Raw genomic sequence first — 55,166 nt, forward strand, 5'->3', positions numbered from 1 at the left:
CATCACCGATGAGGTGGCGGACCGGGCCCTGGATATGCTGAACGTGGACGCCCATGGTTTCGATGCCCAGGACCGGCGCCTGCTGCTGGCCGTGATCGACAAGTTCGACGGGGGGCCCGTGGGCGTGGACAGCCTGGCGGCCGCCATCGGCGAGGAGCGGGGCACCATCGAGGATGTCCTGGAACCCTACCTGATCCAGCAGGGCTTCCTCATGCGCACCCCCCGGGGCCGCATGGCCACCAGCCGCACCTACCGTCACTTCGGCCTGCGGGTGCCCGATGCCCTGGCGGAACGGGCGGCCCGTCCGGGGGATCTGTTCGACCCCCCCGAACCGTCCCCCCAGGATTGAAATCCATTGCCTGAACTGCAACCGATTCCCGTGACCCGATCCCCTGATTCCGGCACCATCCCCAGCCCATTCCAGTGGCCCGTGCGCATCTACTGGGAGGACACCGACGCGGGCGGCGTGGTGTTCTATGCCAACTACCTCAAATACATGGAACGCGCCCGTACCGAGTGGCTGCGCACCCTGGGCTACGAGCAGCAGCGCCTGCGGGACGAGGAGGGCATCCTCTTCGTCGTGCGCCGCGTGGAGGTGGACTACCTGCGTCCCGCCGTGCTGGATGACCGGGTGCTGGTGAGCGCCCAACTGGTGGAGATGAAACGGGCCAGCCTGGTGATCCGCCACGCCCTGCAGCGGGAGACCCCGGAGGGGGAAGGGGAACTGCTGTGCCGCGGCGTGGTCAGGATTGCCTGTCTGGATGCGCGGCGTCTTGCCCCCCGCGCCATCCCCAAGGCGCTGGCCCGGGCCATGAACAGCGGAGAATGAACGAAGTGAGTGTGGATCTGTCCCTCTATCGTCTCGTCCTGGACGCCAGCTGGCTGGTGCAGGCGGTCATGCTGCTGCTGCTGCTGGCCTCGGTCTTCTCCTGGATGATCATCCTCATCAAGGCCCGGGTGCTGGCGGAGGCGCGGCGGGCGGCGGAGGCCTTCGAGGACCGGTTCTGGTCCGGGGTGGAACTCAGCCATCTCTACGACACCCTGCGCCGCCGCGAGGATGTGAGCGGTCTGGAGCACGTCTTCACTATGGGGTTCAAGGCCTTTTTGCAGCACCGCCGTCAGGCCCGGGATCCGGCGGACCGCACCCAGGTGACGGGGGGGGCCGAGCGGGCCATGCGCGTGGCCATCGCCCGGGAAGGGGAGCGGCTGGAGGGCTATCTGCCGGTGCTGGCCACCATCGCCTCCACCAGCCCCTATGTCGGCCTTTTTGGTACCGTTTGGGGCATCATGAACGCCTTCATGGGCCTCTCCGGGGAGCGGCAGGCCACCCTGGCCATGGTGGCCCCGGGGATCGCCGAGGCCTTGATCGCCACCGCCCTGGGGCTGTTCGCCGCCATCCCCGCGGTGATCGCCTACAACGCCTTCTCGGCCCGGGTGGACCGGCTCCTGGGGCGGTATGACAACTTCGCCGATGAACTCTCCGGCCTGCTGCAGCGGCAACCCGTGCCCCGGGAACGGGAGGCGGCGGACTGATGCCCGCCCAGGCCCCGAGACGGCGCCGGCCCAAGCGGCGCGGCATGTCCGAGATCAACGTCGTGCCCTTCATCGACGTGATGCTGGTGCTGCTCATCATCTTCATGGTTACCGCCCCGTTGCTGCACCAGGGGGTGGAGGTGGATCTGCCCCGGGCCCAGGCCCAGCCCCTGGACGAGGCCCTGCAGGCGGAGGAGCCCATCGTGGTGACGGTGTCCCGGGACGGCGCCGTGACCCTCAACCAGGGGCCGGCGGCGGATACCCCGCTACCCCCCGGGGCGCTGCAGGAAGCGGTGCAGGCCCTCCTCGCCGGGGATCCCGAAACGCCAGTCTTCGTGCGCGGGGACCGCTTCGTGCGCTACGGCGAGGTGGTGGACGCCATGGTCACCCTGCAGGCCGCCGGTGCCCCCCGGGTGGGGCTGATCACCGATCCGCCGGACGAGGCGGAGGGCAGCGGGTGAGCCCATGCCGGGACTGATCGCCCGCCACGGGGGGGTGTTTGTCGCCGTGCTCGCGGGACATCTGCTCCTGCTGCTGGCCCTGGGCCTGCGCCTGGATTGGGTCCCCCCGGCGCCGGAACCGGGGCCTTCGCCGCAGGTGGAGGTGATCGAGGCCATGGCCGTCTCGGGAGAGGCCTTTGACCGGGCCCGCCAGGCCCGGCTGGAAGCGGAACGCCAGCGCCGGGAGGAGGCGGAGCGCCAGCGCCAGGCGGAGCTGGAGCGCCAGCGCCGGGAGGAGGCGGAACGCCAACGCCAGGCGGAGCTGGAACGTAAGCGCCAGGAGGAGGCGGAGCGCCAGCGCCAGGCGGAGCTGGAGCGCCAGCGCCGGGAGGAGGCGGAACGCCAACGCCAGGCGGAGCTGGAGCGCCAGCGCCGGGAGGAGGCGGAGCGCCAGCGCCAGGCGGAGCTGGAACGTAAGCGCCAGGAGGAGGCGGAGCGCCAGCGTCAGGCGGAGCTGGAGCGCCAGCGCCGAGAGGAGGCGGAGCGCCAACGCCAGGCGGAGCGCCAACGCCAGGCGGAGCTGGAACGCCAGCGCCAGCTGGAGGCGGAGCGCCGCCGGGAGTTGCAGGAAGAGGAACAGCGGCGCAGGGAACAGGCCCGCCTGCAGGATGAATATATTGCCCGGATCCGCTATGCCGTGGAGCGCCACTGGCGCCTGCCCACGGGGGAACAAGCCGGCCAGAGTGCCAAGGTGTTGGTGCGCCAGACCCCCGGCGGCTTCATCCGCGAGGTGCGGGTGGAGCAGTGCAACGGCACGCCCGTGTTCTGCGATTCCGTGGAACGGGCCGTGCGTCTGGCCGAGCCACTGCCCGAGCCGCCGGATCCGGACCTGTTCCAGCGGGAGATCCGCTTCATATTCGACCCGTCCTGATACGCGTCGGGGCCAGACCGAAACCGAGCCCGGGATGCGGGAGCGACCCATGATGGCAAGACGAATCCTACTGATCCTGATCCTGCTGTGGCTGCCCGGCATCGTCCAGGCGGCCCTGGAGATCCGCGTCACCCAGGGGGTGGAAGGGGCCACCCCGGTGGCCGTGGTGCCCTTTGCCTGGTCCGGTGAGGCAAAGCCGCCGCAGGACCTGGCGGCCATCGTCGCCGCCGATCTGGGGCGCAGCGGCCGCTTTGCCCCCGTGGCCCGTGAGGACCTCCCCGCCCGTCCCCATGCCCTGGATCAGGTGGAGATGGAGCGCTGGCGGGGCGGTGTCAGTGACTACCTGGTGGTGGGCCGGCTGGACCGCCTGGAGGACGGCCGTTTCCGCGTACGCTTCCAGCTCATCGACGCGGTCTCCGGGCGGGAGATGGAGGGTTACCGCCTCACGGTGCCGGTGGAACGTCTGCGCCGCGCCGCCCACCGCATCAGCGACATCGTTTACGAACGCCTTACCGGCGAGCGGGGGGCCTTCGACACCCGGGTGGCCTATGTGCGCGTCATCCGGGACGGGGAGGACACCCGCTACGCCCTGCAGGTGGCCGATGCCGACGGTCACAATCCCCGTACCGTGTTCCGTTCCCGGCGGCCCATCCTGTCCCCGTCCTGGGCCCCGGATGGCCAGCGTCTGGCCTATGTCTCCTTCGAGAACCGCCGCTCCGAGGTCTACATCCAGGACCTGTCCAGCGGCGAGCGCACCCTCCTGGCGTCCTATGCGGGCATCAACGGGGCCCCGGCCTGGTCTCCGGACGGGCAGCGGCTGGCCCTGACCCTGTCCCGGGAAGGGGACCCGGATATCCATGTCTACGACCTGCGGGATGGTTCCCTGCGCCGGGTCACCCGGGACCGGGCCATCGACACCGAGCCCCAATGGATGCCCGACGGCCGTTCCCTGGTGTTTACCTCCGACCGCGCCGGCCAGCCACAACTCTATCGGGTGGATCTGCGCGGGGGGCGGCCGCAGCGCCTCAGCTTCCAGGGGCGCTACAATGGCGATGCCGCCGTCGCACCGGATGGGGACCGTATCGCCATGGTGCACGGCGAAGACGGGGGCTTTCGCATCGCCCTGCTGGACCTGCGCGGGGGTAGTTTGCGGCCCCTCACCGATGGCCCCATGGACGAATCCCCCAGTTTCGCGCCCAACGGCAGCATGCTCATCTATGCCACCGCCCAGGATGGCCGGGGCGTGCTGGCGGCGGTGAGCGCCGATGGCCGGGTGCACCAGCGCCTGGTGGTGCAGGAGGGCGAGGTGCGCGAGCCGGCCTGGTCGCCGTTTCTGGACTGAACCGTCATTTTGAGCGTCGAATCTTCCCAACCCAGCCATTCCGAGGACATCATCCATGCCCGTCTCAAACACCGGCCCCACGGCCTTCAAGATCCTGATTTCCTTCCTGCTGGCGACGACTTTGGCGGCCTGCGCCACGGTGGACCGAAGCCCCGGGGAAGGCGGTGACCGCACCCCCGCGGACGGCTCCGGGGGCGGAGCGGGCGATGCCCGCGGTGCCGGGGATGCCGGGGTGGAGGTCCGCGGCCTGGGGGACGGGGAGGGGATCGCCTTGGATCCCCTGGAGGATCCCGACAGCCCCCTCTCCCAGCGGGTGATCCACTTCGGCTTTGATGAGGCCTCCGTGCCGGCCCAATACCTGGGTCTCATCGCCGCCCACGGCGACTATCTGGCGCGCAATCCCGAACAGACGGTGCGCCTGGAGGGCCACACCGACGAGCGGGGTACCCGGGAGTACAACCTGGCCCTGGGGGAGCGCCGTGCCCGGGCAGTGCAGCGCATGCTGGAGCTGCAGGGGGCCTCCGCGGACCAGATCCAGGTGGTGAGTTATGGCGAGGAGATGCCCGTGGATCCGGCCAGCAACGAGGCGGCCTGGAAACAGAACCGGCGCGTGGAGATCGTCTATGAGGGGGATCAGGGATGATGCGCCGTCCCCAACGGTTGCGCCCCTTCTTGCTGTTGCCTTTGGTGTCGGCCCTATCGGTCCTGCCGGCCCAGGCCCAACAATCTGCTGAGGGCGCCGGGACACTGGAGGACCGGGTGGGCCGGCTGGAGCGCATCCTGGAGAATGCCGACCTCATGGAGCTGTTCAACCGCCTGCAGGCCCTGGAGGCCCAGGTGCGGGAGCTGCGGGGAGAGAACGAGGCCCTGCGCCATGAACTGGAGCGGCTGGGGACGCGGCAGCGGGATCTGTACCTGGACGTGGACAGCCGCCTGCAGGCTCTGGAACAGGCCGGGGACGGCGATACCCCCCCGGCGCAGGGGGATGGGCAGGATGAGGCCGCCTATCAGGAGGCCTTCGACCGGCTGCGGGCGGGGGAGTACCGCAAGGCCATCGCGGCCTTCTCCGCCTTCCTCGAGACTCATCCCGACAGCCCCCTGGCGGCCAATGCCCAGTATTGGCTGGGGGAGGGGTATTATGTGACCGGGGACTTCGAGCGCGCCCTGGAGGCCTTTGCGGCGGTACCCGAGACCTACCCGCAGAGCAACAAGGTGCCGGATGCCCGCCTCAAGCAGGGATACAGCCTCTACGAACTGGAACGCTGGTCGGCGGCGCGGGAGGTGCTGGAGGCGGTGCGCGAGGACTACCCGGACACCACCGTGGCGCGGCTGGCAGAGCAGCGCCTGCAGATGCTCGGCGAGCGGGGTGAGTGAGATCACCCGGGCCGGGGGGGCCGTGCCTCCATCCCCCGCCCGCGGGTCCGGCCTGCGGGTGACGGAGATCTTCACCTCCCTGCAGGGGGAGGCACGGGAGATGGGCCGGCCCACGGTCTTTGTCCGCCTCACCGGCTGTCCGCTGCGCTGCAGCTACTGCGACACCGCCCATGCCTTCTCCGGGGGGGCGGTCCGGTCCCTGGAGGCGGTGTTGGCGCAGGTGGCCGCGGCGGGGGTGGGGCCGGTGTGCGTCACCGGCGGCGAGCCCCTGGCCCAGCCCGCCTGCCTGCCCCTGCTGTCCGCCCTGTGCGACGCCGGCCACGAGGTCTCCCTGGAGACCGGGGGTGCCCTGGATGTCTCCGGCGTGGACCCCCGGGTGGTGAAGGTGCTGGATCTCAAGACCCCGGGTTCCGGCGAGTCGCACCGCAATCTCTGGTCCAACCTGGAGCACCTGGGCCCCCGGGATCAGGTGAAGTTCGTCCTTATGGACCGGGCCGATTACGATTGGGCCCGGGGGGTGATGGGGCGCTACGCACTGCCCGAGCGGGTGGAGGTGCTCCTGTCCCCCGTGGCGGGCCGCCTCTCTCCGGTGCAACTGGCGGACTGGATCCTGGCGGACCGTCTGCCGGTGCGCTTCCAGTTGCAGTTGCACAAACTGCTCTGGGGGGATGCGCCGGGGCGGTGATGCGCCCCCAGGGCCCCACTCCCGTGTCCATCCTGCCCGTACGATCCTGAAGGTGATTCCCATGAAGCAAGCCGTCGTCCTCCTCTCCGGGGGCATGGATTCCGCCACCGTCCTGGCCCTGGCCCGGGCCGAGGGATTCGCATGCCATTGCCTGAGCTTTCGCTACGGCCAGCGCCACCAGGCCGAGCTGCAGGCCGCCGCCGACCTGGCCCGGGCCCTGGGGGCGGTGGATCACCGTGTGGTGGACCTGAACCTGGCCCTGTTCGGCGGTTCGGCCCTCACCGATGAGGCCATCCAGGTGCCCGAGACCCCGGGGCAGGGCATCCCGGTGACCTACGTCCCCGCCCGCAACACGGTGTTCCTTTCCATCGCCCTGGCCTGGGCGGAGGTGCTCCAGGCCCGGGACCTGTTCATCGGCGTCAACGCCGTGGACTACTCCGGTTATCCCGACTGCCGTCCCGCCTTCATCGAGGCCTTCGAGACCATGGCCAACCTGGCCACCAAGGCCGGGGTGGAGGGGGATCGTTTCCATATCCGCACCCCGCTGATGCAACTGTCCAAGGCGGAGATCATCCGCCGGGGCACGGCGGCGGGGGTGGACTTCGCCCGTACGGTGTCCTGCTACCAGGCCGATGATCAGGGCCGCGCCTGCGGGGTGTGTGACGCCTGCCGCCTGCGGGCCCGGGGCTTTGCCGAGGCGGGTCTGCCCGATCCCACCCGCTACCGCTGAGGGGCGCTAGCCGGGGATGGACAAAACCCCTTGATCCGGGTATCGAAAAGACTGAATAGGGGCGCCCCGGGCCCTGGGGCAGAATGGGGCACGAGGCATCAGGCATCCACCGGCGCGCCCGTGCGCCGCAACACCTGAAGGAGGGGCGATGACCTTCGAGAGCTTCGGCACGGCCGCGGCCGCCATGCTGGCCGGCGTCTTCTTCCTGGCCTTCATCCTGGGGGCGGTGGTCCAAAAGACCCAGTTCTGCACCATGGGGGCCGTATCCGACTGGGTGAACATGGGGGATCTGGGTCGCATGCGCGCCTGGCTCCTGGCCATCGCCGTGGCCATGCTGGGGGTGGCGCTCCTGGAACCCCTGGGCCTGATCCAGGCCGACGGCGCCTTCCCGCCCTACCGGGCCCCCAGCCTTGCCTGGGTGGAGCACGTACTGGGGGGCTTTCTCTTTGGCATCGGCATGACCCTGGCCAGCGGCTGCGGCAACAAGACCCTGGTGCGCATCGGTGGGGGCAACCTCAAATCCCTGGTGGTGCTGCTGGTCATCGCGGTGGTGGCCTACTTCATGATCAACCCCTTCCCCGGCACCGCCCATACCCTCTATTCCCTGTTCTTCCATCCCTGGACCTCCCCCCTGGCCATCGACCTGGGCCGTTCCCAGGACCTGGGCTCCCTGCTGGCCGGGAGCGAATACGGCCCCTGGGCCCGTACCGCCATCGGCCTCCTGCTGGGGGTGGGGCTGTTGGTATGGCTGCTGCGCCACCGCGAGTTTCGTCGCAACCGGGACCACGTCCTGGGCGGCCTGGTGGTGGGTCTGGCGGTGGTGGGGGCCTGGGCGGTCACCAGTGTCGTCACCATCGACGATGGCTTCGGCAGCCAGGTACCTCCTGCGGCCTACGTGCAGGACTGGGCCTTCCTGGCAGACGGCCCCGAGGGGCGTCCCGCCGAGGCGGCCCCCTGGTCGCCGCAGTCCTTCACCTTCATCAACCCCATGTCCCAGTCCCTGCGCTATGCGGCCAGCGGCTTTGATACGGCGGTGCTCTACGTGGGGGTGATGGCCCTGGCGGGGGTGATCCTGGGGGCCTTGTTCTGGGCCCTGGTCACCCGGGGATTCCGTCTGGAATGGTTCGCCTCGGGGCGCGACTTCGCACACCACCTGCTGGGTGCCGTGCTCATGGCCGTGGGGGGCGTGCTGGGCATGGGCTGCACCATCGGCCAGGGGGTGACCGGCATCTCGACCCTGGCCCTGGGCGGATTCTTCACCTTCGCCAGCATCGTCTTCGGGGCCGCCCTGACCATGAAGATCCAGTACTACCGCATGCTCCACGAGGACGAGGCCAGCTTCCCCAAGGCCCTGGTGACCGCCCTGGTGGACATGCGCCTGCTGCCCCGCCGCCTGCGCAGGCTGGAGGCCCTTTAGGCCCTGCCCGGGCGGGGGGTTGGTTCACCCCCGCCCGGGGCGATTCGATGGGGAAGAAGGGCCGATGGCCAACCAGCGCTGGGACTCTGCCGGCGAAAAGATCGGGGTTGTTCAGGTCCCGGCATACCACAAGCCCCACGGGGCGGGGACGGCAGGTCCTGACCGGAGCCGCTTGGGAGCCCCAGCGGAGCCACGGGGATGAAAAAGTAGATGAACCAGGGGAGAGGGGGCGGATAACCGCCTGATTGAATTGGTGGGTCGTGTAGGATTCGAACCTACGACCAATGGATTAAAAGTCCACTGCTCTACCAGCTGAGCTAACGACCCACGGGGCGATGGGGTAGGGGATACCCCACGAAAGGGAATGCATGATACACGAACCGCCTCGGAATGCAACCTGTCCTGTATGCTGCGCGCCTGCCCGCAGGGATGCGTAAAGGTACACCTTTGTCTCCCCGATCGTTCGTCGAGGAAGTCGGATTCAAGTGGCGGTACAGGGTAAGTCCGATGGATTCGGTTACGCGTTCGTCCGCAGGGGTAGAGAAGAACAAAGCATTGTCAGGACGAGAGCACTCTCCAGTGCCACCTGGAAACGTCGCAAAACCAGCCAGTAGGTTAGGAATTAACGTATGGCCCGCACACCCCCGCGACGCCCGATACCGGCCGCCACCCGGAACAGGTCCGGTATGTTCAGACGGCCATCGGCTGTCCGGCTCATCACCCCAATCTCAATGGCTGCCTCGATCAACGCATCCTCTTCACAGCGCCCCGCCGTGGGCGTCTCCAGGGCATGGGGAGGGAGATAGGGGCTGGGGCCGTCCTCATCCTCTTGGCCATCGCCAGCCCTCTCCCGGATGGCCTCCAGCACATGCGCCTCACGCCAGCGGGCATAGAACTCCTCCGCCGAGGCCGGGACCGTCATCCCCTTCAGTGGCGCCAGGATCTGCCGCACCCACGGATAATCCTCCCGCAATTCGGCCAGTCGGATACTGGAGGCCTCCTGCACTCCCTGCTTGATGCCCTCGAAATGGAGCAGAACCCCCTCCCCAGGATATCGCCGTTCCGTGATCGTTTGCGCCTTCTTCAGGGCCACGAGAAAACTGCGCGGGCTGATCTGCCCCTTGGCGTCCGCCAGGTGGGTGGGCAACCAGGTGTGCGTCTTTCCCCGGCGCCGGTTGCGCCCCATGAAAGGGCTGGCGATAGCATTGAGTGCCGCCGCCTGGGCGGTATCGCGAGTGCGCAGCGCCTCCGGAACCACATAAACCACCGTACCGTCGATCTCGACCGGCTCGAACGATTCCCCTTGCGAGGCAGCCACCCAATCCCGGAAGGCCGCACCGGCGTCGGGATCATTCCCCAATTGATGCCACAACAAGGCGTAGAGATCGGCCCGACGCCATTTTAGGTCCACCGCGCCATGGGTAAGCTTGGAGGAATCGGGAAATGCCCAGATCCCCTCGTCTTCCCACATGTCAGGCCGGATGAAGAACTTGGTGCGAATGGCGCGGTACTGACGAAGATCCAGCCCGACCCGCAACAGCCCCCGCAGCAGGATCCGGATCCTTCGCCAATCTTCCCCTATACGTTCCAGAGCATCGAATACCACAACGTGGCGTTCCCCCCGGGCGCGCAGCTGATCATCCAAACTGGCGAACAACCGCTCCTCCATCTCCGGATCTTCGGCCAAACGCTGCACCCGCCCATCCCAGCTCGCCACATCCCGAAACGGCGAATCCTCCGATGCGGCCATAAGCTGATGCAGGATCACGGTCCGCCAGATGTCCTCGGCCCTGAATCCGTTATCCAGCAACCGGCCCAGTACCCGGCGGGAGGGGTGGTTGCGGTTATCCACACCGGAGGAAAACCCCCAGCCCACTTGTACCTTGTCCAGCCGGAGGCGCTTCAATTGCCGGCCGATGACCATGCGCGTGGTCTCGCCATTGAGGGCCGCGCTCCAGAAACTCTTGCCGGTGCCACGGTCCCCCACCACCACCGCCGTATCGGGATTGAGGGCGCTCTCATGGCCCGGCACCACATACATCTCCGAGGGTTCCGGTGGCTGGATTCCGTGGCCCATCTCCTCCGGGATGGCCTGGAACGCGCACTGCAGGTCCTCCACCGGCACATGGGGTTGGCTCATCGGTTGGCATCCTCCTGCAGGCTTAAAACGGCTTCCAGACCCTGGAAGAACTCGCCAAAGGCCTCGCGGATCGCATGCTCACCCACCTCGGCCAACTGTTCCATCGGGTTGAACGCCTCAAAATGGTCACTGCGTAGTATCGCCAGCGGCCAGTGCGGTCCTTCCGGATCCTGCTCATCAAATGTGAACGCCCATTCTTCCTTCCCTGGCGGCGTTGCCGGAGACAGTTCATCTTCTTCCGCGCTCTCCGAGATTGGTGGCAGTTCATCGTAGAGGGTGTCCACCCACACACCATACGCGTTGGAGGCAAAGCGACGTTTATCCGCTTCCCGCATCCCCGAGCGAGCCTGCACCATGTGGAAACGCTGTCGCCAGTCGCCCCCCCCCCACGGCCCCTCATGGACAGAGGCAAGCCGGGACAGATGACCGAACAGATACCGATACCCTTCCCACGTCGCGGGCACATCCACGGCAAAGAAGAAGACCTCGGCCTGCAGGTGCAACAGGGTGGCCGCCACCGTCTCGTGCAATCCGGCACGACTGTCGATCAACACTACTTCGGGCCGTACCTGCGCCTCCAGCTCAGCAATCATCCGCCGAAGACGTGCCGCAAACCCATTGCCATCCTCTCCTTCCAGATAGGCCCGCGCCAGCTTTGCCAGGACGTTATCCGGATGATCCATGGTGCGGCGACCCACAGCCGGTGCCACCCAAAGGCCCGGGCTCTCCGCCAGCGGGCTCTCGGCCACCATCTCCCGCATCAGGTCAGGGCCGGCATTACCCACCAGATCCTCGACCAGCCAGTCGAGCACCCCGTAATCCGGGCGCGAGTCCACCGGCAACATATGCGCCCCCAGGCCCGGCGCCTCCAGGTCCAGATCCACCAGCAGCACCGTGCGTCCCTGACGCACCAGCTCTCGCCCCCAGAGCATCATGGCGGTGGACCGCCCGACACCGCCCTTCAGGCTGTGAAACACCAATCGCGGGCAATGGGCCTCTCGCTCCGATTCGGGCTGGTGGACCCAGTCCTGCCCCATGGCGCGCCGTTCCACCACCTGCACACCCGTATCCTCAACCCAGTACATCAGGCTTGGTTCCCAGAACAGGGCTTCACCGGCCAGGGTATCTGAACATCGCCCCACCCCGCTGTCCTCTCCCGGGCTATAGGGTCCCAAAGTCTCCCGCAGGCGCTGGCGCACGGCCACCAGGGCCTCGTCAGACCAGTCATCCGGCACCACGAGATACAACCGGCCGTGCATATCCCGCACCACACGCATGCGGGAGAAATCCGCCTCCGGGCACACCTCGAGGACCGAGGCCACCATCCGCGGGATGCACCCATCAAAGGTCACCCGCTGCCTCTCTTGCATGCTCATACTCCCAACTGCGCCGCTGCACAGGTGCGGCGCGCATGTTCACGATGCCTTGCCACCAACTCGCTGTTGAATTGGCAGTCCGACCAATATCGATTTCTGATCTGCCATCCGTGCATATAATCGCTGGTGTTCAGTAATTGATAGAGCCCGCCCCGAGCACGCCCGCTCACCCACTTCTTCGCATCACCCACCAACTCCGGCAGATGCTTGTATGGCAGTTTACGCTCCCCGCCTGGGATGTTGGTCATCGCATGCTTCAACGCACACTCCGCCGCCAGCCCGAAGGCGTGGCTGGCACCGCCGTACCGATTTGCGCGCCACAGGTATTCCCCATCCTGCAACCAGCGCACCGCTGCTTGCCGATAATCCTCCATGTTCGTCTCCGCCGCATATGAATCCAGGGTCGGTGTGCATCAAGTGGTGGGCATGCTTGCCCCATGGTGCCCGGTCGCCATGCCTTCACCAAAGCCTTTCGATGGGTTCAACGCTCGTGGAGCGGGCAAAATCTGTTCAATGGCACCCTCCGGCAGCCGTGCGGCTAGGGTAACATGCCTATTCCAGGCAACAGCTGAATGGCATGGCCATTGGAGGCTGGATCGCGCAAAACCAGCATCTCAATGACGACAGACCGCACCGACGCCGTCTGCAAATACGGTCTCATCGATCACAAGTAAGCGATCATGTAGAGATGGAGCGTCATGCCCTTCCAGCATGGTCACTCGGGGGGCACCTTGGGTTCTCCGATGGAGCTCTTCCCCTGCGCCCGCCGCCGATGGCCCCCTTGGGGTTTACAAATAGGGCGCCAGCATGCCGTGGATATCCACCCGGGCCTGCAGCTTGCGGCAGAGCATGAAGGTGCCCATGAACTTGCGGTGCAGGAAGAGGGTGGCCGGTTCGGGCATGTTGTTGAAGCGCTGGTCCAGGAACAGCTCCCGGCCCCGGTGGAAGACCCGTTCGAACAGGTCCGACTGGCCGAAGTCGTAGGGGCCGGGGGTGCGCACCGGTTCCCCGGAGAGATGCAGCAGGTCCAGCATCTCCCTCACCTCCACCGTGGGGGAGGTCTCGGTGAGATAGCCCAGGTCGATGCAGGCCCGGTGCATGGCCTCCCGGTCCCCGTCGCGGGTGGCCCGGGCCAGGCGGCGGTAGGTCTCCACCCAGTGCGCGTGGATGGCATGGGCGGCGCCATAGTCCAGCAGGGCGATGCGTCGGGTGTCGGCGTCGTAGAGGTAGTTGCTGAAATTGGGGTCGGTCTGCACCAGGCCGAAGTCGAACAACTCGCGGAAGGTGAGCCGGGCCAGCAGTCCGGCCACCCGGTCCCGGTCCGCCTGACTGTGCCGGGTCTCCACCACCCGGTCCACCGGCTCGCCCGTGAGGAAGTCCATGGCCAGGATCTGCGGCGTGCACAGGTCCCGGTGCGGCCGGGGCACGATCAGGTCCGGGTCCTCCCCGAGGCGGTCGGCGTAGGTCTCCATGGCGTCGGCCTCGGCGGCGTAGTCCGTCTCCCGGTGCAGCTGGCGGCGGGCCTCCTCGAACAGGGGGGCCGGGTCCACGCCCCTGGGCATCATGCGGAAGTTCTTCACCAGGAAGGACAGATTGCGGATGTCGCTGTCGATGCTCTCGCGCACGCCGGGGAACTGGATCTTCAGGGCCAGATCCCGCCCGTCCCGGGTGCGGGCCCGGTGCACCTGGCCGATGGAGGCGGCGGCGATGGGGGTGAGGTCCATGTGCTCGAAGCGCTGTTCCCAGCCCCGGCCGTATTCCCGGTTGAGCACGGCGCTGAGCTGGCCCAGGGGCATGGGCTCGGCGCTCTGGCGCAGCGCCCCCAGGATCTCCGTCACCTCGGGACCGAAGATGTCGCTGCCGTCCATGGACATGAGCTGGCCCATCTTCATGACGGCGCCGCGCATGCGCGCCAGGCGCTGGGTGAAGCGCCGGGCGTGGGGGCCGGAGAGGGGGATGCGCCCCGGGGCGGGTCCACCCCGGGAGAGCTGGGTGAGTCCCTTGACGCCGATGCCGGCGGCCAGGGAGCCTGAGGCCATGCCCAGGTGCCACAGGCGACCGAGACGGGAGCTGGGAACGGGGTTGGAGCGGCGCTTGGTGTCGTCCGGCATGAAGCGGTCCTTGGATCGGGGTGGGTGTATCAGGGACCGCTAATACTGAGGGGAGTTTCAACCGAGTGCAACACCCGGGTATTTACACCAGCACCTCCAGGGCGGGGGGATGGCCGAGGAAGCGCTCGGGGCTGGCGCTGTGGCCGTAGGCGCCGGACTGGTGGATCACCACCAGGTCGCCGGGGGCGGCAGGGGGCAGCGCCAGGCGGTCGGCCAGCAGGTCCAGGGGGGTGCACAGGGGCCCCACCACCGAGGCGGTCTCCCGCTCGGCCACGTCCATGCGGTTGCCGATGACCACCGGATAGTTCTTGCGGATGATCTGGCCGAAGTTGCCGGAGGCGGCCAGGTGGTGGTGCAGGCCGCCGTCCGTCACCAGGAAGGGATGCCCCCGGGAGGTCTTGCGATCCAGGACGCGGCAGACATAGACCCCCGCCTCCCCCACCAGGTAGCGGCCCAGTTCCAGGATCAGCCGGGCCTCGGGGAGATCCCGGGCCGCGCGCGTCACAAGCGCCGCCAGATGTTCGCCAATGGGTGCCGGATCCAGGGGCCTTTCCCCCGGGAAATAGGGGATGCCAAAGCCCCCGCCCAGGTTCAGGCTGCGTACCGGGGCCGGGGCGTGTTCCGCCAGGCGCAGGGCCAGGTCAAAGCACTGGCGCTGGGCCTCGATGATGGCCTCGGCGCGCAGGTTCTGGGAGCCGGCGAAGAGGTGGAAGCCCTCGAAGGCCAGGCCGGCCTTGCCGATGGCCCGCAGCAGTTCCGGGACCTCTTCGGCATCCACGCCGAAGGGCTTGGGACCGCCCCCCATCTTCATGCCGGAGCTCTTGAGCTCGAAGTCGGGGTTGACCCGCACCGCTACCCGGGCGGGGAGCCCCAGGTCCCGGGAGGCGCGGGCCAGGAACGGCACCTCGCGGAAGGATTCCAGGTTCACCAGGATGCCCGCAGCCACGGCCTGGTGCAGTTCCTCTGCCCGTTTGCCGGGGCCGGCGAAGCTGATCTCGGCGGGATCGGCGCCGGTGTCCAGGGCGGTCTTCAGCTCGCCGGAGGAGGCCACGTCCAGGCCGTCCACCCGGCTGGCCAGGTGGGCCACCAGGGCGGGCATGGGATTGGCCTTGACGGCGTAGTGCAGCCGCACCCCCTCGGGCAGATGGGCCCGCAGCCGTTCCACCCGGCGGGTGATGAGGGCCCGGTCATAGGCGTAGAAGGGGGTCTGCCCCACCCGCGCCGCCAGGCGGGAGAGGGGCAGGCCGCCGATGAGCAGTTCCCCGTCCTGGTGGGGGAAGCCCTCGACGGGGGCGTGGACAGGGGCGGTGGTGTCATTCACGGGAGTACCTCGCGGCCAGGGTATTGCGGTCCAGTTTGCCGTTGGGGTTGCGCGGCAGGGGGCCTGTATGCACGTGGATCTCGGCGGGGACCATGTAGGCGGGCATGCGGCTGCGGCATTCCGTCATCAGGACCTCGGTGTCCATCTCCTCCCCGTCGCGCGCGGTGACCACCGCGACGATGGCTTGCCCCAGGGTGGGGTGGGGCACGCCGAAGGCCACGCATTCCCCCACCTTTTGGGTGGCATAGAGGATCTCCTCCACCTCCGTGGGGCTGACCCGGTAGCCGGAGGTCTTGATCATCTCGTCACGGCGGCCGATGAAGTAGAGATAGCCCTCCTCGTCGCGGCGCACGGTGTCCCCGGAGAACACGGCCATCTCCGGCAGCACCAGGCCCCCGGGACGTCCGGGGGTCGTGGACGGCAGGGGACGGAAGTGTCGTGCGGTGCGCTCCGGATCGTTCCAGTAGCCCTGGGCCACCAGGGCGCCGCGCTGCACCAGTTCGCCGGGTTCATGGGGGGCGCAGGGGCTACCGTCCTCCCGCAGCACCAGCACCTCGGCGTTGGGGATGGCCTTGCCGATGGAGTCCGCACGCCGGTCCACCTCCTCCGGGGGCAGGTAGGTGGCGCGGAAGGCCTCGGTGAGGCCGTACATGAGGTAGGGCCGGGTGCGGGGCAGGATTCGGCGCAGGCGCTGCAGGGTCTCCCGGGGCATGTGCCCGCCGGTGTTGGCGATGTAGCGCAGGTGGTCGCGGATGCCCTGGGGCCATTCCAACGCGGCCAACTGGATCCACAGGGGCGGCACCGCGGTCAGGCCGGTGACCCGTTCCCGTTCCATGGCCTTGAGCACGTCCCGGGGCAGGAGGTGGTTGAGCAGGACCACCCGGGCCCCGCTGGCGAAGGCGGTGGTGAGCTGGGAGAAGCCGGCGTCGAAGGACAGGGGCAGGGCGGCCAGCAGGGTGTCCTCGGGGCGGTTCTCCAGATACTGGGCCACGCTCTGGGCCCCCATGACCAGGTTGCGATGGGAGAGCACCACCCCCTTGGGGCCGCCGGTGCTGCCCGAGGTATAGAGGATGGCCGCCATATCCGTGTCGATCACCCGAGGCGCCGGGCCGGGCGCCTCCGTGGGGAGTTGGGACCAGGCGTGGCAGTCGGCGGTACCGGTGGGCGCCGCCTCCTCGGGGGAGGCGTCCACGAGGAGGATATGGCGCAGGTCGTGGCAGTGTTCCAGGGTGTCCTTCAGGGCCGTGAGCCGGGCCGTGGAGGTGACCAGTACGCGCACGTTGCAGTGGCGCAGGATGTAGCCCACCTGCTGTGCCTTGAGCACGGGGTTCACCGGTACGAAGGCCCCGCCGGCGGCGCTGGTGCCAAAGAGGGCGGTCACCGTCTCCAGGCGCTTCTCCAGGTACACCGCCACCCGTTCCCCCCGTTCCAGGTCCAGGGCCTGCAGGGCGGCGGCAAAACCCCGGATGGCCGCTGCGAGGCCGGCATAATCCAGGTGCCGTTCGCCGTGGCAGACGGCGGGGGCCTCTGGCGTTTGCTCCGCCCGATGGAATGGCAGGTGGTGCAGGAGATGGCTGGCATGCATGTCAGGCCCCCGGGTCGGGATAGGCTGCGGTCGGCCGCCGCATGTCGCGGATGCCGGTTCCGATCTTAGCAGTGCGGGCGCGAATTGGGATCCGGTTGCCCGCCGTTGGCGGGTTGGTGCTAGATTCCTTTCCAGGGCGGGCGCGGTCCGTCAGGTCTCCGCCAAGCATAGGGAGAGGGACGATGTGGTATAGCTCGATGATGGGGTATCGGTGGTTCCTGGCCGGTTGCCTGTGCCTTTTGTGGACGGTGTGGCCGGGGACCTTGGGGGCCGACGGATTGGCGGACACGGTGGAGGAGGTGACGCCTTCGGTGCTCGGGGTGGGGACCTGGCAGGCCACCCGCAGCCCCCGGGCCGATCTGCGCGGGAGCGGGTTCGTCGTGGGGGACGGGCGTCATGTGGTCACCAACCATCATGTCATCCCCCCGATCCTGGACACGGAGAACCGCGAACACCTGGCGGTGTTCGTGCCGGGGCGGGGTGGAAAGGGGGTGGAGATGCGCCCGGCCCGGCGGGTGGCCCTGGATGAACGCCGGGATCTGGCCCTGCTGCGCATCGAGGGCAGGCCGCTGCCGGCGCTGGGCATCGGTGATTCCGGCGGCCTGCGGCCGGGGGACGAAGTCGCCCTTACGGGGTTTCCCATCGGCGCGGTCCTGGGTCTGGTGCCGGCCACCCACGTGGGGATCGTCTCCGCCATCACCCCCATCGCCCTGCCCATGCACTCCACGCAGAACCTGGATCCGGCGGTGATCCGGCGGCTGCGGGATCCCTTCGATGTCTTCCAGCTGGACCTCACCGCCTATCCCGGCAACAGCGGCGGCCCGCTCTTCCGCCCCGGGGACCCCAGGGTCGTCGGCGTGCTGAACATGGTCTTCGTCAAGGAGGGCCGGGAGCGGGCCCTGGATCGGCCCAGCGGGATCAGCTACGCCATCCCGGGGAACCATGTGCGTGACCTCATGCGGCAGGCGGATCTGAATCCCTGATGCCCCGGTCGCAGACGTCCCGCTGGGCGCTGGCGGCCTGGTTGTCCCTGGCGGGGGTGCTCTACCTCACTCTGCTGCCCTTCGAGTTCGAGGATCATGGCCTGGCCGAGGGCTGGCGGCATTTCACCGCCTTGCGTCCCGGTGGCATGCAGGCGGCGGATCGCCAGCAGTGGGTGGCCAATGTGCTCATGTTCCTGCCCCTGGGGTTCTTCTGGAACGGCTGGCTGCAGGCGGGGGTGCGTGGACGGGTGGCCGCCTGGGGGGTGGGTCTTTCGGTGGTTGCCCTGGGGGCACTCACCACGGCCACGGTGGAGTTCCTGCATTTCTGGATCCCGGATCGGGAGCCCTCGCTGCTGGATATGAGCGGCAACGCCCTGGGGGCGTTGCTGGGGGTGTTGGCCTGGCACGGGCTGGCAGGACGCCGGGGCGGCCTTCTGCTGCAGCGGCTGCGCAGGGGGGGCTCCCAGGCCTTACGTACGGGGCTGGTCCTCTATGCCGTGCTCTATCTGATGCTGGCCCTGCTGCCCCTGGACTTCATGCTCTCCTGGACGGAGGTGGCGGCCAAGCTCTCCGGGGACGGCTGGGGGGGCTGGCGCGCCGGCGGTGGGGTGGATGATTTGCGCTGGCTGCTGCTGCGTCTTTTGGAGGTGCTGTTCACCCTGCCGCTTGGGGTGCTCCTGGCCATGGGGGCGGGGAGGCGGCGGGCGGGAATGGCTTGGGTTGCCGGGGCGATGCTCTTCGGTTTGGGATTGGGGCTGCTGCTGGAACTGGCCCAGTTCCTCACCGTGAACGGGGTGGCCGAGGGGGCCTCGGTCCTTTTCCGGGGGATGGGCGTGGCGGCCGGTGCGGCCCTCTTCCAGGGCCGCGGGGGTCTGCGGCCGGAGAGGATGCGCCCCTGGATGAGGCCGTCGCTGAGCCTGGCAGCAATCCCCTATCTGCTGCTCCTGATCCTGTTGAATCTGGGGGGCCAGGGTTTTTCCCCGGAGCCGGCGGTGGCGGAGAAGCTGGCGCACCTGCGCCTCCTGCCCGGTTACTACCATTACCATGTGTCCGAGGCGGCGGCCATCTCCAGCGTGTTCCTGCATCTGGCCCTCTATGCCCCCCTGGGCGCGGCCATCTGGCTCTGGTGCTGGGGCAGCGGCCGGGTGCCCCGCGCCGGAACGGCCCTCGCGGTCTCCTGGGCCTTCGCATTGGCGCTGCTGTTGGAGACGGGCAAGCTCTTTCTGGAGGGGCTGCGTCCCGACCCGGCCGGGCCTTTCATCGCCGCCGTTGCGGCCGGTCTGGCCTGGGGGGTCTGCGCCTGGCTGCGGGGTGTGGTGGAGGGGAGTTCCGGGCCGGTGACCGTGGCGGCGGCCCCATCCCGGGGCGCTGCCCTGGCCTTTCCCGGTTTCGTGCCCGATGCCACCGGCACCGTCCCCCGCTCCGGCCACCGCTGCGGGGATCCATCGAAGAATGGGGCGGCCCCGGGACGAGGGTCCAGCTGGGAGGGGCGGGGGATGCCCTGTGGAGGGAGGGGCGCGGTCTCCGGGGAGAGGGTCATGGAAGATATGGTGGGGCCGTCCCCGTGGATGATCCCCGGGGTGCTGCTGGCCGTGGTGACCCTGGCCCTGGCGCTGCTCTGGCCCGTCGCTCCTGGGTGGTTGGCGGTGGGCACCGCCGTCTATGGGGTGGTGCTGTGGTACCGACCGGATAGTGCCTGGCTGCTGATCCCGCCCCTGGTCCCGCTTCTGGATCTGTCCCTGTGGACGGGATGGCGGTATCTGGATGAACTGGATCTGTTCCTGCTGGCCACCGCCGCCGTGCTTTGCCTGCGCTGGCGGGGTAGGGCGGGTCCCCCTTGGCTGCCCCCGATGCTGGGCTGGGCCCTGGTGGCCCTGGCCCTGTCCACGGCGGTGAGCCTGTGGCTGGCCCTGATGCCGCCGCCCCCGGTGGAGGCCGATACCTGGGTCCGGTACACCCATCCCTATCATGGGCTGCGGGTGGTCAAGGGTCTGTTCTGGGCGCTGCTCTTATTCATTCTGACGCGTGGGGTGGTGCGTTCACCGGGCTGGCTGTTGAGCCATCGCCTCCTCCCGGGCATGGTGCTGTCCCTGGCCGTGGGACTGGGGACGGTGCTCCATGAGCGCTGGGCCTATCCGGGGTTGCTGGATTTCGATAGCGGCTATCGGGTCACTGGCAATTTCACCGACATGCACGTGGGCGGTCCCAGCATCGAGACCTTCCTGGTGATGGCCTTGCCCTGGGTATTGCTTTGGGTCTGGCGACGGCGTTCGGCGGCAGTGGTCCTGGCCGCCGCCGTACTGCTTGTTGTCGGGATCTATGCCCTGGCCGTGACCTACTCCCGGGGGGGATACCTGGGCCTGGCCGTGGCGGCGGGCGTGGTCTTGACCGGAATGATCGCTGCCGCCGCGGCCTCGCGGCAGCGGGGACTTCTACCCCTGACGCTGGTGCTGCCCCTGCTGGTGGGTGGGGTGGCCCTGCCCTGGGTTGCGGGGGGGCATGTGGGGGAGCGTATGGATCGGGTGGAGGCGGACTTTGAGCGGCGCATGGCGCATTGGCGCCTGGCCCTGGATCTACGCCCGCCGGGTGTGGTACCGGCGCTGCTCGGTGCCGGGCCGGGGGCCTTCCCGGGCGCCTATGCTGCGGGCAACCCTGCCGGACGCCTCCCGGGGAATTTCGCCCTGGAGGATGGGGCCCTTCTCCTGGGCGGCGGGGATTCGCTGTATATGAATCAGCGCCTGGGGCGTCTCCCCCCGGGGGGGTATACCCTCAGCCTTCAGGCCCGGGGCGACGCAGTGGCCGACCTTGGCGTGTATGTGTGTCGCAAGAAGATTCGCTACAGCTTCGACTGTCACCACGCCCGGCTGGAGTGGCCGGCCGGGGCCTCAAGGGGGGAGGAGCAGACATGGCGTTTCGAGCATCGACCCGGACCGCGGGAGGCGCGGGGCTGGGTCTTGACCCTGGCTGCCCCCGCGGCGTCGAGTCCGATCCGCGTGGAGGGTGTGAGCCTGGTCTCCGGCGACGGGCGGGAATGGCTGCGCAATGGCGATTTCACCCAGGGGCTGCGCCATTGGTACTTCTCCAGCGATCACCTCTGGCCCTGGCGGGTGGAGAACCAATGGCTGGAGATCCTGTTCGACCAGGGTTGGCTGGGATTGCTGGCCTTCTGCGCCGTCCTGGTGGCGGGGCTGGGGCATTTGGCGCGGGGCGCCCTGGCGGGGCATGTCACCGATGCCTGTCTGCTGGCCTCCCTGGCCGGGGTCCTGGGGGTGGGGGTGTTCGGTACGGTGTTCTGGTCCCCCCGTCTGGAGATGCTCTTCTACCTGATCCTGCTTTTGGGGGTGGCAGCGGCGCGGGAGCGTGCCCGCCTGGAGGCCGCCCCGGGGCGGTCCCGGGGCCACGAATCGGGGCGGAATGCGCCCCCGGATGCCGGATTTGTGCGCAGTCAGCACCCGGATCACAAACCTGCCGGGCGCTGCTGACGGGGCCCGCACGCTTTGCCCTCTATGTCCGTGGCCACGCCCTGAGGATGCCGCCGCATCTGCTGTTGCCCCATCTGCTGCGCAAGGGGTTGCGGCGCATGCGCCCGGAGCCGGATCCGCGGCCTGGGGCATTGCAGCGTGCCGCCCTTGCCCGGGGGGATGGGGGGGTCAGTAGGCGGGATCCCGTTCCCAGGCCAGGGCCGTGCCCACGATGGTCTCCAGGTCGTCGTGGCGCGGGGTCCAGCCGAGCACCTGGCGGATGCGCTCGGCGGCGGCCACCAGGCTCGGCGGGTCCCCCGGGCGGCGGGGGCGTTCCCGGATGTCCAGGCGGCGGCCGCTCAGCCGCTGCACCGTATCCAGTACCTGGCGTACGCTGGTGCCGTGGCCGTAGCCCACGTTGAAGGTGTCCGAAGGGCCGCCGCGACGCAGGTAATTGAGGGCGTCCAGGTGGGCGGCGGCCAGGTCGGTGACATGGATATAGTCGCGCACGCCGGTGCCGTCGGGGGTGGGGTAGTCGTTGCCGAAGACCGCCACGTGGTCGCGCCGGCCCACGGCGGCCTCGCAGGCCACCTTCACCAGCAGGGTGGCCTGGCGGGTGGACTGACCGATGCGTCCCTCGGGGTCGGACCCGGCCACGTTGAAGTAGCGCAGGGCCACGTGGCGCAGGGATGTGGCCGCGGACAGGTCCCGCAGCATCCATTCGCTCATGAGCTTGGAGCGACCATAGGGGTTGATGGGATCCGTGGGGCCGTCCTCCCGGGCGAGGCCGTCTTCCGGGATGCCGTAGACGGCGGCGGTGGAGGAGAAGACGAGATGTTTCACCCCCGCCTGGGCGCAGCACTGCAGCAGGCTGCGGGTGCCGCAGGTGTTGTTGTGGTAGTAGCCGAGGGGGTCGGACACGGATTCCGGCACCACCGTGCGGGCCGCGAAGTGCATCACCGTGTCCACGTCGTGGGCCTGGAGCAGGCCGCGCACCAGACGGGAATCGGCCACGTCCCCGATGATCAATTCCCCTTGGTGGACCGCCGCGGCGAAGCCGGTGGAGAGATCGTCCAGGACCACCACGCGTTCGCCGGCCTCGGCCAGCATGAGGGCCACATGGGCGCCGATGTAGCCGGCGCCGCCGGTGACCAGGATGCCTTTTGCGGGCATCAGACCTCCCCGGGGCCGGGGATCAATCCCTGCGCCCCCTGCCGATGGCGTAGTAGGCGAAGCCCATGTCCTCCATGTGGCGCGGCTCGTACAGGTTGCGGCCGTCGAAGATGACCGGCTGCTTCAGGGCCTTGCGGATGCGTTCGAAGTCCGGGCTGCGGAAGACGTTCCACTCGGTGACGATGACCAGGGCGTCCGCCCCCTCCAGGGCCTGTTCATGGTCGTCGCAAAGGACCAGGTCGTCCCGGTGGCCATAGATGTGGGTGCATTCCTCCATGGCCACCGGGTCGTGGGCGCGCACCCGGGCCCCGGCGGCCCACAGGGCCTCCATGAGGCGGCGGCTGGAGGCCTCGCGCATGTCGTCGGTGTTGGGCTTGAAGGCCAGGCCCCACAGGGCGATGGTGCGGCCCTTGAGATCGCCGCCAAAGTGGCTGTGGAGCTTCTGGAACAGGCGCTCCTTCTGGCGCTCGTTCACCTCCTCTACTGCGGTCAGCAGACGCGCCTCGAACCCCGCCTGCCGGGCCGTGCGCTCCAGGGCCTTGACGTCCTTGGGGAAGCAGGAGCCGCCATAGCCGCAGCCGGGATAGATGAAGTGGTAGCCGATGCGCGGATCCGAGCCAATGCCCTGGCGCACGTCCTCGATGTCCGCTCCCAGGCGTTCCGCCAGGTTGGCCAGTTCGTTCATGAAGCTGATCTTCGTGGCCAGCATGGCGTTGGCGGCGTATTTGGTGAGTTCCGCGGAGCGGATGTCCATGAGCAGCATGCGGTCGTGGTTGCGGGTGAAGGGGGCGTAGAGGGCGCGCATGAGTTCCCCCGTGCGCGGGTTGTCCGTGCCCACGATGACGCGGTCCGGCTTCATGAAGTCATCCAGGGCCGCGCCCTCCTTGAGGAACTCGGGGTTGGATACCACGTCGAAGTCCACCTGCGCCCCGCGTCCCTGCAGGATGTCGCGGATGGCCTCCCTTACCCGGTCCGCCGTGCCCACCGGCACGGTGGACTTGTTTACGACGATGCGGTACTCGTCCATGTGCTCGGCCACGGTGCGGGCCACGGCCAGCACGTGGCGCAGATCCGCCGAGCCGTCCTCGTCCGGGGGGGTGCCCACGGCGATGAACTGGAACAGGCCGTGGCGCACCCCTTCGGCGGGGTCCAGGGTGAAGGCCAGCCGGCCCGCCTGGGTGTTCTCGGTGACCATGGCCTCCAGACCCGGCTCGTAGATGGGGACCTCGCCCCGGTTGAGCCGGTCGATCTTGTCCGGGTCCACGTCCACGCAGAGCACGTGATTACCCACCTCCGCCAGGCAGGCGCCCGTGACCAGGCCGACATAGCCGGAGCCGTAGATGGTGACCTTCATGGGATGGCTTTCCTCTGGTGATGAGGGCCGGGGATGCGGCCGTGATCCTGCGGGACCGGCGGAAAGGCGCTCGGCGGCCCCGGTATTTGGGCAATACTAGCAAAGGGGCGTGTCGCGATCATTTCATTCAGCGGCGCCCCATTGGGGGTGTTGACATGCGCCCCGCGTGAGAGAATAATGCTGGCCTTTCGCATCTGGAGGGGTTCCCGAGCGGTCAAAGGGGGCAGACTGTAAATCTGCTGGCTCAGCCTTCGAAGGTTCGAATCCTTCCCCCTCCACCAGATTTCCGGATCCGCCACATACAGCGGATACAGTGCAAGACGGGTGAGGGTGCGGCAGGCGCGGGGCGCCGCCGCGAAGCGCTCGGGCCGCCCTGGTGTCACGGCGGGTTTCGCGGGTGTAGTTCAATGGTAGAACCTCAGCCTTCCAAGCTGATGATGTGGGTTCGATTCCCATCACCCGCTCCAACAAGATGAGATGGTGTCGCAGGGAGGCGGTACGCGGTTTTTGCCCATGTAGCTCAGTCGGTAGAGCACTTCCTTGGTAAGGAAGAGGTCACCGGTTCAAGTCCGGTCATGGGCTCCATATTCCAGTCAGCAGTCAGGTCCCGCAGCGTTCCGAGCGGGATAGCAAGAACTTCAACCGGGGTGCTTTAGACCATGTCGAAGGAAAAATTCGAGCGTAAGAAGCCGCACGTGAACGTAGGCACGATTGGTCACGTGGACCATGGCAAGACCACGCTGACGGCGGCGCTGACGGTGTGTCAGGCGAAGAGATACGGTGGTGAATCCCGGGCCTACGACCAGATCGACAACGCCCCGGAAGAGCGTGCCCGCGGGATCACCATTGCCACGGCGCACGTGGAATATGAATCGGACAACCGTCACTACGCCCACGTGGACTGCCCCGGACACGCGGACTACGTGAAGAACATGATCACGGGTGCGGCGCAGATGGACGGTGCCATCCTGGTGGTGTCCGCGGCCGACGGCCCGATGCCGCAGACGCGGGAACACATCCTGCTGGCGCGCCAGGTGGGTGTGCCCAGCATCGTGGTGTTCCTGAACAAGGCGGACATGGTGGACGATCCGGAGCTGCTGGAGCTGGTGGAGATGGAGGTCCGCGACCTGCTGTCCAGCTACGACTTCCCCGGGGACGACACCCCGATTGTGACCGGTTCGGCGCTGAAGGCCCTGGAAGGGGACACCTCCGAGATCGGAGTGCCGGCCATCGAGAAGCTGATTGACGCCCTGGACAGCTACATCCCCGAGCCGGAGCGTGCGGTGGATGGCGCCTTCCTGATGCCGGTGGAGGACGTGTTCTCCATCTCCGGACGCGGCACGGTGGTGACCGGCCGCGTGGAGCGCGGCATCGTCAAGGTGGGCGACGAAGTGGAGATTGTGGGCATCACGGACACCAAGAAGACCACGGTGACCGGTGTGGAGATGTTCCGCAAGCTGCTGGATCAGGGCCAGGCCGGGGACAACGTGGGTGTGCTGCTGCGTGGCACGAAGCGGGACGAGGTGGAGCGAGGTCAGGTGCTGTGCAAGCCCGGCTCCATCACGCCGCACACCAAGTTCGAGGCGGAGGTGTACGTGCTGTCGAAGGACGAAGGGGGTCGTCACACCCCGTTCTTCAACGGCTACCGTCCGCAGTTCTACTTCCGTACGACGGACGTGACCGGATCGGTGGATCTTCCGGAAGGGGTGGAGATGGTGATGCCGGGTGACAACGTGAAGATGACGGTGTCCCTGATCGCCCCCATCGCGATGGAAGACGGTCTGCGCTTCGCCATCCGCGAAGGTGGCCGCACCGTCGGCGCCGGCGTCGTCTCCAAGATCATCGAGTAAGACGGTACGGCAGGCCGCGCACCTTGGGTGCGCGGCCGGTGCAGACGGATCGGCCGGATAACCCGGGACACTCGCCACTGGCGCCCACCCGGTGTATCCTGTATCTTTCCCTCCTGTACCTGAAGTTTACAGGCCAGTAGCTCAATTGGCAGAGCAGCGGTCTCCAAAACCGCAGGTTGGGGGTTCGAGTCCCTCCTGGCCTGCCATCTCTCGCAGTCTGTTGCGCAAGCAACCGGGTCGATTCCTATCCCATGGCAGGCAAAACGGAAGTTGAACGTTCCGGCCTCGACACCGCCAAGCTGGGCTTGGCCGTCGGGATGCTGGTGGCGGGCATCGTGGCATTCTATTGGTTCTCTGATCAGTCCACTCTGTTGCGGGCGATAGGTCTCGTGGCCGTCTCCGCTGTGGCGGTGGCCATCGGCATGACCACGGCCAAGGGGCGCGCCTTGGCCGGCTATCTCCGGGATTCCCGCACCGAGGTCCGCAAGATGGTCTGGCCGAGCCGGGCCGAGACGGTCCAGACCACCCTGGTGGTGCTGGCCGTCACCCTCCTGGTGGCAATCCTCCTGTGGCTGATCGACATGCTCCTGGGGTGGTCGATCCGCGAATTCATTCGCTGAATTGGGAAGTCAAGATGGCCCTGCGTTGGTACGTCGTGCATGCCTATTCCGGTTTTGAGAACCAGGTGAAGCGCTCCCTCAATGAGCGCATTCACCGCATGGGCATGGAAGACCGGTTCGGCGAGATCCTGGTCCCCACCGAAGAGGTGGTGGAGATGCGGGATGGGCAGAAGCGCAAGAGTGAGCGCAAGTTCTTCCCGGGCTACGTGCTGGTGCAGATGGAGATGGACGAGGATACCTGGCATCTGGTCAAGGATGTGCCCAGGGTGCTCGGCTTCATCGGTGCCAACCAGGACCGGCCCACCCCCCTCTCCGAGAAGGAGGCCGAGGCCATCCTCAACCGCATGCAGGAGGGGGCGGAAAAGCCCCGTCCCAAGGTGCTCTTCGAGCCCGGCGAGGTGGTGCGGGTCATCGAGGGGCCCTTCAACGACTTCAACGGCGTGGTGGAAGAGGTCAACTACGACAAGAACCGCCTGCTGGTGGCGGTGCAGATCTTCGGGCGTTCCACGCCCGTGGAGCTGGAATTCCATCAGGTGGAGAAGACCTGAGATCCATCACGGCATGAAACCGCGGTCCCGTCCAGGGGGCCCGGGTCTTTCCCACGGGGAGCCGCAAGGCGTCCGCACCCGAACCCAGGAGTTGTACCATGGCAAAGAAGATCGAGGCTTACATCAAGCTTCAGGTCCCGGCCGGCAAGGCCAATCCGAGTCCGCCGGTGGGCCCCGCGCTGGGTCAGCGCGGTGTGAACATCATGGAATTCTGCAAGGCGTTCAACGCCCAGACCCAGGACATGGAGCCGGGGCTGCCGATTCCCGTGGTGATCACCGTCTATTCCGACCGCAGTTTCACCTTCATCACCAAGACCCCGCCGGCCTCCGTATTGCTGCGCAAGGCCGCAGGCATCCAGAAGGGGTCCGCCACGCCCAACACCGCCAAGGTGGGCAAGGTGACCCGCGAGCAGGTGGAGGAGATCGCCCGCACCAAGTGGCCGGATCTCACCGCGGCGGATATGGATGCGGCGGTGCGTACCGTCGCCGGCAGTGCCCGCAGCATGGGCCTGGACGTGGAGGGTCTGTAAGATGGCGAAGCTGAGCAAGCGCATGCGGGCCATCCGCGAGAAGCTGGAGCCCGGTAAGCTTTATCCCCTGAACGAGGCCATCGGCCTGCTCAAGGAGACCGCCTCGGCCAAGTTTTCCGAGTCGGTGGACGTGAGCGTCAACCTGGGGGTAGATCCCCGCAAGTCCGACCAGGTGGTGCGCGGTTCCACCGTGCTGCCCCACGGCACCGGCAAGTCCGTGCGCGTGGCCGTGTTCACCCAGGGGGCCAATGCCGACGCCGCACAGGAAGCCGGTGCCGATATCGTGGGTATGGATGATCTGGCCGAGCAGGTGAAGGCCGGCAACCTGGATTTCGATGTGGTCATCGCCAGCCCCGACGCCATGCGCGTCGTGGGCCAGCTGGGTCAGATCCTGGGTCCCCGCGGCCTGATGCCCAACCCCAAGGTGGGCACCGTGACCACCGATGTGGCCACGGCGGTAAAGAACGCCAAGGCCGGTCAGGTGCGCTACCGTACCGACAAGGGGGGGATCATCCACTGCAGCATCGGCAAGGTGAATTTCGAACCCCAGGCCCTGGAAGAGAACCTGGCGGCCCTGTTGGGTGACCTGATGAAGGCCAAACCCTCGGCCGCCAAGGGCATTTACATGAAGAAGGTGACCCTGTCCACCACCATGGGGCCCGGGGTTGCGGTGGATCAGGGGTCGCTTTCCCTCTGAGGCCGCCGGAGTCGGACCCGAGCCCCGCGCCGCAGAAACTGCGGCGCGGGGGGAGCGTCGTCCCTGTCGGACGGCCAGGTATTGCAGTTCATTGCATTTGGGTGGGACTGCCGGCGTGTCCGGCAGCCGTCCAAGACCGCAGGCGCGGCGTCCCGGACGCCGCTTAATGGCCCCGGCCGCCTGCGCAGACGGTGTCTCCCGATTCAGGTTCTTCCTGCTGAGGGTACGCCGTGAAGTGGGTCGGGGGACGTTCTCCCGACTTTATCACTCAGCGGCGGAGGCGCAAGCCCCGTCGTCAGACAGGAGGTAGGTAATCCGTGGCACTGAATCTCGAAGACAAGAAGGCGATTGTCTCTGAGGTCGCCGCGGTGGCCGCTCAAGCGCATTCGGCGGTCGCCGCCGAATACCGTGGACTGAGCGTGGCGGAGATGACCGAACTGCGCCAGAAGGCGCGGGAAACGGGCGTCTACCTGCGTGTGGTGAAGAACTCCCTGGCCCGCCGTGCGGTGCAGGGGACGGACTTCGAATGCATGCAGGAGGGGATGGTGGGGCCGCTGGTCCTGGCCTTCTCCCAGGAAGACCCCGGTGCCGCCGCGCGACTGGTGAAGGACTTCTCCAAAGACCACAAGCAGCTTGAGTGCAAGATGGTGTCCCTGAGCGGGCAGTTGCTGGGCCCTGCGGAACTCGACCGCGTGGCCAGCATCCCGAACCGCGATCAGGCCATCAGCATGCTCATGGCAACGATGAAGGCCCCGCTGGACAAGTTTGCGCGCACCGTCAACGAGGTGCCCGGCAAGCTGGTCCGTACCGTGGCCGCCATCCGCGATCAGAAGCAGGCCGCCGCCTGACCCCATTCATTGAACCGAATCGGGTGTTTCACCCTCTGAGGAGTTAGATCAATGGCAGTTTCGAAAGAAGACATCCTGGAAACCATTTCCAACATGACCGTCCTGGAGATCGTCGACCTGATCTCCGCCATGGAAGAGAAGTTCGGTGTCTCCGCCGCGGCCGCCGTGGCTGCTGCTCCGGCCGCTGCCGGCGGCGCCGCTGAGGCCGCCGAGGAGGCCAAGGACGAGTTCGACGTGGTGATGACCAGCTTCGGCTCCAACAAGGTGGGCGTGATCAAGGTCGTGCGCGGCCTCACCGGCCTGGGCCTGAAGGAGGCCAAGGATATGGTGGAAGGCACGCCGGCCACCATCAAGGAAGGGGCCAACAAGGAAGAAGCCGAGAAGATGAAGAAGGAACTGGAAGAAGCGGGTGCCAGTGTCGAACTGAAGTAAGGCATTGGACTGGTTGTTCCAGGAAGGACCCGTCCTTTCAGTCCAGGGGCTGGCGGTGTGACCACCGCCGGCCTCTTTCTGCTTGTCCCGGCTCACTGTCTCCTGTGAGTGGCGTGTCGATTCTAGTGTGAGGAATCACAATGGCTTATAGCTACACCGAGAAGAAGCGAATCCGCAAGGATTTCGGCAAACGGCCCCAGATCCTCGACGTCCCCTATCTGTTGGCCACGCAGATTGATTCCTACCGGCAGTTCCTCCAGATGCGCGACCCCCAGGACGGTGGGCGTGAGGACGTGGGTCTGCACGCCGCCTTCAAGTCGGTGTTCCCCATCGTGAGCTACTCCGGCACGGTGGAGTTGCAGTACGTCAGCTATCGTCTGGGTGACCCGGTTTTCGATGTCAAGGAGTGCCAGCTGCGGGGTATGAACTATTCGGCCCCCCTGCGGGTGCTGCTGCGCCTGGTGATCTACGACAAGGATGCCCCCGCGGGCTCCCGTGTCGTCAAGGACATCAAGGAGCAGGAGGTCTACATGGGCGAACTGCCGCTCATGACCGAGAACGGCACCTTCGTGGTCAACGGTACGGAGCGGGTCATCGTCTCCCAGCTGCACCGTTCCCCGGGGGTCTTCTTCGATCATGACAAGGGCAAGACCCACAGCTCCGGCAAGTTGCTGTTCAATGCCCGCGTGATCCCCTACCGGGGGTCCTGGCTGGATTTCGAGTTCGATCCCAAGGACGCCATCTTCGTGCGCATCGACCGCCGCCGCAAACTGCCGGCCACGGTGCTGCTGCGGGCCCTGGGGATGGATACCGAGGAGATCCTCAACACCTTCTTCGAGACCACCGAGATCCGGGTGCGCTCGGAGGGGTTGGAGATGGAGCTGGTGCCCGCGCGTCTGCGGGGCGAGTCCGCATCCTTCGATATCCGCATCGGCGACGACCTGTTGGTGGAGGCCGGCCGGCGCATCACCGCACGCCACGTGCGCCAGATGGAGCAGGCGGGGCTCAGTTCCCTGGAGGTGCCGGATGATGCCGTCCTTGGCAAGATCCTGGCCCACGGAGTGGTGGACGAGGACAGCGGCGAGGTGATCGCCAACCCCAATGACGAGATCACCTCCGATCTGCTGGAGCGGATCCGGCAGAGTGGGCAAAAGGGGTTCCGGGTGCTGTACACCAACGAACTGGACCACGGACCCTATATCTCCAACACCCTGAAGATCGACACCACGCGCTCGCAGCTGGAGGCGCAGGTGGAGATCTATCGCATGATGCGTCCCGGTGAGCCGCCCACCAAGGAGGCCGCCGAGACCCTGTTCAGCAACCTGTTCTTTAGCGAGGATCGCTACGACCTCTCCCCCGTGGGGCGGATGAAGTTCAACCGCCGCGTGGGCCGCGAGGAGGAGACCGGTGCGGGCGTGCTGGACAACCAGGATATCCTGGACGTGCTCCACACCCTGATCGATATCCGCAACGGTAACGGCCAGGTGGACGACATCGACCACCTGGGCAACCGCCGCGTGCGCAGCGTCGGGGAGATGGCGGAGAACGTCTTCCGCGTCGGCCTGGTGCGCGTGGAGCGGGCCGTGAAGGAGCGTCTGAGCGTGGCCGAGAGCGAGGGCCTGATGCCCCAGGAGCTCATCAACGCCAAGCCGGTGGCGGCGGCGGTGAAGGAGTTCTTCGGCTCCAGCCAGCTGTCCCAGTTCATGGATCAGAACAACCCCCTGTCCGAGGTGACCCACAAGCGGCGCATCTCGGCCCTGGGGCCCGGCGGCCTCACCCGCGAGCGGGCCGGCTTCGAGGTGCGCGACGTGCACCCCACCCATTACGGCCGCGTCTGCCCCATCGAGACCCCGGAAGGTCCCAACATCGGCCTCATCAACTCCCTGGCGGTGTATGCCCGCACCAACCGCTACGGTTTCCTGGAGACCCCCTACCGGCGGGTGGAGGATGGCCGGGTGACCGAGGAGATCCACTACCTCTCCGCCATCGAGGAAGGGAACTACGTCATCGCCCAGGCCAACGCCACCCTGGACGATGAGGGCCGTCTGACGGACGAGCTGGTGTCCTGCCGTTTCCAGAACGAGTTCACCATGTCCACGCCGGACAAGATCCAGTTCATGGACATCTCGCCCAAGCAGATCGTCTCCGTGGCCGCGGCGCTGATCCCGTTTTTGGAGCATGACGACGCCAACCGCGCCCTCATGGGTTCCAACATGCAGCGCCAGGCCGTGCCCTGTCTGCGGGCGGAGACCCCGGTGGTGGGCACCGGCATCGAGCGCACGGTGGCCATCGACTCCGGTTCCTCCATCGTCGCCCGCCGCGGCGGGGTGGTGGACTCGGTGGACGCCGCCCGCGTGGTGGTGCGCGTCAACGACGACGAGACCGAGGCGGGTGAACCGGGTGTGGACATCTACAACTTCACCAAGTACACCCGTTCCAACCAGAACACCTGTATCAACCAGAGCCCGCTGGTGCGGGTGGGTGATGTCATCGCCCGGGGGGATGTGCTGGCGGACGGCTCCTCCACCGACCTGGGGGAACTGGCCCTGGGGCAAAACATGCTCGTGGCCTTCATGCCCTGGAACGGCTACAACTTCGAGGACTCCATCCTCATCTCCGAACGGGTGGTGCAGGAGGACCGCTTCACCTCCATCCACATCGAGGAACTCACCTGTGTGGCCCGGGACACCAAGCTGGGGCCCGAGGAGATCAGCGCCGACATCCCCAACGTCTCCGAGGGGCTGCTGTCCAAGCTGGACGAGTCCGGCATCGTCTTCGTCGGCGCCGAGGTGAAGCCGGGGGATATCCTGGTGGGCAAGGTCACCCCCAAGGGCGAGACCCAGCTCACCCCCGAGGAGAAGCTGCTGCGCGCCATCTTCGGTGAGAAGGCCTCGGACGTGAAGGACACCAGCCTGCGCGTCCCCTCTGGCATCGACGGCACGGTCATCGATGTGCGCGTCTTCACCCGCGACGGGGTGGAGAAGGACAAGCGCGCCCTGCAGATCGAGGAGGCGGCCCTGGAGTCCGTGCGCAAGGACCTCAAGGATCAGCTGCGCATCTACGAGGATGACGTCTACGACCGCGTGGAGAAGCTCCTGGTGGGTAAGCTGGCCGCCGGTGGACCCGGGGGTCTGAAGGACGGGGCCAAGGTCACCCGCAGCTACCTGGGGGAACTGCCCCGGGAGAAGTGGTTCGAGATCCGCATGCGCTCCGAGGAGGTCAACGAGCAGCTGGAACTCATGGCCGCCCAGATCAAGGCCCAGCACGACGACTTCGAGAAGCGCTTCCGTGAGCAGAAGGAGAAGCTCACCGCCGGGGATGACCTGGCCCCGGGGGTGCTCAAGATGGTCAAGGTCTACGTGGCCGTGAAACGCCGCATGCAGCCGGGGGACAAGATGGCCGGCCGCCACGGCAACAAGGGGGTGGTCTCCATGATCGTGCCGGTGGAGGACATGCCCTTCACCGAGGACGGCACCCCCATGGACATCGTCCTCAACCCCCTGGGTGTGCCCTCGCGCATGAACGTGGGGCAGGTGCTGGAGACCCACCTGGGCTGGGCCGCCAAGGGGCTGGGCCTGAAGATCGGGCGCATGCTCGAGGCCAAGGCGGAGGTGGACGAGCTGCGCCGCTTCCTGGATCAGGTGTACAACCACGACGAGCGCACCCGCCGCGAGGACCTCTCCAGCCTCAGCGACGAGGAGGTGCTGGAACTGGCGAAGAACCTGCGCAAGGGGGTGCCCATGGCCACCCCGGTCTTCGACGGGGCCGAGGAAGCGGAGATCAAGGCCATGCTGCGCTTGGCGGACCTGCCCGAGAGCGGGCAGGCGAGGCTCTACGACGGGCGTACCGGCGATGCCTTCGACCGCCCGGTGACCGTGGGCTACATGCACATGCTCAAGCTCAACCACCTGGTGGATGACAAGATGCATGCCCGCTCCACGGGGCCCTACAGCCTGGTGACGCAGCAGCCCCTGGGCGGCAAGGCCCAGTTCGGCGGCCAGCGCTTCGGCGAGATGGAGGTCTGGGCGCTGGAGGCCTACGGCGCCGCCTACACCCTGCAGGAGATGCTCACCGTCAAGTCGGACGACGTTCAGGGAAGAAACAAGATGTACAAGAACATCGTCGACGGCGATCACCGGATGGAGGCGAACATCCCCGAGTCGTTCAATGTGCTCATGAAGGAAATCCGTTCGCTGGCCATCAATATCGAACTGGAGCAGGACTGAGGGAGGTCCCGCGGCGGGGCCCATGGACGCCCCGCCGCCCTCCGGGAAGCGCGTGCTCCAACTCTATCGAGGTGAATCGATGAAAGACCTTCTCAATCTCTTCAGACAGCAGGGCCAGGTGGAGGAATTCGACGCCATCCGCATCGCCCTGGCTTCGCCGGAGATGATCCGTTCCTGGTCCTACGGCGAGGTGAAGAAGCCGGAGACCATCAACTACCGCACCTTCAAGCCGGAGCGGGACGGGCTCTTCTGCGCCAAGATCTTCGGGCCCATCAAGGACTACGAATGCCTGTGCGGCAAGTACAAGCGCCTCAAGCACCGCGGCGTGGTGTGCGAGAAGTGCGGCGTGGAGGTGACCCAGACCAAGGTGCGCCGTGAGCGCATGGGGCATATCGAGCTGGCCAGCCCCGTGGCCCACATCTGGTTCCTCAAGAGCCTGCCCTCGCGCATCGGCCTGCTCATGGACATGACCCTGCGGGACATCGAGCGCATCCTCTATTTCGAGGCCTTCGTGGTCATCGACCCGGGCATGACCACCCTGGAACGCGGCCAGCTCATGAGCGACGAGCAGTACCTGGAGGCCATCGAGGAGCACGGGGACGAGTTCGATGCCCGCATGGGTGCCGAGGCGGTGTACGAGCTGCTGCGTTCCATCGACCTGCAGGCCGAGGCCAGCCGGCTGCGCACCGAGGTGCGCGAGACCAACTCGGACACCAAGGTGAAGCGTCTGGCCAAGCGCCTCAAGATCATCGAATCCTTCCTGGATTCGGGCAACAAGCCCGAGTGGATGATCCTGGAGGTGCTGCCGGTGCTGCCGCCGGACCTGCGCCCCCTGGTGCCCCTGGACGGCGGCCGTTTCGCCACCTCCGACCTGAACGATCTCTACCGCCGGGTGATCAACCGTAACAACCGCCTCAAGCGGCTGCTGGAGCTCAACGCCCCGGACATCATCGTGCGCAACGAGAAGCGCATGCTGCAGGAGTCCGTGGACGCCCTGCTGGACAACGGCCGCCGCGGCCGCGCCATCACCGGCACCAACAAGCGCCCCCTCAAGTCCCTGGCGGACATGATCAAGGGCAAGCAGGGGCGCTTCCGCCAGAACCTGCTGGGCAAGCGCGTGGACTACTCCGGCCGTTCCGTGATCGTGGTGGGGCCCACCCTGCGCCTGCACCAGTGCGGCCTGCCCAAGAAGATGGCCCTGGAGCTGTTCAAGCCCTTCATCTTCGGCAAGCTCCATCGCCGCGGCCTGGCCACCACCATCAAGGCGGCCAAGAAGCTGGTGGAACGGGAAGGGCCCGAGGTCTGGGACATCCTGGACGAGGTCATCCGGGAGCACCCGGTGATGCTCAACCGGGCCCCCACGCTGCACCGCCTGGGGATCCAGGCCTTCGAGCCGGTGCTCATCGAGGGCAAGGCCATCCAGCTCCACCCCCTGGTCTGCGCCGCGTTCAACGCGGACTTCGACGGCGACCAGATGGCGGTGCACGTGCCCCTGTCCCTGGAGGCGCAGCTGGAGGCGCGGGCATTGATGATGTCCACCAACAACGTCCTCTCCCCGGCCAATGGCGACCCCATCATCGTGCCCTCCCAGGACATCGTGCTGGGGCTGTACTACATGTCCCGCGAGCGGGTGAACGTGAAGGGGGAGGGCATGCGTTTCGCCGACGTGGACGAGGTGCACCGGGCCTATGAGAACGGTGTGGCCGAACTCCACGCCCGGGTGCAGGTGCGCATCCGCGAGGTGACCTTCGATGAGTCCGGCGAGCGTGTGGAGACCTTCAAGCGCTACGACACCACCGTGGGCCGATCCCTGCTGTCGCGCATCCTGCCCGACGGCCTGCCCTTCGAGGTGGTCAACCGGGACCTGAACAAGAAGGCCATCTCCGGCCTCATCAACACCTGCTACCGCCGCGTGGGTCTGAAGGAGACGGTGGTCTTCGCCGACCAGCTCATGTACACCGGTTTCCGCTATTCCACCCGCGGCGGCATCTCCTTCGGCATCAACGACATGGTCATCCCCGAGGAGAAGACGGGCATCCTCGCCTCCGCCGAGGCGCAGGTGAAGGACATCGAGGACCAGTACGCCTCGGGTCTGGTGACCAAGGGGGAACGCTACAACAAGGTGGTGGACATCTGGTCCCATACCAACGACCAGATCTCCAAGGCCATGATGGAGAAGCTGGGTACGGATGAGCTGGTGGATGCCGAGGGCAACACCGTGCGCCAGCCCTCGTTCAACTCCATCTTCATGATGGCCGACTCCGGGGCCCGTGGTTCCGCCGCCCAGATGCGCCAGCTGGCGGGGATGCGCGGCCTCATGGCCAAGCCGGACGGCTCCATCATCGAGACCCCCATCACGGCGAACTTCCGTGAGGGCCTGAACGTGCTGCAGTACTTCATTTCCACCCATGGCGCCCGTAAGGGTCTGGCGGACACGGCGCTCAAGACCGCCAATTCCGGCTACCTGACCCGTCGCCTGGTGGACGTGGCCCAGGACCTGGTGGTCACCGAGGAGGATTGCGGTACGGAAGAGGGCATCGTCATGAAGCCCATCATCGAGGGGGGGGACGTGGTGGAGCCCCTGCGCGAGCGGGTCCTCGGGCGGGTCACCGCCAAGGACGTGCTGGCCCTCAACGGCGACGTCATCATGCCCAAGGGCACCTTGCTGGACGAGGCCAAGGTGGACGCCATGGAGGCGGCCGGCGTGGACGAGGTGGTGGTGCGTTCTGCCATCACCTGCCAGACCCGCCACGGCATCTGCGCCAAGTGCTATGGCCGTGATCTGGCCCGTGGCCACGAGGTGAACATCGGCGAGGCGGTGGGGGTCATCGCGGCCCAGTCCATCGGCGAACCGGGCACGCAGCTGACCATGCGCACCTTCCACATCGGCGGCGCCGCCAGCCGGACCGCGGCCGCCAGCAACATCACCGTCAAGGCCGAGGGCACCATCCGTCTGCACAACATCAAGACGGTGAAGAACAAGCAGGACAACCTGGTGGCGGTGTCCCGTTCCGGTGAGATCGGCGTCATCGACGAGGCCGGGCGTGAACGCGAGCGCTACAAGCTGCCCTACGGTGCCGTCATCCTGGTCGAGGACGGGAATCGCGTCGAGGCCGGCCAGGAAGTGGCCACCTGGGACCCCCACACCCACCCCATCATCACCGAGGTGGCGGGGACCATCCGTCTGCACGACTTCATCGAGGGGGTCACGGTCACCAAGCAGGTGGACGAGGTCACCGGCCTCAGTTCCACGGTGGTGATCGATCCCAAGTCCCGGGGGTCCGCCGGCAAGGACCTGCGCCCCATGGTGAAGCTGGTGGATGGCCAGGGCCGCGACCTGTGCCTGGCCGGTACGGACATCCCGGCCCAGTACATCCTGCCCGCCAACTCCATCGTGAACCTGGAGGACGGCTCCACGGTGGAGGTGGGGGACGTGGTCGCCCGCATCCCCCAGGAGTCGTCCAAGACCCGCGACATCACCGGCGGTCTGCCGCGGGTGGCGGACCTGTTCGAGGCGAGAAAGCCCAAAGAGCCCGCCATCCTGGCGGAGCGCTCCGGCACGGTGAGCTTCGGCAAGGACACCAAGGGCAAGCAGCGCCTGGTCATCACCGACGAGAAGACGGGGGAGAGCCACGAGGAGCTGATCCCCAAATGGCGCCAGGTGAGCGTGTTCGAGGGCGAGCACGTGGAGAAGGGGGAGGTGATCGCCGAGGGCGAGCCCAATCCCCACGACATCCTGCGCCTGCTGGGGATCACCGCCCTGGCGGAGTACATGGTGCAGGAGATCCAGGACGTCTACCGCCTGCAGGGCGTGAAGATCAACGACAAGCACATCGAGGTGATCATCCGCCAGATGCTGCGCAAGGTGGATATCCAGCACCCGGGGGAAGGCCGTTTCCTCACCGGCGAGCAGGTGGACCGCTCCCGGGTCCTGGAGGAGATCGAACGCCTGGGCGCGGAGAAGCAGCCGCCCCTCTACGAGCGGGTGCTGCTGGGGATCACCAAGGCCTCCCTGGTGACCGAATCCTTCATCTCCGCGGCCTCCTTCCAGGAGACCACCCGCGTGCTCACCGAATCCGCGGTCCGCGGCGCACGGGACGACCTGCGGGGTCTGAAGGAGAACGTCATCGTCGGCCGGCTGATCCCCGCCGGCACCGGACTGGCCTATCACAAGGAGCGGCGCCGCCGGCGCCACGGCCAAGGCCTTACCCTGGAGATGCCGGAACCGGCCCAGGCCGAACCCGAATCCGACACCCTGCCGCAGGGGGATGGGGAGAGCATTACCCCGCCGCCGGCTCAGGACGAGGGTCCGGCGCCGCAGGCCACGGGCGACGGCGATAATTGAGCACGGCGCAGGCCGGAAAAAGGCCCGCCCACCGTGATCTCCCCGGGGGCAGCCGCGGGGCGTGACTTGACACGCCCCGCGGCTCTGCCTAACATAACGCACCCTCGACAGGTCGGTAGGGTCCGGCCTGTCGTTGTTTTTGGGCTAGGAGAAAAGCTTTCATGGCAACAATCAACCAGTTAGTGCGCAAGCCACGCAAGCGGCCGAGTGAAAAGAGTAGTGTGCCGGCACTGGAAGCCTGCCCGCAGAAGCGTGGGGTTTGCACCCGTGTGTACACCACGACGCCAAAGAAGCCGAACTCGGCCCTGCGTAAGGTGGCGCGTGTGCGCCTGACCAACGGTTACGAAGTCTCCAGCTACATCGGTGGGGAAGGGCATAACCTTCAGGAACACTCGGTGGTGCTCATCCGTGGCGGTCGTGTCAAGGACCTCCCGGGTGTGCGCTATCATACGGTTCGCGGCAGCCTGGATACCCAGGGTGTGCAGAACCGCAAGCAGGCGCGCTCCAAGTACGGCGCCAAGCGCCCCAAGAAGGCCTAAGGGCTCGTTGAGATAGGACCATGTCGAGAAGATCCGAAGCTCCCAAGCGTACGATCCTGCCGGATCCCAAGTACAAGAGCGAGATGCTCGCCAAGTTCATCAATACCGTGATGCGCGACGGCAAGAAGTCCGTGGCCGAACGGGTCATCTACGGTGCCCTCGACCAGATCGAATCCAAGAAGGGGGACGGTCTGGGTGTGCTCGAGCAGGCGCTGGAGAACGTGCGTCCCCGTGTGGAGGTGAAGTCCCGCCGTGTCGGTGGCGCCACCTACCAGGTGCCGGTGGAGGTGCGCTCCGTGCGCCAGAACGCCCTGGCCATGCGCTGGCTGGTGGACGCCTCCCGCAAGCGGGGGGAGAAGTCCATGGCCCTGAAGCTGGCGGGCGAGCTCATGGACGCCGCCGACAGCAAGGGCTCTGCCGTGAAGAAGCGCGAAGACACCCACCGCATGGCGGAAGCCAACAAGGCCTTCTCCCATTACCGCTGGTGATTGGGCCCAAAAGGCAATCGATTCTCTGAGGTATCTTTAAAGTGGCACGCAAAACACCCATCGAGCGCTACCGTAACATCGGGATCATGGCGCACATCGACGCCGGCAAGACCACCACCACGGAGCGGATCCTGTTCTACACCGGTGTGTCCCACAAGCTCGGTGAGGTGCACGACGGCGCCGCGACCATGGACTGGATGGAGCAGGAACAGGAGCGCGGCATCACCATCACCTCCGCTGCCACCACCTGCTTCTGGCCGGGGATGGAAAAGCAGTTCCCCGAATACCGCATCAATATCATCGACACCCCCGGGCACGTGGACTTCACCATCGAGGTGGAGCGCAGCCTGAGGGTCCTGGACGGCGCCTGCGCCGTCTTCTGTGCCGTGGGCGGTGTGGAGCCCCAGTCCGAGACCGTGTGGCGCCAGGCCAACAAGTACCAGGTGCCGCGCATGGCCTTCGTCAACAAGATGGACCGGGCCGGTGCCAACTTCCTGCGCGTGGTGGAGCAGATCAAGACCCGGCTGGCGGCCAATCCGGTGCCGTTGCAGCTGCCCATCGGCGCCGAGGACCAGTTCGAAGGGGTGGTGGACCTCATCAAGATGAAGGCCATCTATTGGGATGCGGACAATTTCGGTATGACCTTCCAGGAGAAGGACATCCCCGCCGAGATGCAGGCCGACTGTGAGCAGTGGCGTGAGCATCTGGTGGAGGCCGCCGCCGAGGCCTCGGAAGAGCTCATGGAGAAATACCTGGACAGCGGTGAGCTGACCACCGAGGAGATCAAGCAGGGCCTGCGCATGCGCACCCTGAACAACGAGATCGTCCCGGCCCTGTGCGGCTCCGCCTTCAAGAATAAGGGCGTGCAGGCCATGCTGGATGCCGTGGTGGAATACATGCCGTCGCCGACGGATGTGCTGGCCATCAAGGGCAATCTGGACGATGCCAACGAGACGGAGGCCCTGCGTCACTCCTCCGATGATGAGCCCTTCGCCGCCCTGGCTTTCAAGATCGCCACGGACCCGTTCGTGGGTACCCTGACCTTCTTCCGCGTCTACTCCGGCGTGGTAAAGTCCGGTGACACCGTGTTCAATCCGATCAAGGGCAAGCGTGAACGCGTCGGTCGCATCGTGCAGATGCACTCCAACTCCCGTGAGGAGATCAAGGAGGTGCGCGCCGGTGACATCGCCGCCGCCGTGGGTCTGAAGGATGTCACCACCGGGGACACCCTGTGCGATCCCAGCAACGTGATCACCCTGGAGCGCATGGAGTTCCCGGATCCGGTGATCTCCGTGGCCGTGGAGCCCAAGACCAAGACCGACCAGGAAAAGATGGGCGTGGCCCTGGGCAAGCTGGCCCAGGAAGACCCCTCCTTCCAGGTGCGCACCGACGAGGAGTCCGGGCAGACCATCATCTCCGGGATGGGGGAGCTGCACCTGGATATCATCGTCGACCGTCTCAAGCGCGAGTTCAAGGTGGAGGCCAATGTGGGTCAGCCCCAGGTGGCGTACCGTGAGACCGTGCGCAAGTCGGTGGAACAGGAAGGCAAGTTCGTGCGCCAGTCCGGTGGCCGGGGTCAGTACGGCCACGTCTGGCTGCGTATCGAGCCCCTGGAGCCAGGCTCCGGCTATGAGTTCGTCAACGCCATCGTTGGCGGTGTGGTGCCCCGGGAATACATCCCGGCCGTGGATAAGGGGATCCAGGAGGCGGCCCAGAACGGGGTCATCGCCGGCTTCCCTGTGGTGGACTTCAAGGTCACCCTGTTCGACGGGTCTTACCACGATGTGGACTCCTCCGAAACCGCCTTCAAGATCGCCGGCTCCATGGCCTTCAAGGAGGGCGCGCCCAAGGCAGGCGCGGTCCTGCTGGAGCCCATCATGAAGGTGGAGGTGGTGACCCCCGAGGAGTACATGGGGGATGTCATGGGTGACCTGAACCGTCGCCGCGGTCTGGTGCAGGGCATGGACGATGCCCCCGCAGGCAAGGTGGTCCGGGCCGAGGTGCCGCTGGCAGAGATGTTCGGATACTCCACCGACCTGCGCTCGGCCACCCAGGGCCGCGCCGTGTACTCCATGGAGTTTTGCAAGTACGCGGAGGCGCCGTCCAGCGTGGCGGAAGCGATCATCAAGAAGGCGTCCTGATCGGGGCCGCTTTCCCGGCTCCAGAAGCATTGAACGAGATTGAAGGGGTAGCAAGGTGTCGAAGGAAAAATTCGAGCGTAAGAAGCCGCACGTGAACGTAGGCACGATTGGTCACGTGGACCATGGCAAGACCACGCTGACGGCGGCGCTGACGGTGTGTCAGGCGAAGAGATACGGTGGTGAATCCCGGGCCTACGACCAGATCGACAACGCCCCGGAAGAGCGTGCCCGCGGGATCACCATTGCCACGGCGCACGTGGAATATGAATCGGACAACCGTCACTACGCCCACGTGGACTGCCCCGGACACGCGGACTACGTGAAGAACATGATCACGGGTGCGGCGCAGATGGACGGCGCCATCCTGGTGGTGTCCGCGGCCGACGGCCCGATGCCGCAGACGCGGGAACACATCCTGCTGGCGCGCCAGGTGGGTGTGCCCAGCATCGTGGTGTTCCTGAACAAGGCGGACATGGTGGACGATCCGGAGCTGCTGGAGCTGGTGGAGATGGAGGTCCGCGACCTGCTGTCCAGCTACGACTTCCCCGGGGACGACACCCCGATTGTGACCGGTTCGGCGCTGAAGGCCCTGGAAGGGGACACCTCCGAGATCGGAGTGCCGGCCATCGAGAAGCTGATTGACGCCCTGGACAGCTACATCCCCGAGCCGGAGCGTGCGGTGGATGGCGCCTTCCTGATGCCGGTGGAGGACGTGTTCTCCATCTCCGGACGCGGCACGGTGGTGACCGGCCGCGTGGAGCGCGGCATCGTCAAGGTGGGCGACGAAGTGGAGATTGTGGGCATCACGGACACCAAGAAGACCACGGTGACCGGTGTGGAGATGTTCCGCAAGCTGCTGGATCAGGGCCAGGCCGGGGACAACGTGGGTGTGCTGCTGCGTGGCACGAAGCGGGACGAGGTGGAGCGAGGTCAGGTGCTGTGCAAGCCCGGCTCCATCACGCCGCACACCAAGTTCGAGGCGGAGGTGTACGTGCTGTCGAAGGACGAAGGGGGTCGTCACACCCCGTTCTTCAACGGCTACCGTCCGCAGTTCTACTTCCGTACGACGGACGTGACCGGATCGGTGGATCTTCCGGAAGGGGTGGAGATGGTGATGCCGGGTGACAACGTGAAGATGACGGTGTCCCTGATCGCCCCCATCGCGATGGAAGACGGTCTGCGCTTCGCCATCCGCGAAGGTGGCCGCACCGTCGGCGCCGGCGTCGTCTCCAAGATCATCGAGTAAGCGCCCATGCCTGCCAACCAGAGAATCCGAATCCGCCTGAAGGCGTTCGACCACCGGCTCATCGACCGCTCCGCCCTGGAGATCGTGGAGACCGCCAAACGCACGGGGGCCCGGGTGAAGGGCCCCATCCCCCTGCCCACCAAGCAGGAGCGGTTCACCGTGCTCATCTCGCCCCACGTCAACAAGGACGCGCGGGATCAGTACGAGATCCGCACCCACAAGCGCCTCATGGATATCATGGATCCCACGGACAAGACCGTGGACGCCCTGATGAAGCTGGATCTGGCCGCGGGCGTGGATGTGCAAATAAAGCTTAACTAAGCCGTCTTCCTGTGGCATAATTGTGGGCTTTCCATGGCCCGGTACAGGGTTGACTTGTACCGGGCCGTGATTTTCAGAACGAGAGAATAATCCTTCGATGCTCCGGGGTCCGGGGTGGAAGCAGAGGTAGTGTCATGGCAATCGGACTGGTCGGTCGCAAGGTGGGCATGACCCGTGTCTTCACAGAAGACGGGGTGTCCCTGCCGGTATCAGTGATTGAAGTGGAGCCGAACCGGGTTACCCAGGTGAAGACTCCGGAGCGCGACGGCTACCGTGGTCTGCAGGTGGCCTTCGGTACCCGTAAGGCGAGCCGCGTCAACCGGCCCATGGCCGGTCACCTGGCCAAGGCCGGCGTGGAGCCGGGCCGGGGCATGTGGGAGTTCCGGCTGGACGGGGAGGAAGGTGCGGATATCGACGCCGGCGCGCAACTGGATGTGAGCCTGTTTGCCGTGGGTCAGCGGGTGGATGTCACCGGCACCAGCAAGGGCAAGGGGTTTCAGGGTGTGGTCAAGCGTCACAACTTCAGCACCCAGGACGCCACCCACGGCAACTCCCTGTCCCACCGTGCCCCCGGTTCCATCGGTCAGAACCAGACCCCGGGGCGCGTGCTCAAGGGTAAGAAGATGGCCGGCCAGATGGGCAATGAGCGCTGCACCACTCAGAACCTGGAGGTGGTTCGGGTGGATGCCGAGCGCAACCTGCTCCTGATCCGTGGCGCGGTCCCGGGTTCCACCGGGGGTGACGTGGTGGTGCGTCCCTCAGTCAAGGCGAAAGGTTGAGTCTCATGAAGCTCCAGGTTCAAGACACGCAGCAGGAGGTCGAGGTCTCCGAGGGCACCTTCGCCCGGGACTTCAACGAGGCGCTGGTGCACCAGGCAGTGGTGGCCCACATGGCCGCCGGCCGGGCCGGCACCTCCGCGCAGAAGGGACGCAGCGATGTCCGTGGCGGCGGGGCCAAGCCCTGGCGTCAGAAGGGCACCGGGCGCGCCCGTGCCGGTACCATCCGCAGCCCGCTGTGGCGTGGGGGTGGTAAGACCTTTGCTGCGACCACCCGAAGCTATCGGCAGAAGCTGAACAAGAAGATGTACCGGGCTGCCATGGCCAGCATCCTTTCGGAGCTGGTGCGTCAGGAGCGCCTGGTGCTGGTGGATGATTTTCGTGTGGCCGAGCCGCGCACCAAGGCGATGACCGCCAAGCTGGCGGAATTGGGCCTGGATCGGGTGACCATCGTGACCGCTGAGGCCGATGCCAATCTCTATCTCTCGGCCCGCAATCTCCCCGGAGTGGATGTCCTGGAGATCACGGAGATCAACCCGGTGGCCCTGGTGGGCGCGGAGCGGGTGCTGATGACGGTGCCTGCGCTGAAGCATATTGAAGGGTGGTTGTCATGAACGAGGAAAGACTGCTGAAGGTGCTCAAAGGGCCCCATGTCTCCGAAAAGGCGACCCTGCTCGGGGATGCGGCCAACCAGCATGTGTTCAGGGTGGCCACCGATGCGACCCGGGACGAGGTGCGCGCCGCAGTGGAGAAGCTCTTCGAGGTGAAGGTGGCCTCCGTGCGTGTCCTCAATCAAAAGGGCAAAAGCAAGCGCATGGGCCGCTTCCAGGGGCGCCGCAACCACTGGAGAAAGGCCTACGTGACCCTTGAACCGGGTTACGACATCGAACTGGCCGGCAACGAGTAACCGGAAAGGTAACGCGAAATGGCGATCGTCAAATCGAAACCCACTTCCGCGGGCCGCCGCTTTGTGGTCCGGGGTGTGAACCCCGACCTGCACAAGGGCGAGCCCTACGGTCCGCTGCTGGCCAAGAAGAACCGCACCGGGGGTCGGAACAATCAGGGGCGCATCACCACCCGTCACGTGGGTGGGGGTCATAAGCAGCGCTACCGCGTCGTGGACTTCAAGCGCAACAAGGACGATATCCCAGGGCGTGTGGAGCGCCTGGAGTATGATCCTAACCGCAGCGCCCACCTGGCGCTGGTGCTCTACCGGGATGGTGAGCGCCGCTACATCATCGCCCCCAAGGGGGTAAAGGCCGGCGCCGAGGTCCTTTCTGGGCAGCATGCCCCGATCCGTCCGGGCAACGCCCTGCCGCTGCGCAACATCCCGGTGGGTACCGTGGTCCATTGCGTGGAGCTGAAGGCAGGCAAGGGGGCGCAGATGGCCCGCAGTGCCGGCGCCTCGGTGCAGCTGGTGGCCCGTGAAGGTCAATATGCCACCTTGCGCCTGCGCTCCGGCGAGATGCGTAAGGTGCACGCGGACTGCCGTGCCACGGTGGGCGAGGTGAGCAACTCCGAGCACAGCCTGCGAAAATACGGCAAGGCAGGGGCGCGGCGCTGGCTGGGGATCCGGCCGACGGTGCGCGGCACGGCCATGAACCCGGTGGACCACCCCCATGGGGGCGGTGAGGGCCGCAACTTTGGCCAGCACCCGGTGACGCCGTGGGGTATCCCCACCAAGGGATACAAGACCCGCAAGAACAAGCGGACGGACAGCATGATTGTGCGCCGTCGGAAAGCGAAGTAACTGTTTGAGGGGATAGGTCAGTGCCGCGTTCGCTTAAAAAAGGTCCTTTTGTCGATCATCACCTGTACAAGAAGGTCGAGCAGGCGGCCGCCAATAACGATCGGCGCCCCATCAAGACCTGGTCGCGCCGGTCCATGGTGATCCCGCAGATGGTGGGTCTGACCATCGCGGTGCACAACGGGCGGCAGCACGTGCCCGTGCTGGTGAATGAAAACATGGTGGGCCACAAGCTCGGCGAGTTCGCGGTGACGCGGACCTTCAAGGGCCACGTGGCCGACAAGAAGGCAAGGTAAGGGGTCGATCATGGAAACCGTCGCAAAACTGCGGTTCGCACGGGTGTCGCCACAGAAATGCCGCCTGGTGGCGGATCAGGTGCGGGGTCTCCCGGTGGAGCGCGCCCTGCAGGTGCTGACGTTCAGCCCGAAGAAGTCCGCGCACATGGTGCGGAAGGTCCTGGAATCGGCCATCGCCAACGCCGAACACAATGACGGCGCCGACGTGGACGAGCTGCGGGTATCGCGCATCTGTGTGGATCAGGGGCCGGTGCTCAAGCGCATCGAGGCCCGGGCCAAGGGCCGCGCGAACCGCATCCACAAACGTACAAGCCACATTACCGTCGCCGTCAGCGCCGAGTAACACAGGGGTCTGAGATGGGTCAGAAAGTCAATCCGGTCGGCTTCCGTCTGGGGGTGTCCGCAGACTGGACATCCACCTGGTATGCCGATGGTGGCAGTTATGCCGACAACCTGCACAGCGATCTTGAACTTCGCCAGTTCCTGAAGCGTAAGCTCTCCCAGGCCTCGGTGAGTCGCATCGAGATCGCACGGCCGGCACGCCAGGCCTTCATCACCATCCACACGGCGCGTCCCGGGATCGTCATCGGTAAGAAAGGCGAGGACATCGAGGCGCTGCGCCGTGAAGTGGCGGGTCGTCTCGGCCTGCCGGCCCCCAGTGTGAAGATCAACATCGAGGAGATCCGCAAGCCGGAGACCGATGCGCAGCTGGTGGCCGAGAGCATCGCCCAGCAGCTGGAACGCCGCATCATGTTCCGCCGCGCCATGAAGCGGGCCGTGGGTAATGCCATGCGACTGGGTGCCCAGGGGGTGAAGGTGCACGTCTCCGGCCGCCTGAACGGCGCCGAGATCGCCCGCAGCGAATGGTACCGCGAGGGGCGTGTGCCCCTGCACACCCTGCGCGCCGACATCGATTACGGGTTTGCCGAGGCCCGCACCACCTACGGCATCATCGGTGTGAAGGTGTGGGTGTTCAAGGGTGAGGTGTTCGACTTCGAGCGCAAGACCGATGTCCCGCAGGACGGCAAGGCCGCGGTGAATTGAGGAGTTGAATGATGCTGCAGCCCAAGAAGACCAAATTCCGAAAGCAGTCCAAGGGGCGGAACCGTGGCCTGGCCCAGTCCGGCAACAAGGTGAGCTTCGGTGAATACGCCCTGCAGTCCGTGGATCGCGGCCGGGTCACCGCCCGCCAGATCGAGGCCGCCCGTCGTGCCATGAACCGGCACATCAAGCGCGGGGGTAAGATCTGGATCCGGATCTTCCCGGACGTACCTGTAACCAAGAAGCCCGTGGAAGTACGTATGGGTAAGGGCAAGGGGAACGTGGAGTACTGGGTGTGCAAGATCCAGCCCGGTCGCGTCCTCTATGAGATGGAAGGCGTGAGCGAGGAGGTGGCCCGTGAGGCCTTCCGCCTGGCGGCCGCGAAGCTGCCCATCAAGACCGCATTTGTGACCCGGCAGGTGATGTGATGAAGGCGAGCGAACTGCGCGACCGGAATTCCGAGGAACTGAAGGCGGAGCTGTTGGAGCTCTACCGGGAACAGTTCAAGATGCGCATGCAGAACGGCACGGGCCAGATGCCGCGCCCCGACCGGTTCGGCAAGGTCCGCAAGGACATTGCGCGTATCAAGACCGTGCTCAACGAGCGTTCAAGGGCGGGCGAGTAAGTCATGAGCGAACAAGAAGTGAAAGAACAGCGGGCGGTGACGGGTCATGTCATCAGCGACAAGATGGAAAAGACGCGTACGGTGCTGATCGAGCGCCGTGTGCGCCATCCGCTCTATGGCAAGTACATGCGCCGCTCCACCAAGCTGCACGTGCACGACGAGGGCAACGAGTCCCGCAAGGGCGACAAGGTCCTGATCAAGGAATGCCGCCCCATGTCCCGCACGAAGACCTTCCGCCTGCTGAAGGTCCTTGAGCGCGCGCCTGAATGAGATCCGGCCAGGCCACCACTGACACGAGTGAGATCAGATCATGATTCAGATGCAGACGGTTTTGGATGCGGCGGACAACAGCGGGGCGCGCAAGGTCCAGTGCATCAAGGTGCTTGGCGGATCGCACCGTCGCTACGCGGCCATCGGGGATATCGTCAAGGTGAGCGTCAAGGACGCCATCCCCCGGGGTAAGGTGAAGAAGGGCGAGGTCTATAACGCCGTGGTCGTGCGCACCGCCAAGGGGGTCCGGCGCCCCGACGGCTCGGTGATCCGTTTCGATCGCAATGCGGCCGTTCTGCTCAACAATCAGCTGCAGCCCATTGGGACGCGTATCTTCGGACCCGTTACGCGCGAACTGCGCGGCGAGAAGTTCATGAAGATCATTTCCCTGGCGCCGGAAGTGCTGTAACGCGAGAGGCTGAGGTAGAGACATGCGCAGAATACGACAGGGTGATGACGTCGTCGTCATCACCGGCAAGGATAAGGGCCGCCGCGGAACCGTGCTGAAGGTGGTGGACGCCGAGCGGGTGGTGGTGCAGAACGTCAACATGGTGAAGAAGCACCAAAAGGGCAACCCCTACACCGGCGTGGAGGGCGGCATCATCGAGAAGGAGATGCCCCTGCACGTGTCCAACGTGATGCTGTTCAATCCCGCCAGTGGCAAGGGAGATCGCGTCGGATTCCGCACGTTGGAGGACGGCCGCAAGGTGCGCTACTACAAGTCCAACAACGAAGTCGTCGACGCGTCTTGAGGTGAATTGCGATGGCCAGGTTGAAAGCACACTACGAAGACACCGTCGTCAAGCAGCTCATGGAGCGCTTCGGCTACAAGAACGTGATGGAAGTCCCCCGCATCACCAAGATCACCCTGAACATGGGGCTGGGTGAGGCGGTCGTCGACAAGAAGAAGATCGAGCACGCCGTCTCCGATATGGCCACCATCGCCGGTCAGAGACCTGTGGTGACCCGTGCGCGTAAATCCATCGCCGGCTTCAAGATCCGGGACGGCTATCCCATCGGGTGCAAGGTCACCCTGCGCCGGGAACGGATGTTCGAATTCCTGGATCGGCTGGTGAACGTGGCCCTGCCCCGGGTGCGGGATTTCCGCGGCCTGAACGCCAAGGCCTTTGATGGTCGCGGCAACTACAACATGGGCATCCGCGAGCAGATCATCTTCCCGGAAGTGGATTACGACAAGATCGACGCGCTGCGTGGGATGGACATCACCATCACCACCACGGCCAAGACCGATGAGGAAGGGCGGGCGCTCCTGGAGGCCTTCCAATTCCCGTTCAAGCACTGAGAGGTTCGAGAGCATGGCCAAGATTTCCATGATGGAGCGTGAAAAGAAGCGCGCGCAGCTGGTGAAGCGGTATGCCGCCAAGCGCGCCGAGCTCAAGGCGCTCATCAGTAACCCGGAGACTTCCCCCGAGGCGCGGATGGAGGCGGTGGTGCAGTTGCAGAAGCTGCCGCGGGATTCCAGCCCGGCGCGCAAGCGCAACCGTTGCCGGCTGACGGGGCGTCCCCACGGGTACTACCGGAAATTCGGCCTGGCTCGCAACAAGCTGCGCGAAGCGGCCATGCGGGGCGACGTGCCCGGTCTGGTCAAGTCGAGCTGGTAAGAGGGAAAGACCTGATATGAGCATGACCGATCCCGTGGCAGACCTGCTGACCCGCATCCGCAACGGCCAGCGCGCTGCCAAGAATGAAGTGAGCCTGCCCGCCTCCAAGCTGAAGGTGGCCATCGCCCAAGTCCTCAAGGAAGAGGGCTACGTCAGCGATGTGAGGGTCGAGGAGCAGGACAAGAAACCCGTCATGACGGTGAAGCTGAAGTACTTCCAGGGTCAGCCCGTGATCGAAAAGATCCAGCGTGTGAGCCGGCCCGGCCTGCGCATCTACCGGGGTAAGGATGAACTCCCCCGGGTGATCGGCGGCCTGGGCGTTGCCGTGGTGTCCACCTCCCGCGGGGTGATGACCGACCGCCAGGCGCGAGCCCAGGGCCAGGGCGGTGAAGTGCTCTGCGTCGTCTCCTAATCGGATTGAAGCCATGTCCCGAGTAGCGAAAAACCCCATCACACTGCCCAGCGGTGTCGATGTGTCGATCAGCGATAAAATGATCTCCGTGAAGGGGCCCAAGGGGAACATGCAGTTCCCCATGCATCCCCTGGTCGAGGTGGCGCAGGAAGAGGGCGTCGTCCGATTCCGCCCCGCAGGCGGCAACGAGAAGCACTATGCCATCACCGGGACGCTGCGCGCCCTGGTGAATAACATGGTAGTGGGCGTGAGCCGCGGCTTTGAGCGCAAGCTGGAGCTGGTGGGCGTGGGATATCGTGCCCAGGCCCAGGGCAACAAGCTGAACCTCACCCTCGGACTGTCCCACCCCGTGGAGTATCCGGTGCCCGAGGGCATCACCGTGGAGACACCGAGCCAGACCGAGATCGTCGTCAAGGGGATCGACAAGCAGAAGGTCGGCCAGGTGGCGGCAGAGATCAGGGGCTTCCGCCCCCCCGAACCCTACAAGGGCAAGGGTGTGCGGTATGCGGATGAACAGATCATCCGTAAGGAAGCCAAGAAGAAATAAGGCAAGGTGACCGCGATGGACAAAAAGACAGCACGACTCCGGCGCGCCAGCCGTGCCCGCCACAAGATCCGCGAACTGGGGAGCCACCGCCTGTGTGTGCATCGCACGCCTCGGCATGTGTATGCCCAGATCATCGCCCCCTCGGGTTCCGAGGTGGTGGCCTGCGCCTCCACCCTCGAGACCTCCGTACGGGAAGGTCTGAAGTCCACGGGCAATGTGGAGGCGGCCACCACCGTGGGCCGTCTCATCGCCGAACGGGCCGCCGAAAAGGGGATCCGCAAGGTGGCCTTCGACCGTTCGGGGTTCAGGTATCACGGCCGCGTGAAGGCGCTGGCCGAGGCCGCCCGCGAAGGCGGTCTGGAATTTTGACGGGGGTGATGCAATGGCAACGGTGAACTCGAACGACAACGACGGTCTGCAAGAAAAGCTGATCTCCGTCAATCGCGTGGCCAAGGTGGTGAAGGGCGGCCGTCAATTCCGCTTCACCGCCCTGACGGTGGTTGGGGATGGCAACGGTAAGGTGGGCTTTGGCTATGGCAAGGCCCGTGAGGTGCCCCTGGCCATCCAGAAGGCCATGGAGGCCGCGCGCAAGAACATGCGTAGGATCTCCCTGAAAGACGGCACGCTGTACTATTCCACCACCGCGCGCCACGGGGCCGCCAAGGTCTTCATGCAGCCCGCCTCCGAGGGTACGGGTATCATCGCCGGTGGTGCCATGCGCGCCGTCTTCGAGGTGGCCGGTGTGCGCAACGTGCTGGCCAAATGCGTCGGATCACGCAATGCCGGCAACGTGGTGCGGGCGACCCTGAACGGGTTGACCTCCCTGCATGACCCGGAACAGATCGCCGCCAAGCGCGGCAAGAAACTGGATGAGATCACGGGGTAAGTCATGGCGGGCGAGAACGAATTGAAGGTGACCCTGGTGCGCAGCAAGCACGGCCGGCTGAAGAAGCATGCGGCCTGCCTGCGCGGTCTTGGCATCCGCCGGATCCACCAGACGGTGACGGTCAAAGACACGCCGGAGAACCGGGGCATGATCAACCGGGTCTCCTATCTCCTGAAGGTCGAGGAGGCTTGAGATGAGACTCAACGAACTGAGCCCGGGTGAGGGCAGTCGTCCCACCGCACGTCGTGTGGGCCGGGGCATCGGCTCCGGTCTGGGCAAGACCTGCGGCCGTGGCCATAAGGGTCAGAAGTCCCGTTCCGGTGGCTACACCAAGGTGGGTTTTGAAGGGGGCCAGATGCCCCTGCAGCGCCGCCTGCCCAAGAGCGGCTTCACATCCCGCAGCCGGGACTGGTGCGCCGAGGTGCGCCTGCACGAGCTGGCCGGACTGGAGGGTGCTGTGGACCTGGCGGCCTTGAAGGAGGCCGGCATCGTCCCGGTTCAGGCCAAGCGGGCCAAGGTGATCGCCTCCGGTGTACTGGAGCAGGCGGTGAACCTTCGCGGGATTTCGGTGACCAAGGGGGCCCGCGCCGCCATTGAGGCGGCCGGCGGGAAGGTCGAGGAATAAGTGGCTGCATCCAATCGCGCAGGGGGCATGTCCTTGGGGGGCGTGGGGAAGTTCACCGAACTTCGCCAGCGCCTCCTGTTCGTGCTCATGGCCCTGGTGGTCTATCGCATCGGGACCTTCATCCCGGTGCCGGGCATCGACCCCCAGGCCCTGGAACAGTTCTACCAGGCCCAGTCGGGCACCATCCTGGACATGTTCAACATGTTCTCCGGTGGTGCCCTGGAGCGCCTGTCCATGTTCGCCCTGGGGGTCATGCCCTATATCTCGGCCTCCATCGTCATGCAGCTCCTGGCGGCCACCGTACCGGCCCTGCAGCAGATCAAGAAGGAAGGGGAGTCCGGCCGCCGTAAGATCACCCAGTGGACACGCTATGGCACGGTGGCCCTCGCCTTCTTCCAGAGCATCGGCATCGCCGTGGCCCTGAACCAGCAGACCATGGGCGGGGATACCGTGGCCCTCTATCCGGGCCTCGGCTTCATCTTCACCACCGTGGTCACCCTGGTGACGGGGACGGTCTTCCTCATGTGGCTGGGGGAGCAGGTCACCGAGCGGGGCATCGGCAATGGCATCTCCATCATCATCTTCGCCGGCATCGTGGCTGGGTTGCCGGGCGCCTTTGCGGGTACCCTGGAACTGGCCAGCACCGGTGAGCTGTCCCCGGCCTTTGTCATCCTGCTCATGGCCATGGGTTTGGCCGTGGTGGGGCTGGTGGTGTTCGTGGAGCGGGGCCAGCGGCGCATTACGGTGAACTACGCCAAGCGTCAGGTGGGTCGGAAGATCTACGGGGGCCAGAGCAGTCATCTGCCGCTGAAATTGAACATGGCCGGGGTGATCCCCCCCATCTTCGCCTCCAGCATCATCCTGTTCCCGGCGACCCTGGGGACCTGGTTTGGTCAGGCCGAAGGGGTGGGCTGGCTTCAGGACTTGGCCACGGCCCTGGGGCCGGGGCAGCCGCTGTATGTGATGATGTATGGCGCGGCCATCATCTTCTTCTGCTTCTTCTATACCGCCCTGGTGTTCAACGCCCGGGAGACGGCTGAAAACCTGAAGAAGTCCGGGGCCTTCATCCCCGGGATCCGCCCCGGTCAGCAGACCGAGCGTTACATCGATGGGGTGATGACCCGTCTGACGGGGGTCGGCGCCATCTACATCGCCGGGGTCTGCCTGATGCCCGAATTCCTGATCCTGTACTGGAATGTGCCGTTCTACTTCGGCGGTGCCTCCCTGCTGATCATGGTGATCGTGGTGATGGATTTCATGGCTCAACTGCAGGCGCACCTGGTCTCCCATCAGTACGAGGGCCTGATGCGCAAGGCCAATCTCAAGGGATATGGCAAGTCGGGCACGCCGCGCTGAGCCGTTCAACCTGAGGATAGAGACATGAAAGTACGTGCGTCCGTGAAGAAAATCTGCCGTCACTGCAAGATCATCCGCCGCAACGGCGTGGTGCGCGTGATCTGCTCCGACCCGCGGCACAAGCAGCGCCAGGGTTGAGCATTGATTTGACGGTGTTCAATGGTTAAAATAGCCGGCTTTTCCGCCGGTTCTTGGAGATAGCTGGATGGCTCGTGTAGCAGGTGTCAACATTCCCGACCATAAGCATGCGGTCATCGCCTTGCAGGCGATCTACGGCATCGGTCACACCCGTTCGCAGAAGATCTGCGACGCGGCCGGGATCCGGCCGGAGCAGAAGGTCCGCGACCTGACCGAGGAAGAGGTGGAGAAGCTGCGCGCCGAGGTGGGGCGGTACACGGTGGAGGGGGATCTTCGCCGGGAGACGTCCATGAACATCAAGCGCCTGATGGACCTGGGCTGCTACCGGGGTCTGCGGCACCGTCGCGGCCTCCCGCTTCGTGGCCAGCGCACCCGCACGAATGCGCGCACCCGCAAGGGGCCGCGTCGACCCATCCGCAAGTAATATCGAGATCGACAGGACATACCTATGGCACAGGCCTCCACGCGGACCCGTAAGAAGGTCAAAAAGTCCGTATCCGACGGGGTGGCGCATGTCTATGCGTCGTTTAACAACACCATCGTGACCATCACCGACCGCCAGGGGAATACACTGAGTTGGGCGACGGCGGGAGGCTCCGGTTTCCGTGGTTCCCGCAAGAGCACCCCGTTTGCGGCCCAGGTGGCCGCCGAGCGGGCCGGCACGGCCGCGCAGGAATACGGGCTGAAGAATCTCGAGGTGCTGGTGAAGGGTCCGGGTCCCGGACGCGAATCGGCGGTGCGCGCCTTGAATAACGTGGGCTACAAGATCACGAACATCAGTGATGTGACGCCCATCCCGCACAACGGCTGCCGCCCGCCCAAGAAGCGCCGCGTCTAAGACTGGAGGATCTTCTTATGGCACGCTACATCGGTCCGAAGTGCAAGCTCAGCCGCCGCGAAGGTGCGGATCTTTCCCTGAAGAGCCGCGCCCGCGCCCTGGATTCCAAGTGCAAGCTGGACAAGGCCCCTGGTCAGCACGGCGATCGCCGCACCCGGCTTTCGGATTATGGCCTGCAGCTGCGGGAAAAGCAGAAGCTGCGTCGCATCTACGGGGTCCTGGAGAAGCAGTTCCGCAACTACTACAAGGAAGCCAGCCGGCTGAAGGGGTCCACCGGCGACAACCTGCTCAAGCTGCTGGAATGCCGCCTCGACAACGTGGTCTACCGCATGGGCTTTGCCACTACTCGCGCTGAAGCGCGTCAGCTGGTGAGTCACAAGGCGGTGCTGGTGAACGGTCGCACGGTCAATATCCCTTCCTACCAGGTGAAGGCCACCGATGTGGTCTCCATCCGCGAAAAGGCCCGCAAGCAGGTGCGCATCCAGGATGCCCTGGCCCTGGCCGAGCAGTATGGTTTTCCGGAATGGGTGGAAGTGGACAGCAAGAAGATGGAAGGGGTATTCAAGAGTGTCCCCGAGCGCAGCGATCTGCCGGCGGACATCAATGAGTCCCTGGTGGTCGAGCTCTACTCCAAGTAACCCGTAACAGAGGTCGTTCATGCAGACCAAGGTCAACGAACTCCTGAAGCCTCGTCACATCGAGGTGCAGACGGTCTCCGACAAGCTGTCGAAGATCGTCCTGGAGCCGCTGGAGCGGGGCTTCGGCCATACCCTCGGCAACGCGCTGCGGCGCATCCTGCTGTCCTCGATCCCGGGGGCGGCGGTGCTGGAAGTGGAGATCGAGGGTGTGCTCCATGAGTACACCACCCTGGAAGGGGTGCAGGAGGACGTGGTCGACGTGCTCTTGAACCTCAAGGGCGTGGCCATCCGTATGCATAGCCGGGATGAGGCCACCCTGACCCTGCGCAAGCGCGGTCCCGGTGTGGTCATGGCAGGGGACATCACCCTGGATCATGATGTGGAAGTGGTGAATCCCGAGCATGAGATCGCCCATCTCACCAAGAGCGGCGAGCTCAACATGACCTTGAAGGTGGGTCGCGGCCGGGGGTATCAGCCGGTTACGGCACGCCGCTCCGCGGAGAGCGAGGATTCCCCCATCGGGCGCCTGCTCCTGGATGCCAGCTTCAGCCCCATCCGCCGG

The 55,166-nt window shown here is 66.1% G+C and carries 61 protein-coding genes and 5 tRNA genes (2 of these 66 running past the window's edge); 57 read left to right on the forward strand and 9 right to left on the reverse strand.

The genetic code is table 11. The features are described from left to right. The 11 genes from ruvB to BM214_RS07425 all read left to right on the forward strand — a co-directional run. Window positions 1-349: the 3' portion of a Holliday junction branch migration DNA helicase RuvB gene (gene ruvB / locus BM214_RS07375; RefSeq protein ID WP_090485054.1), read on the forward strand. Its footprint begins 719 nt before the window's first position; 349 of the gene's 1,068 nt are visible here — the last part of the coding sequence; the start codon falls outside the window, past its left edge; the stop codon is at window positions 347-349. 57 nt (window positions 350-406) lie between these two features. Beyond that, a complete protein-coding gene (gene ybgC, locus BM214_RS07380; RefSeq protein WP_090485188.1) occupies window positions 407-829 on the forward strand; it encodes a tol-pal system-associated acyl-CoA thioesterase in 423 nt (140 codons plus the stop codon). 5 nt (window positions 830-834) lie between these two features. Then, window positions 835-1,533 carry a protein TolQ gene (tolQ, locus tag BM214_RS07385; protein ID WP_090485191.1) on the forward strand — a complete coding sequence of 233 codons (699 nt, stop codon included), beginning with the start codon at window positions 835-837 and terminating at the stop codon, window positions 1,531-1,533. Further along, on the forward strand, window positions 1,533-1,994 hold the full coding sequence (gene tolR, locus BM214_RS07390; protein ID WP_090485056.1) for a protein TolR: 462 nt from the start codon (window positions 1,533-1,535) through the stop codon (window positions 1,992-1,994). Before tolQ ends, tolR begins: the two co-directional genes overlap by 1 nt. Before the next feature lie 4 nt (window positions 1,995-1,998). Next, on the forward strand, window positions 1,999-2,904 hold the full coding sequence (gene tolA, locus BM214_RS07395; RefSeq protein WP_090485058.1) for a cell envelope integrity protein TolA: 906 nt from the start codon (window positions 1,999-2,001) through the stop codon (window positions 2,902-2,904). Window positions 2,905-2,953: 49 nt separating this feature from the next. Beyond that, window positions 2,954-4,246: a Tol-Pal system beta propeller repeat protein TolB gene (tolB, locus tag BM214_RS07400; protein ID WP_244887891.1), complete on the forward strand. Its 1,293-nt coding sequence runs from the start codon at window positions 2,954-2,956 to the stop codon at window positions 4,244-4,246. A 55-nt stretch (window positions 4,247-4,301) separates the two neighbouring features. Beyond that, window positions 4,302-4,889 (forward strand): peptidoglycan-associated lipoprotein Pal, encoded by a 588-nt coding sequence (gene pal / locus BM214_RS07405; protein ID WP_090485063.1) that lies wholly within the window; start codon window positions 4,302-4,304, stop codon window positions 4,887-4,889. Then, window positions 4,886-5,620 (forward strand): tol-pal system protein YbgF, encoded by a 735-nt coding sequence (gene ybgF / locus BM214_RS07410; protein WP_143096368.1) that lies wholly within the window; start codon window positions 4,886-4,888, stop codon window positions 5,618-5,620. The genes pal and ybgF overlap by 4 nt, the downstream gene beginning before the upstream one ends. Next, the gene (gene queE, locus BM214_RS07415; RefSeq protein WP_218149039.1) at window positions 5,613-6,305 is read left to right on the forward strand and encodes a 7-carboxy-7-deazaguanine synthase QueE; all 693 of its coding nucleotides are present in this window, start codon (window positions 5,613-5,615) and stop codon (window positions 6,303-6,305) included. Before ybgF ends, queE begins: the two co-directional genes overlap by 8 nt. 55 nt (window positions 6,306-6,360) lie before the next feature. Further along, window positions 6,361-7,035 (forward strand): 7-cyano-7-deazaguanine synthase QueC, encoded by a 675-nt coding sequence (gene queC / locus BM214_RS07420; protein ID WP_218149042.1) that lies wholly within the window; start codon window positions 6,361-6,363, stop codon window positions 7,033-7,035. Between the two features lie 148 nt (window positions 7,036-7,183). Continuing rightward, window positions 7,184-8,452, forward strand: coding sequence for a YeeE/YedE family protein (locus tag BM214_RS07425; RefSeq protein WP_090485068.1), 1,269 nt, complete (start codon window positions 7,184-7,186; stop codon window positions 8,450-8,452). A 251-nt stretch (window positions 8,453-8,703) separates the two neighbouring features. Here BM214_RS07425 and BM214_RS07430 read toward each other — a convergent pair. The 7 genes from BM214_RS07430 to BM214_RS07455 form a co-directional block, all read right to left on the reverse strand. Beyond that, window positions 8,704-8,779: transfer RNA gene (locus BM214_RS07430), tRNA-Lys, on the reverse strand. Window positions 8,780-9,074: 295 nt separating this feature from the next. Continuing rightward, window positions 9,075-10,592, reverse strand: a complete 1,518-nt coding sequence (locus BM214_RS07435) for a hypothetical protein (protein WP_090485070.1) — start codon at window positions 10,590-10,592, stop codon at window positions 9,075-9,077. Next, complete coding sequence (locus tag BM214_RS07440; RefSeq protein WP_143096370.1) at window positions 10,589-11,962, reverse strand: ParA family protein; 1,374 nt, start codon at window positions 11,960-11,962, stop codon at window positions 10,589-10,591. The genes BM214_RS07435 and BM214_RS07440 overlap by 4 nt, the downstream gene beginning before the upstream one ends. 2 nt (window positions 11,963-11,964) lie before the next feature. Further along, entirely contained in the window at window positions 11,965-12,342 is a 378-nt protein-coding gene (locus BM214_RS12395) for a hypothetical protein (protein ID WP_143096371.1), read from the reverse strand. 414 nt (window positions 12,343-12,756) lie between these two features. Next, window positions 12,757-14,079 (reverse strand): ABC1 kinase family protein, encoded by a 1,323-nt coding sequence (locus BM214_RS07445; RefSeq protein WP_090485074.1) that lies wholly within the window; start codon window positions 14,077-14,079, stop codon window positions 12,757-12,759. 82 nt (window positions 14,080-14,161) lie between these two features. Next, window positions 14,162-15,400, reverse strand: a complete 1,239-nt coding sequence (locus BM214_RS07450) for a pyridoxal-dependent decarboxylase, exosortase A system-associated (protein WP_090485076.1) — start codon at window positions 15,398-15,400, stop codon at window positions 14,162-14,164. Then, on the reverse strand, window positions 15,393-16,985 hold the full coding sequence (locus BM214_RS07455) for an acyl-CoA ligase (AMP-forming), exosortase A system-associated (protein WP_090485078.1): 1,593 nt from the start codon (window positions 16,983-16,985) through the stop codon (window positions 15,393-15,395). The genes BM214_RS07450 and BM214_RS07455 overlap by 8 nt, the downstream gene beginning before the upstream one ends. A gap of 182 nt (window positions 16,986-17,167) precedes the next feature. Between BM214_RS07455 and BM214_RS07460 the strand changes: the two genes are divergently transcribed. After that, entirely contained in the window at window positions 17,168-17,968 is an 801-nt protein-coding gene (locus tag BM214_RS07460; RefSeq protein ID WP_218149040.1) for a S1C family serine protease, read from the forward strand. Next, window positions 17,968-21,450, forward strand: coding sequence for a VanZ family protein (locus tag BM214_RS07465; RefSeq protein WP_090485080.1), 3,483 nt, complete (start codon window positions 17,968-17,970; stop codon window positions 21,448-21,450). The genes BM214_RS07460 and BM214_RS07465 overlap by 1 nt, the downstream gene beginning before the upstream one ends. A gap of 168 nt (window positions 21,451-21,618) precedes the next feature. On the opposite strand, the gene galE is transcribed toward BM214_RS07465, so the two are convergent. Both galE and BM214_RS07475 read right to left on the reverse strand, forming a co-directional pair. Continuing rightward, the gene (gene galE / locus BM214_RS07470; protein ID WP_090485082.1) at window positions 21,619-22,602 is read right to left on the reverse strand and encodes a UDP-glucose 4-epimerase GalE; all 984 of its coding nucleotides are present in this window, start codon (window positions 22,600-22,602) and stop codon (window positions 21,619-21,621) included. 22 nt (window positions 22,603-22,624) lie between these two features. Further along, window positions 22,625-23,956, reverse strand: coding sequence for a UDP-glucose dehydrogenase family protein (locus BM214_RS07475; protein WP_090485084.1), 1,332 nt, complete (start codon window positions 23,954-23,956; stop codon window positions 22,625-22,627). 196 nt (window positions 23,957-24,152) lie between these two features. On the opposite strand from BM214_RS07475, the gene BM214_RS07480 reads away from it, so the two are divergent. The 44 genes from BM214_RS07480 to BM214_RS07695 all read left to right on the forward strand — a co-directional run. Then, window positions 24,153-24,237 (forward strand) — tRNA-Tyr (locus BM214_RS07480). 112 nt (window positions 24,238-24,349) lie between these two features. Continuing rightward, window positions 24,350-24,423: transfer RNA gene (locus BM214_RS07485), tRNA-Gly, on the forward strand. 42 nt (window positions 24,424-24,465) lie between these two features. After that, window positions 24,466-24,541 (forward strand) — tRNA-Thr (locus BM214_RS07490). Window positions 24,542-24,615: 74 nt separating this feature from the next. Beyond that, window positions 24,616-25,806: an elongation factor Tu gene (gene tuf, locus BM214_RS07495; protein ID WP_090485086.1), complete on the forward strand. Its 1,191-nt coding sequence runs from the start codon at window positions 24,616-24,618 to the stop codon at window positions 25,804-25,806. Window positions 25,807-25,936: 130 nt separating this feature from the next. After that, window positions 25,937-26,012, forward strand: a tRNA-Trp gene (locus BM214_RS07500). 45 nt (window positions 26,013-26,057) lie between these two features. Continuing rightward, window positions 26,058-26,426 (forward strand): preprotein translocase subunit SecE, encoded by a 369-nt coding sequence (gene secE, locus BM214_RS07505; RefSeq protein ID WP_090485088.1) that lies wholly within the window; start codon window positions 26,058-26,060, stop codon window positions 26,424-26,426. Between the two features lie 14 nt (window positions 26,427-26,440). Next, a complete protein-coding gene (gene nusG, locus BM214_RS07510) occupies window positions 26,441-26,974 on the forward strand; it encodes a transcription termination/antitermination protein NusG (protein WP_090485090.1) in 534 nt (177 codons plus the stop codon). Window positions 26,975-27,072: 98 nt separating this feature from the next. After that, window positions 27,073-27,504, forward strand: coding sequence for a 50S ribosomal protein L11 (rplK, locus tag BM214_RS07515; protein ID WP_090485092.1), 432 nt, complete (start codon window positions 27,073-27,075; stop codon window positions 27,502-27,504). A 1-nt stretch (window position 27,505) separates the two neighbouring features. Then, entirely contained in the window at window positions 27,506-28,201 is a 696-nt protein-coding gene (rplA, locus tag BM214_RS07520) for a 50S ribosomal protein L1 (protein ID WP_090485094.1), read from the forward strand. A 323-nt stretch (window positions 28,202-28,524) separates the two neighbouring features. Then, window positions 28,525-29,049, forward strand: a complete 525-nt coding sequence (rplJ, locus tag BM214_RS07525; protein WP_218149043.1) for a 50S ribosomal protein L10 — start codon at window positions 28,525-28,527, stop codon at window positions 29,047-29,049. A gap of 51 nt (window positions 29,050-29,100) precedes the next feature. Next, window positions 29,101-29,481, forward strand: a complete 381-nt coding sequence (gene rplL, locus BM214_RS07530) for a 50S ribosomal protein L7/L12 (protein ID WP_090485098.1) — start codon at window positions 29,101-29,103, stop codon at window positions 29,479-29,481. A 140-nt stretch (window positions 29,482-29,621) separates the two neighbouring features. Beyond that, window positions 29,622-33,707 carry a DNA-directed RNA polymerase subunit beta gene (gene rpoB / locus BM214_RS07535; RefSeq protein ID WP_090485100.1) on the forward strand — a complete coding sequence of 1,362 codons (4,086 nt, stop codon included), beginning with the start codon at window positions 29,622-29,624 and terminating at the stop codon, window positions 33,705-33,707. A gap of 79 nt (window positions 33,708-33,786) precedes the next feature. After that, window positions 33,787-38,052, forward strand: coding sequence for a DNA-directed RNA polymerase subunit beta' (gene rpoC / locus BM214_RS07540; RefSeq protein WP_090485102.1), 4,266 nt, complete (start codon window positions 33,787-33,789; stop codon window positions 38,050-38,052). Window positions 38,053-38,213: 161 nt separating this feature from the next. Further along, on the forward strand, window positions 38,214-38,591 hold the full coding sequence (gene rpsL, locus BM214_RS07545) for a 30S ribosomal protein S12 (protein WP_090485104.1): 378 nt from the start codon (window positions 38,214-38,216) through the stop codon (window positions 38,589-38,591). Between the two features lie 20 nt (window positions 38,592-38,611). Continuing rightward, window positions 38,612-39,079, forward strand: a complete 468-nt coding sequence (rpsG, locus tag BM214_RS07550) for a 30S ribosomal protein S7 (protein ID WP_090485106.1) — start codon at window positions 38,612-38,614, stop codon at window positions 39,077-39,079. Between the two features lie 41 nt (window positions 39,080-39,120). Next, the gene (gene fusA / locus BM214_RS07555) at window positions 39,121-41,220 is read left to right on the forward strand and encodes an elongation factor G (RefSeq protein ID WP_090485108.1); all 2,100 of its coding nucleotides are present in this window, start codon (window positions 39,121-39,123) and stop codon (window positions 41,218-41,220) included. Between the two features lie 55 nt (window positions 41,221-41,275). Beyond that, window positions 41,276-42,466 (forward strand): elongation factor Tu, encoded by a 1,191-nt coding sequence (gene tuf / locus BM214_RS07560; RefSeq protein ID WP_090485086.1) that lies wholly within the window; start codon window positions 41,276-41,278, stop codon window positions 42,464-42,466. Window positions 42,467-42,472: 6 nt separating this feature from the next. After that, a complete protein-coding gene (rpsJ, locus tag BM214_RS07565) occupies window positions 42,473-42,787 on the forward strand; it encodes a 30S ribosomal protein S10 (RefSeq protein WP_090485110.1) in 315 nt (104 codons plus the stop codon). A 134-nt stretch (window positions 42,788-42,921) separates the two neighbouring features. Beyond that, window positions 42,922-43,566, forward strand: coding sequence for a 50S ribosomal protein L3 (gene rplC, locus BM214_RS07570; protein WP_090485112.1), 645 nt, complete (start codon window positions 42,922-42,924; stop codon window positions 43,564-43,566). 5 nt (window positions 43,567-43,571) lie between these two features. Beyond that, window positions 43,572-44,177: a 50S ribosomal protein L4 gene (gene rplD, locus BM214_RS07575; RefSeq protein WP_090485114.1), complete on the forward strand. Its 606-nt coding sequence runs from the start codon at window positions 43,572-43,574 to the stop codon at window positions 44,175-44,177. Then, window positions 44,174-44,470 (forward strand): 50S ribosomal protein L23, encoded by a 297-nt coding sequence (gene rplW, locus BM214_RS07580; RefSeq protein ID WP_090485116.1) that lies wholly within the window; start codon window positions 44,174-44,176, stop codon window positions 44,468-44,470. Before rplD ends, rplW begins: the two co-directional genes overlap by 4 nt. 18 nt (window positions 44,471-44,488) lie before the next feature. Continuing rightward, window positions 44,489-45,313: a 50S ribosomal protein L2 gene (rplB, locus tag BM214_RS07585; protein WP_090485118.1), complete on the forward strand. Its 825-nt coding sequence runs from the start codon at window positions 44,489-44,491 to the stop codon at window positions 45,311-45,313. 20 nt (window positions 45,314-45,333) lie between these two features. Continuing rightward, a complete protein-coding gene (gene rpsS / locus BM214_RS07590) occupies window positions 45,334-45,606 on the forward strand; it encodes a 30S ribosomal protein S19 (RefSeq protein ID WP_090485120.1) in 273 nt (90 codons plus the stop codon). A 10-nt stretch (window positions 45,607-45,616) separates the two neighbouring features. After that, window positions 45,617-45,949, forward strand: a complete 333-nt coding sequence (rplV, locus tag BM214_RS07595) for a 50S ribosomal protein L22 (protein WP_090485122.1) — start codon at window positions 45,617-45,619, stop codon at window positions 45,947-45,949. A gap of 14 nt (window positions 45,950-45,963) precedes the next feature. Next, on the forward strand, window positions 45,964-46,650 hold the full coding sequence (gene rpsC / locus BM214_RS07600; RefSeq protein ID WP_090485124.1) for a 30S ribosomal protein S3: 687 nt from the start codon (window positions 45,964-45,966) through the stop codon (window positions 46,648-46,650). Between the two features lie 11 nt (window positions 46,651-46,661). Further along, window positions 46,662-47,075 (forward strand): 50S ribosomal protein L16, encoded by a 414-nt coding sequence (gene rplP / locus BM214_RS07605; protein WP_090485126.1) that lies wholly within the window; start codon window positions 46,662-46,664, stop codon window positions 47,073-47,075. Next, complete coding sequence (gene rpmC, locus BM214_RS07610; RefSeq protein ID WP_090485128.1) at window positions 47,075-47,272, forward strand: 50S ribosomal protein L29; 198 nt, start codon at window positions 47,075-47,077, stop codon at window positions 47,270-47,272. The genes rplP and rpmC overlap by 1 nt, the downstream gene beginning before the upstream one ends. A gap of 3 nt (window positions 47,273-47,275) precedes the next feature. Continuing rightward, window positions 47,276-47,542 carry a 30S ribosomal protein S17 gene (rpsQ, locus tag BM214_RS07615; protein ID WP_090485130.1) on the forward strand — a complete coding sequence of 89 codons (267 nt, stop codon included), beginning with the start codon at window positions 47,276-47,278 and terminating at the stop codon, window positions 47,540-47,542. A 40-nt stretch (window positions 47,543-47,582) separates the two neighbouring features. Continuing rightward, window positions 47,583-47,951: a 50S ribosomal protein L14 gene (gene rplN / locus BM214_RS07620; RefSeq protein ID WP_090485132.1), complete on the forward strand. Its 369-nt coding sequence runs from the start codon at window positions 47,583-47,585 to the stop codon at window positions 47,949-47,951. A gap of 22 nt (window positions 47,952-47,973) precedes the next feature. After that, complete coding sequence (rplX, locus tag BM214_RS07625; protein WP_090485134.1) at window positions 47,974-48,294, forward strand: 50S ribosomal protein L24; 321 nt, start codon at window positions 47,974-47,976, stop codon at window positions 48,292-48,294. A gap of 11 nt (window positions 48,295-48,305) precedes the next feature. After that, window positions 48,306-48,845: a 50S ribosomal protein L5 gene (rplE, locus tag BM214_RS07630; protein ID WP_090485136.1), complete on the forward strand. Its 540-nt coding sequence runs from the start codon at window positions 48,306-48,308 to the stop codon at window positions 48,843-48,845. 13 nt (window positions 48,846-48,858) lie between these two features. Continuing rightward, window positions 48,859-49,164, forward strand: coding sequence for a 30S ribosomal protein S14 (rpsN, locus tag BM214_RS07635; RefSeq protein ID WP_090485137.1), 306 nt, complete (start codon window positions 48,859-48,861; stop codon window positions 49,162-49,164). A 16-nt stretch (window positions 49,165-49,180) separates the two neighbouring features. Then, a complete protein-coding gene (rpsH, locus tag BM214_RS07640) occupies window positions 49,181-49,576 on the forward strand; it encodes a 30S ribosomal protein S8 (RefSeq protein ID WP_090485139.1) in 396 nt (131 codons plus the stop codon). A 13-nt stretch (window positions 49,577-49,589) separates the two neighbouring features. Further along, window positions 49,590-50,123 carry a 50S ribosomal protein L6 gene (rplF, locus tag BM214_RS07645; RefSeq protein WP_090485141.1) on the forward strand — a complete coding sequence of 178 codons (534 nt, stop codon included), beginning with the start codon at window positions 49,590-49,592 and terminating at the stop codon, window positions 50,121-50,123. A gap of 15 nt (window positions 50,124-50,138) precedes the next feature. After that, window positions 50,139-50,492, forward strand: a complete 354-nt coding sequence (rplR, locus tag BM214_RS07650; protein ID WP_090485143.1) for a 50S ribosomal protein L18 — start codon at window positions 50,139-50,141, stop codon at window positions 50,490-50,492. Window positions 50,493-50,505: 13 nt separating this feature from the next. Further along, window positions 50,506-51,009, forward strand: a complete 504-nt coding sequence (gene rpsE / locus BM214_RS07655; RefSeq protein WP_090485145.1) for a 30S ribosomal protein S5 — start codon at window positions 50,506-50,508, stop codon at window positions 51,007-51,009. 3 nt (window positions 51,010-51,012) lie between these two features. Then, window positions 51,013-51,201: a 50S ribosomal protein L30 gene (gene rpmD / locus BM214_RS07660; protein WP_090485147.1), complete on the forward strand. Its 189-nt coding sequence runs from the start codon at window positions 51,013-51,015 to the stop codon at window positions 51,199-51,201. Between the two features lies 1 nt (window position 51,202). After that, a complete protein-coding gene (gene rplO, locus BM214_RS07665; RefSeq protein ID WP_090485149.1) occupies window positions 51,203-51,634 on the forward strand; it encodes a 50S ribosomal protein L15 in 432 nt (143 codons plus the stop codon). Window positions 51,635-51,661: 27 nt separating this feature from the next. After that, window positions 51,662-52,990 (forward strand): preprotein translocase subunit SecY, encoded by a 1,329-nt coding sequence (gene secY, locus BM214_RS07670; RefSeq protein WP_090485151.1) that lies wholly within the window; start codon window positions 51,662-51,664, stop codon window positions 52,988-52,990. Between the two features lie 24 nt (window positions 52,991-53,014). Then, entirely contained in the window at window positions 53,015-53,128 is a 114-nt protein-coding gene (gene rpmJ / locus BM214_RS07675; protein WP_090485153.1) for a 50S ribosomal protein L36, read from the forward strand. 67 nt (window positions 53,129-53,195) lie between these two features. Then, a complete protein-coding gene (gene rpsM, locus BM214_RS07680; protein ID WP_090485155.1) occupies window positions 53,196-53,552 on the forward strand; it encodes a 30S ribosomal protein S13 in 357 nt (118 codons plus the stop codon). Between the two features lie 24 nt (window positions 53,553-53,576). After that, on the forward strand, window positions 53,577-53,966 hold the full coding sequence (gene rpsK, locus BM214_RS07685) for a 30S ribosomal protein S11 (protein ID WP_090485157.1): 390 nt from the start codon (window positions 53,577-53,579) through the stop codon (window positions 53,964-53,966). Between the two features lie 17 nt (window positions 53,967-53,983). Next, entirely contained in the window at window positions 53,984-54,604 is a 621-nt protein-coding gene (gene rpsD, locus BM214_RS07690) for a 30S ribosomal protein S4 (protein WP_090485158.1), read from the forward strand. A 19-nt stretch (window positions 54,605-54,623) separates the two neighbouring features. Beyond that, window positions 54,624-55,166: the 5' portion of a DNA-directed RNA polymerase subunit alpha gene (locus tag BM214_RS07695; protein ID WP_090485160.1), read on the forward strand. The gene runs 462 nt beyond the window's last position; 543 of the gene's 1,005 nt are visible here — the first part of the coding sequence; the start codon lies at window positions 54,624-54,626; its stop codon lies beyond the right edge, outside the window.

It is taken from the genome of Ectothiorhodospira mobilis (assembly GCF_900114895.1).
Classification (GTDB): Bacteria; Pseudomonadota; Gammaproteobacteria; order Ectothiorhodospirales; family Ectothiorhodospiraceae; genus Ectothiorhodospira; species Ectothiorhodospira mobilis_A.

Excerpts from the sequence above, each read along its gene's own strand:
- rplB (WP_090485118.1), top strand. The coding sequence starts at position 44,489 with ATGGCGATCGTCAAATCGAAACCCACTTCCGCGGGCCGCCGCTTTGTG.
- rplW (WP_090485116.1), top strand. The coding sequence starts at position 44,174 with ATGAACGAGGAAAGACTGCTGAAGGTGCTCAAAGGGCCCCATGTCTCC.
- rpsE (WP_090485145.1), top strand. The coding sequence starts at position 50,506 with ATGGCAACGGTGAACTCGAACGACAACGACGGTCTGCAAGAAAAGCTG.
- BM214_RS07455 (WP_090485078.1), bottom strand. The coding sequence starts at position 16,985 with ATGCATGCCAGCCATCTCCTGCACCACCTGCCATTCCATCGGGCGGAG.
- rpsJ (WP_090485110.1), top strand. The coding sequence starts at position 42,473 with ATGCCTGCCAACCAGAGAATCCGAATCCGCCTGAAGGCGTTCGACCAC.
- rplC (WP_090485112.1), top strand. The coding sequence starts at position 42,922 with ATGGCAATCGGACTGGTCGGTCGCAAGGTGGGCATGACCCGTGTCTTC.
- tolA (WP_090485058.1), top strand. The coding sequence starts at position 1,999 with ATGCCGGGACTGATCGCCCGCCACGGGGGGGTGTTTGTCGCCGTGCTC.
- rplV (WP_090485122.1), top strand. The coding sequence starts at position 45,617 with ATGGAAACCGTCGCAAAACTGCGGTTCGCACGGGTGTCGCCACAGAAA.
- rplF (WP_090485141.1), top strand. The coding sequence starts at position 49,590 with ATGTCCCGAGTAGCGAAAAACCCCATCACACTGCCCAGCGGTGTCGAT.
- rpsM (WP_090485155.1), top strand. The coding sequence starts at position 53,196 with ATGGCTCGTGTAGCAGGTGTCAACATTCCCGACCATAAGCATGCGGTC.
- rplA (WP_090485094.1), top strand. The coding sequence starts at position 27,506 with ATGGCGAAGCTGAGCAAGCGCATGCGGGCCATCCGCGAGAAGCTGGAG.
- BM214_RS07460 (WP_218149040.1), top strand. The coding sequence starts at position 17,168 with ATGTGGTATAGCTCGATGATGGGGTATCGGTGGTTCCTGGCCGGTTGC.
- secE (WP_090485088.1), top strand. The coding sequence starts at position 26,058 with ATGGCAGGCAAAACGGAAGTTGAACGTTCCGGCCTCGACACCGCCAAG.
- BM214_RS07475 (WP_090485084.1), bottom strand. The coding sequence starts at position 23,956 with ATGAAGGTCACCATCTACGGCTCCGGCTATGTCGGCCTGGTCACGGGC.
- BM214_RS12395 (WP_143096371.1), bottom strand. The coding sequence starts at position 12,342 with ATGGAGGATTATCGGCAAGCAGCGGTGCGCTGGTTGCAGGATGGGGAA.
- rpsC (WP_090485124.1), top strand. The coding sequence starts at position 45,964 with ATGGGTCAGAAAGTCAATCCGGTCGGCTTCCGTCTGGGGGTGTCCGCA.
- rpmJ (WP_090485153.1), top strand. The coding sequence starts at position 53,015 with ATGAAAGTACGTGCGTCCGTGAAGAAAATCTGCCGTCACTGCAAGATC.
- ybgF (WP_143096368.1), top strand. The coding sequence starts at position 4,886 with ATGATGCGCCGTCCCCAACGGTTGCGCCCCTTCTTGCTGTTGCCTTTG.
- rplE (WP_090485136.1), top strand. The coding sequence starts at position 48,306 with ATGGCCAGGTTGAAAGCACACTACGAAGACACCGTCGTCAAGCAGCTC.
- galE (WP_090485082.1), bottom strand. The coding sequence starts at position 22,602 with ATGCCCGCAAAAGGCATCCTGGTCACCGGCGGCGCCGGCTACATCGGC.
- rplX (WP_090485134.1), top strand. The coding sequence starts at position 47,974 with ATGCGCAGAATACGACAGGGTGATGACGTCGTCGTCATCACCGGCAAG.
- rplO (WP_090485149.1), top strand. The coding sequence starts at position 51,203 with ATGAGACTCAACGAACTGAGCCCGGGTGAGGGCAGTCGTCCCACCGCA.
- rplP (WP_090485126.1), top strand. The coding sequence starts at position 46,662 with ATGCTGCAGCCCAAGAAGACCAAATTCCGAAAGCAGTCCAAGGGGCGG.
- BM214_RS07425 (WP_090485068.1), top strand. The coding sequence starts at position 7,184 with ATGACCTTCGAGAGCTTCGGCACGGCCGCGGCCGCCATGCTGGCCGGC.
- rpmC (WP_090485128.1), top strand. The coding sequence starts at position 47,075 with ATGAAGGCGAGCGAACTGCGCGACCGGAATTCCGAGGAACTGAAGGCG.
- BM214_RS07435 (WP_090485070.1), bottom strand. The coding sequence starts at position 10,592 with ATGAGCCAACCCCATGTGCCGGTGGAGGACCTGCAGTGCGCGTTCCAG.
- rpsG (WP_090485106.1), top strand. The coding sequence starts at position 38,612 with ATGTCGAGAAGATCCGAAGCTCCCAAGCGTACGATCCTGCCGGATCCC.
- tolB (WP_244887891.1), top strand. The coding sequence starts at position 2,954 with ATGATGGCAAGACGAATCCTACTGATCCTGATCCTGCTGTGGCTGCCC.
- tolR (WP_090485056.1), top strand. The coding sequence starts at position 1,533 with ATGCCCGCCCAGGCCCCGAGACGGCGCCGGCCCAAGCGGCGCGGCATG.
- rplK (WP_090485092.1), top strand. The coding sequence starts at position 27,073 with ATGGCAAAGAAGATCGAGGCTTACATCAAGCTTCAGGTCCCGGCCGGC.
- rplD (WP_090485114.1), top strand. The coding sequence starts at position 43,572 with ATGAAGCTCCAGGTTCAAGACACGCAGCAGGAGGTCGAGGTCTCCGAG.
- rpsH (WP_090485139.1), top strand. The coding sequence starts at position 49,181 with ATGAGCATGACCGATCCCGTGGCAGACCTGCTGACCCGCATCCGCAAC.
- rplR (WP_090485143.1), top strand. The coding sequence starts at position 50,139 with ATGGACAAAAAGACAGCACGACTCCGGCGCGCCAGCCGTGCCCGCCAC.
- rpsL (WP_090485104.1), top strand. The coding sequence starts at position 38,214 with ATGGCAACAATCAACCAGTTAGTGCGCAAGCCACGCAAGCGGCCGAGT.
- rpsN (WP_090485137.1), top strand. The coding sequence starts at position 48,859 with ATGGCCAAGATTTCCATGATGGAGCGTGAAAAGAAGCGCGCGCAGCTG.
- rpoB (WP_090485100.1), top strand. The coding sequence starts at position 29,622 with ATGGCTTATAGCTACACCGAGAAGAAGCGAATCCGCAAGGATTTCGGC.
- pal (WP_090485063.1), top strand. The coding sequence starts at position 4,302 with ATGCCCGTCTCAAACACCGGCCCCACGGCCTTCAAGATCCTGATTTCC.
- rplL (WP_090485098.1), top strand. The coding sequence starts at position 29,101 with ATGGCAGTTTCGAAAGAAGACATCCTGGAAACCATTTCCAACATGACC.
- rpsD (WP_090485158.1), top strand. The coding sequence starts at position 53,984 with ATGGCACGCTACATCGGTCCGAAGTGCAAGCTCAGCCGCCGCGAAGGT.
- BM214_RS07465 (WP_090485080.1), top strand. The coding sequence starts at position 17,968 with ATGCCCCGGTCGCAGACGTCCCGCTGGGCGCTGGCGGCCTGGTTGTCC.
- rpoC (WP_090485102.1), top strand. The coding sequence starts at position 33,787 with ATGAAAGACCTTCTCAATCTCTTCAGACAGCAGGGCCAGGTGGAGGAA.
- rplN (WP_090485132.1), top strand. The coding sequence starts at position 47,583 with ATGATTCAGATGCAGACGGTTTTGGATGCGGCGGACAACAGCGGGGCG.
- nusG (WP_090485090.1), top strand. The coding sequence starts at position 26,441 with ATGGCCCTGCGTTGGTACGTCGTGCATGCCTATTCCGGTTTTGAGAAC.
- BM214_RS07440 (WP_143096370.1), bottom strand. The coding sequence starts at position 11,962 with ATGCAAGAGAGGCAGCGGGTGACCTTTGATGGGTGCATCCCGCGGATG.
- BM214_RS07445 (WP_090485074.1), bottom strand. The coding sequence starts at position 14,079 with ATGCCGGACGACACCAAGCGCCGCTCCAACCCCGTTCCCAGCTCCCGT.
- secY (WP_090485151.1), top strand. The coding sequence starts at position 51,662 with ATGTCCTTGGGGGGCGTGGGGAAGTTCACCGAACTTCGCCAGCGCCTC.
- rpsK (WP_090485157.1), top strand. The coding sequence starts at position 53,577 with ATGGCACAGGCCTCCACGCGGACCCGTAAGAAGGTCAAAAAGTCCGTA.
- tuf (WP_090485086.1), top strand. The coding sequence starts at position 24,616 with ATGTCGAAGGAAAAATTCGAGCGTAAGAAGCCGCACGTGAACGTAGGC.
- rpsQ (WP_090485130.1), top strand. The coding sequence starts at position 47,276 with ATGAGCGAACAAGAAGTGAAAGAACAGCGGGCGGTGACGGGTCATGTC.
- rpmD (WP_090485147.1), top strand. The coding sequence starts at position 51,013 with ATGGCGGGCGAGAACGAATTGAAGGTGACCCTGGTGCGCAGCAAGCAC.